The following is a 57,671-nucleotide window of genomic DNA, read 5'->3' on the forward strand; positions in this document are numbered from 1 at the left end:
TTCTGGCTCATGGTTGGCACCTCTGTTGGTGAAGAGTTTATCTCTTCTTGAGGTGTCCGGGATATTCAACCAGAACAGTGTGAATCCCGGCAAAATCTGAGTTTTTACTCGCAAGCGTCCTAAGGCGATCGTCATAATCCGCCCAAGCTGTAGCATCACATACGAGAAAAGAAAGTAATATCCCTATAAAATTTTTCATTCATATATCCTTATTAGTCACAGTTAGTGTATGTATATTGCTCATTAAGAACAATATTGCTTGGATTGGTGTTTATTTTGTAAAACTTATAATTATATTCTGGATTCAATACGTCATCACAGACCAGCGCAGAATCCACACAATTTATTTCATATTCTACACTGGTTGTCAGAGTATCTTTTTCATCAAGTTCGGCGGTCAGTGATTTCAAAGTAGCATTTGAAGCACACTCGCTCGTCGATGTTTCACCATCGTAGAAAAGAATAACAACAGAATCGCTGAAATCGACATCTGGAATATCTTCAGAAGAAATTGCTGACCAAGAATCCTCGAAATCTGCAGAGCCAAGTACTCTAATCGAGCGACCTTCACCAAGAATGTTGTAGCCTGTATCTCCATATCCTATTTGCTCATAGGAAATAGCGTCTGTAGCACTACCCGAATCTGAAGATGCTCCACATCCAGCTAAACCAATCGATAACGCCAGTAACATTGCTTTCATCTTAAATCCTTTTCTCAGTAAGTATTGATAACGAAAATAATTATCAACAACTATTAAATCAATGACTTTTGTAAAGATTTGTCATTGCGAACATAGATTGTGATGCTTATCAATAAAACCATTTCATTGCACACAATGCTTATCACTTATTTTGAGAAATTTTCACTCAATAATATTTTTCTCAAATAATTTGAGAGCTTACACCGCCACCGCCGACCAGCGCCACCCCGGACGCCGTATGGTGCGGTGCCCGGAACGGCCGTTGACGCCAGCGTTCCAGCCAGTCTTCTCCCGACGTTGAGATGGAGCCATTATCCAGACAGCCATCACTGGGACATAGCTAATCAATTATCCAGACAGCCACCACAATTATCCAGACAGCCATTACTGGGACATAGCCGACGAGAAAGCACAGATCTTCTTCTGCGTATTACGGCGACTCATACGCCGCCTAAAATGGCTAATCGGCTGTTATTTATAAAGAATCAGCTGCTGTTCAAAGATTCAAGCCAAACGCAAACCTTCGGTATGGCCGAATGTGTCTGAGAGGGGGGGGGAATAAAATCAGCCGGTCATGGTGCGGCTTTGGTAAACCCCCGGAGGTCTCCGATAGCCCAGAATGGAGCAGGCATGGCGTACGTTATCCTCGCGACCTGCAAAAGTGGAAAAGCAACGTTCAAACTGTTCGGTCATCGCCAACCACTGACGCTGTTTCAGCCCAAGTCGCGCCAGAATCGGGGCTGTGCTGGCTTCGATGGCTCCAGGTTTGTCAGCCCGGAGCAGGCGACCAGTCCCGTCAACCAGCGTCAGATAATCGGTGAGTGGCATGGGGATACCTGCCAGCTCTTGCTCTTTGGCGTTGCGGACAAAGGGCAACAAGCAGGTCGGTTGTTGTGTTCGGCTATCGGGATCGGCTGCTGTTTTGGCGCGTTCGGCACGGCTTTTGATCGAGGTGTAATCAGACGTTTCCGGCGTGTTGGTCATGCCTGCTCTGACGGGGTTCAGGTCGACGTAAGCCATACAGGCCAACAGGGCTGCTTCATCCAAAAGCGCTTGGGACTTGAATCTTCCCTCCCAGAAGCGACCGGTACATGCATCTTCCGCATTGGCTTCGCGAGCAATCGCCTCGTTCAAAACTCGCATAAACCAGCTGATGTCTGACAGGCGCGAACGCCATTCCTCGACCAATATTGTCAGGCGTGCCTGTTCGGCCGTGGCCAGCGGTTCGCCGCGCTCAAAACGCTGCGACAGAGGATTACCCTTGAATAATTGATGCCAACGCTGCACCACGTCCAGCTCGGACCAGCTTACCGCCTGATCAGTATCGACGAACAGCACCACATGATAATGATTCGACATCACCGCATAAGCAGCGACCTGAATGGCGAATATTTGAGGCAAGGCCAATAAACGCGCTTCCAGCCAGCCACGACGGTGTTCATAGCAAGCGCCGGAGAGCTGGTCTGTACCGCAAAGAAAGGCACGACGGACGCAGCGAGAAACGCAGTGATACCAAGGGGTGGCCTCGACTGAAACCTGTTGTCTTCTGGGTTTGGGCATCGTTTCTCTCCTTGTTGCGATGAGGGAAATAATAGGCCAATAACCAACGGGTTGGGTATCAGGAGAAGGTACTAGAGTGGGTGTCCTGAAAGGCTCTGAAAGGCTCTGAAAGGCTCTGAAAGGCTTCCTAGAGTGGGTGTCCTGAAAGACTCCCTGAAAGACTCTGAAAGACTCTGAAAGACGGTATTGAGCTGGGAGGATCGGTGGGTGTCTGTATTGAAAGAGGGGTTCCGGAAACTTTCCGTACAAATTGAATGCGCTTTGATTTTGCTCTACAATCTCCAGCATTACGGAATACATCCGTACGCGGGGGACTTATGGCTACAGCGCGTTTAGATATTCGCCTTGATGAAGAGATCAAGGCAAAGGCCGAAAAAGCATCAGCGTTACTTGGTTTGAAGAGTTTAACCGAATATGTGGTTAGGCTTATGGATGAAGATGCAACACATGTAATCGCAGAGCACGAAAGTATCGTGGTTAAAGATAGTGTCTTTGATGAATTCATTGCCGCATGTGACAAAGCAAAAGCACCGAATCAAGCATTGCTTGAAGCTGCTCAATTCACAGGTGAGACCGGCATCAAGTGAGTTGGGGAAAAGAGTTCGTAGAACTTAGTAAATCTAAGCATGATCGCGACTCGTTTGATTGTGGTGAGCAAGAACTGAATATATTTATAAAAACTCAAGCTGCCAAACATATGCAAGCGGGCATTAGCCGGACTATGGTTCTACCTGGGGCTCAGCCACTTTTTAATCAGAAGTATGCAATTTGTGCGTTTTACAGCGTTGCTCCTGGCTCAATCAGTCGAGAGACCTTGCCAGCACAATTAGCAAAGAAACTTCCTGGATATCCAGTTCCTGTTTTTATTTTAGCTCAGTTAGCTGTGCATCAGGAATTGCATGGTTCTGGGTTGGGAAAGGTCAGTTTGATCCGTGCTCTTGAATATCTTTGGGGTGTTAATCACTATATGAGAGCTTATGCTATTATTGTAGATTGCCTTACCGATTCAGCGCAGGAATTTTATACAAAGTTTGGTTTTGAAGTTCTGTGTGAATATCGTGGCCGTATTCGTATGTTCTTACCAATGAAAACCGTAGAACAGCTTTTTAGCCGATAGATTACGAATATAAAAAAGTATCAAAAAATAATTTTCAATACAGGAATGCCTAATAAAAACACCCGATAAAACAGTTGTTATTAGGGCATAACCGACGAGAAAGCACAGATCCTATTCTGCCTGTTATGGCGACTCACAACGTCGCCAAAAATAGCTAATCGGCTGTTATTTATAAAGAATAAATGGTTGTTTGAAGATCTGGCACACTCAGAGGAGTGCGGTGTTGACGAGTGTGAAAAGGGCTCGTTATTTTTCTGCATTTGCCGCCTTGCCCTGAACAACGGCAACACTTGTGCAGAGCCATGCAGGATTAAATAGATGACCCCCCAAGCATAAGGAGAGGCTCAGCCCATCATCAAAAATGAAACCTGCATCAGGCAATCAGGTTGTCAGCGCAGGTGCTGGCTTTAATGGCGCCACGCTGGTCGGTACAGGGCAGACACCGGGTTCCGCCAGCCGGAACAACCTGAGTTTTCCCTTCCGGCGCTGTCAATCAGTCTCTTTTTAATTTCATAGTCGAAGCCCGTGGCTTGCGGTTGCTGTGAAAGACTTTTTTCGCAGGTGGTGCTTTGGGCTTTTGTGTTTCTTCACCGCGGCTACTGGCATTAGCACTGGATCTGGAGTCGTTACTGCCAGCGGCTGACGTGTGTGGGCGTTGTTGGTCAACACTGGCTTGTGCTTTGTGGCTGTTGGCGTTACCGGTATTTTGGTCTGGCGCTGTTTGTTGTGCTGGCTGCGGTTTGGCAGTGGGCTTGTAATGATGGCGTTTGGTGGCCGGTACGGCGATGGCGGTGCCGTCGCCATTTATGCAGATTTTATCTGGTTCGATCAGGATGCGGCGTTCTTTATACAGTTTGCCAATCGCCATTTTGAAGGCCCGTTTGCTGGTGCCAAAGTGCATCTCAATCAGTTCTGCCGGGCTGCGGTCGCTGATATGCAAGACGCCGCCTTTGTCTTTCAGCTTTTTCATGATGCGTTCTGCCAGGCCGTCGGCACGATGGTGGCCAATTCGTTCCAGGCTGATATCAACTTTACCGTCTTCGCGGACTTTTCTGACGTATCCGTCGAGTTTCATGCCAATACGGACGGCTGTACGAATGTCGTCGTTGTGCAGCAGTCCCCACCATTGGTGATTGATAATGGCTTTGTAACCGAGATCGGTACGCTGGGCCAGCAATAGCTTGATGGCGTCTCCGGTTTTAAGTGGTGGCTCGGCATCTTTGTTGTAAATGGTGTTGGCGACGGCCTGATCCTTGATAAAACGATTCAGTTTGGCACTACCAATCAGGCGTCCGGTGTTGTCTTCGGTAAGGTACACCACGTACGACTTGCCTTGCTCCATACGCTGTTGCTGCTCAGCAAAGGGCACAAACAGGTCTTTGGGCAGCCCCCAGTCGAGGAAGGCGCCGGTGTTGTTGATGTCGATGGCTTCCAGGCAGGCAGCTTGCCCGAGCTGGATGCGCGGTCGTTGCATGGTCGCGATAATGCGATCTTCAGAATCGAGATACACAAACACCGTGAGTGAATCGCCAATCGCGGTATCTTCAGGGACCTGGCGGTTGGGTAATAACACCTTGCCACCAAAGCCGTCATCCAGGTACATCCCCTGGGGTTGTTGGTCGATCACGGTCAGGGTATGGAACAGTCCGGCTTGTAACATGGTGGTGTCTCAACAGTGCGAATACGAAGAATAAATAAAATAACAGGGGGCTGTTTGACAGCGCTGCTGGTTTGGTGGCTTGCGGGTCAGTTGCGATAAATGGTTTCAATCAAATGAAAGCCGAATTTGGTTTTGACCGGGCCTTGAACCTTGAGTACTGGCCCTTTGAAAACCACATCGTCAAAGGCTTTGACCATATCACCCTTGTTGAATTCGCCGAGGCTGCCGCCATTTTTTTTGGATGGACACTGGGAAAACTTTTGCGCCAGGCGTGAGAAGTCAGCGCCTTTATCCAGTTGGGCCTTGAGTTTGTCGGCTTCTTCGCGGGTTTTTACCAGAATATGGCGGGCGCAGGCGCGAGGCATGGGTAACTCCAAAAATAACAGGACGATGACAGGGTGGTGTTGGCAGCCGCATAGAATAGCAGAAATCAGCTCGGACGGTGGGGATGGCTGGGATTTGAATACGATTGAATCGCTGGCACTTGCCGGGCACACTGGCGGCCGGTGGTAGGTACGACCTGAAACAAACGAGGTGTCTGACGGTGGGAATAACTCTGGATGGGCTGGTGGTTCTGCTTTTGCTGGCAATGATCTGGTGGGGCTGGGCGGTGCAGCAAAAAGTGCGCTTGCTGGCGCATAAACATGTCCGCCAGCGTTGCAAGGCCGACGGCGTGCAGTGGCTGGATGATACCCTGGTGCTGGAGAGTATGAAGCCTGTTGTCGATCGCAATCGTTTGCTGGTTTGGCAGCGCTGTTATGGTTTTGAATTCAGTTCAACCGGGGAGCACCGCTACACCGGTAAGGTGCATATGCGAGGCCTGACGTTGCAATCGATCGAGATGACGGCTTACCGAACCTGATGACGGGTTGACTGGTGTTGATAAGCCGGATAGCCCGGGTCAGGGACGGGTTGTTTGGTTGGTTAGAAAATCCAGCATCCATTGACCAACCAGGCGAGTGTCGGTGGGCTGTGTCAGCGTGGCCATGCCTGATTGAAAGCGGGATTCGCCGATGCACCGCTGGCGGCGGGGTAACAGGCGGCGCGTGTACTCTGCGGTAAATTCCGGGTGCCCTTGAAAAGCCAGTACCCGGTTGTCGATATAGAAGGCTGCGTTCGGGCAGAAGTGACAGCAGGCCAGTCGGGTGGCGCGAGCTGGCAGTTGTTCAACCTGATCACGGTGGCTGTAGATCAGCCGGAACTGTTCTGCCGAGTGGCAACTCCATTCCGGTTGCGTCATGACTTGGCTGCTACGAACACCAATCCCCCAGCCACGGTCGCTGCGGGCCGCAATGCCTCCAAGAGTATGAGCCAATAGCTGGTGGCCAAAACAGATGCCGATCAGGGGCTTGTGTGCGGCATACGCCTGCTGCACCCAGAGTGTCAGGGGAGTCAGCCAGTCAACCTCATCGTAGACGCCGGTTTTGGAACCGGTAATCAGAAAGGCGTCACACTCATCCAGCGTTGCGGGCAATTCTCCCCGGGTAACGCGGTAATAACGGAATTCCCAGTCTTGTGCGCTGTCGATAGCGCGAAAAAACCGTTCGAACATACGCCCGTAGGAATGGTAGTCGGCTACCAGGTCGGGGTACAGCTCATCCGTTTCGAGCAGGCCAAGCCGTATCAATGTCGTATTTCCTGTTGCGTGTTGGGTGTGGGCTGGACCGACTGCCGCAAAGGGGTCAGTAAGTCTTCCAGGCCGTTGATCCGGATTTCCAGTGCCAAAGCCATCAATCTGCCCAGTTCACCGTCGGGTAAGCCTTTGTTAACGAACCAGAGTAAATATTCTTCCGGTAAGTCCATCAGGACCCGGCCCTGATATTTGCCAAATGGCATGGTATTGGAAATCAGCCGAATCAGATCGGTTTTGTCGAACATGGTGCATCTTCTCGCTAGGTGGCGGACGATCTTGTTATGTGGGCGCTGTGTCAGGCCGTATAAACAGTGCCTGGTGGCGTGGCTGTTATGTCGCTGTTACATAAATTAGCAAAGATAGCAGGGGTCTGGTAACCGTAATTGGCTGGTCGAGGCTGTTTTTTGATAGAACTCTTTATGCTGTTTAAGTAGGCGCATGTGGTTAATTTTGTTATATAACTGAATGCTGATCAGTCGTACAGTATATATTTTCAGTGGCTGAAAGACTGTTCTGTCAGGCGAACAGGTGAGTTCCTGATGGTCAGTGTACTGGCAATCAAATCACCAGATAGTATTTTTATGGATGGCAGCTCGCTCACTGAATTGCCAGCAGGAGAATAACAGTGGTCAGATCTTTATCCGAATCCGCTCCAGCCGATTTGAACAAGGCGGGGGAGGAATACACCCGCCAGCGTCATCGTAATCGTCGTTTGTGCCAGACTGCCGAGCGTTGCGCCCGTGCGTTTGTTGCCAGCAAGGGAGACACGGTTCAGGGTGATCTGGAAAGCATGTTGTTTCTGGTGGCCGATGCCATTGAGGCTGCGGATGCCCTGTTGCTGGTGTTAATGCCGGGCGGTGGCCAGAATGGCCGTATCGAGGCGGTGGCAAGCCAGCAAGGTCCAGAGCCGGTACGTGAGCGGCTGGCCGGGTTTTCGCTGGATGCCCTGATGTCGTCTGCCACAGGGCTGCCGGATATCTATCACTGTCAGGAGGTGCTGGCAGGTCAGCCGATGTCAGACTGGCAATACCTGTTGGGCGGCAAGCCGGGTCTGGTGTTGCCACTGATTAATCAGGGCAAGCTCAAAGCCGTGATGGCATTTGCGTTCGAGCTGGATGATCTGGTGCTGTCGAGGGAAGGCCGGTCGGCCTTGTTGACGCTGGCACATATGGCGGTGGTTTTTACGGATGTCGGGGTGCTGGATGCGGCGCTGCAATGCCAGTTGCAGCGAGTGGCAGAAAAAGAGCAGTTGTCCGGCACCGGGAGTTGGGATTTTTACCCGGCGACCAAGCTGTTGCGGGTCTCGCCGCAGCTCAAACAGATTTTTGGATTACAGGAAAACGATGCCATTCATTTACCGTATCTGGCGCGTTGTCTGCACCCGGACGACCGGCAACGGGTTCTGGATCAGATTACCTCCAGCCTGGCTTTGGGGGAGGGTTACCAATTGGAATGCCGGCTGCTGCTGCCGGATGGTCGTCAGCGTCGTGTGCTGGTGCGATCCAATGTAGAGCGTCAGGTCAACGGTGAATTATGGCGTCATGGATTGATTCAGGAGGTTGGCTTGACTCGCCAGCTGGAGAATCAGTTGCCGCTTTATCACCATGTGATCGAACAAATGACCGAAGGGGTGATGGTGCTGTCCAGTGTCGGGCTGGTCGAATTTGTGAATCCGGCATTTTGTCGCATGACCGGCTACAGCGCCGAAGCACTGGCCGGGCAGCACGTGAAAAACCATCATGTATCCCGCCATCCTCCCGCTTTTTATCGTCATGTCCTGATCCGCAGCTGTCGCTCTGGTAGCTGGGTTGGTGAGGTTCGTAGCCAGCATGTGTCGGGTGATCCGGTGACTTATCAGGTGCGGGTGACAGCCATACGTCAGGAGGGAGCATCGGTGCGTTATCTGGCGGTGTTGCTGCAAGGGGTTGTGACCGATCCGGCACCGGCGATGCCAGCGATCCGGCAGGGAAGTTGTGATGCACTCACCGGTCTGCCTGATCGTAATCTGGCGTTGCAACGGATCGATGCGGCGATCGCAGTACTGATCGGGCAGCACCCGCAGAGTCTTCAGGTTGGTGTTGTGGTCATCAATATCGACGACTTCAAGCCGGTGAACGACAGCCTTGGCCATGTGTACGGTGATAAATTGCTGAAAGCGTTTGGCCAGCGTTTGGTACGTTGTGGCCTGGAACACGGCAATCTGGCCCGGCTGGGCAGTGATGAGTTTTGTGTACTGATCCCGAACCTGTCTTGTGCCGATGATGCCACGGACGTGATTCAGCGTATCCGTCAGTTGAAGCAGCAATGCTACGACCTGGATGCCGGCTTTGAAGTTTATGTCAGTGTTTGCCTGGGGGTAGCCTTGTACCCACAACACGGCGACACCGCCTTGCAGCTATTGAGCAATGCCGATACCGCCTTGCATGCTGCCAAGCGCAGCGGGCGTGATTCGGTGTGTTATTACCATAATGATATGACGCTGAGGGCTGCTGCCCGGCTGGAACGGATCAACCAGTTGCGGGTGGCGTTGCAGGATGGTCAGGCGTTGCGACTGTTTTATCAACCCCAGGTGAACGCCACAACAGGGGCTCTGGTGGGGCTGGAGGCGCTGATTCGCTGGCAACACCCGCAAGAAGGCCTGTTGTTACCTGACCGGTTTTTGAGTCATGCCCATGATGCCGGGCTGATGCTGGAGGTTGACCGCTTTAGCCTGCAACAGGCTGCGATGCAGATCTGGCAATGGCGGGATCAGGGGCTGGCGGTGGTACCGGTGGCGGTTAATGTGTCGCAGCAAAGTTTTGTGGCGGGTAATTTGCTGGAGCACCTGCAATCCCTGGTTGAGCGATTTGACTTACAAGCCGGTGACATCGAAATAGAATTGACGGAAGAAGCCTTGTTGGAGCCAACGCCACAGGTGTTGGCGTTGATTGCAGCCATCAACAGGTTGGGTATTGGCCTGGTGATTGATGATTTTGGTACCGGCTATTCATCGCTGGGTTACTTGCACCGGTTTCCCTTGCAGAAACTGAAGATCGATCGCAGTCTGGTTGCCGGGGTAGACAACGCTGGGGATAATCGGGTGATTGCCCGAACGATTGTTAGAATGGCACAAGAACTGAGTTTTGGGCTGGTGGCGGAAGGGGTTGAAAATGTCTATCAGGCGGATTTCCTGAGTCGCTCCGGCTGTGTGGTGCATCAGGGGTTCTGGTATGACCAGGCGCTGGATCCTGAAAGTATCGAAAGGATGTTGGTTGCGTTACCAACCGGGCCGCCATCTGAATAAATCGAACGGGTGACCCGGCAGGCCGACAGGGTTACTCGTAGGTGCAGAAGTAAGCGGTGTCGACCGCGATACGAACCTGGAATTTCTGGTTGGCCGCAATCGCAAAGGATTCACCCTGGGCAAAAGTCTGCCATTCTGATTCACTTGGCAACAGGGTTTCGATGGCGCCGGAAACGACAGTCATGACTTCGTTCTGGCTGGTGCCAAATTCGTATTCGCCCGGCAGCATGACGCCAACGGTGGCTGGCAGGGTGCTTGTTTGCAAGCCAATTGAGGCGACCTTGCCATCAAAATACTGGTTCACTTTCAGCATCAGGTTTACTCCGCAAATAAATGAGCCGGGAGTATAGCGAGTTGCCGCCGAAAGCAGAATAGCGTGTAAATCTTGTTACACAGGCAAGAAAGAGCAGGAAATTATTTTTTCTATCCTGTATAGTCCGCCACCCTTTCGACAAACAAACATGTCGGGCCAGGCCGAATGCAGATAGTTGATACCAGAGACCACCATCACTACCGATTGGTGCAGGAATCAGCTCACAGTTCAGACATTGTTCTGAAAGACACGGCCAACGCCCTGCCTCTGTACTGCTATAGGTAATATATGACCGATACGACACCCGCTGGTTTCGCCAGCCTGGGCCTGCCTTTTACTATCCTGCGTACCCTGGAAGAACTGGGCTACGAAGCACCATCACCGATTCAAGCCGCTGGTATTCCGCCTTTACTGGCTGGTCAAGACGTACTGGGTATGGCTCAGACCGGTACCGGTAAAACCGCCGCTTTTGCATTGCCATTGCTGGCACGTACCCAAGCCGACCATAAAACACCACAGGTACTGGTGCTGGCACCTACCCGTGAGCTGGCTCAGCAAGTCTCTGAAGCCATCAAGACTTACAGCCGCCATGTTGATGGCGTGAACGTCACCGCTATTTATGGTGGTACCGATTACGGTATGCAGTTGCGTGACCTGAAACGTGGCCCTCAGTGGGTTGTTGGTACGCCGGGTCGTGTAATGGACCACCTGCGTCGTGGCAGTCTGAACCTGGCCGATATCAAGGCTGTGGTACTGGACGAAGCCGATGAAATGCTGCGTATGGGCTTTATCGACGACGTTAACTGGATTCTGGAACACACACCACGCACCCGTCAGGTTGCCTTGTTCTCTGCGACCATGCCGAAAGAGATTCAGCGGGTTGCCGAAACGCACCTGAAAGATCCGGTACAGGTCAAGATCCAGAACAAAACCACCACCAACTCGAATATTTCCCAGCGTTACTGGTTTGTGAATGGCGCCCACAAGAACGATGCCTTGTTGCGCATCGCCGAAGTGGAAGATTTTGATGCCATGATGGTGTTTGTACGCACCAAACAGGCGACTGAAGAAGTGGCCGAATTCATGCAGCAACACGGTTTCCGTTGTGCACCGCTGAACGGCGATATTCCACAGCAATTGCGTGAAAAAGCGGTTGAAAAACTGAAAGCTGGCCGTCTGGATATGATTGTCGCGACGGATGTTGCCGCACGTGGTCTCGACGTTGAGCGTATTTCTCACGTAATCAACTACGATATTCCGCAAGACACGGAATCTTACGTTCACCGTATTGGCCGTACTGGCCGTGCCGGACGTGAAGGTGCCGCCATTGCTTTTGTTCGTGGTCGTGAAAAACGCATGTTGCGTGATATCGAACGTGCGACCCGTCAGCAAATTGAAGAAATGCAGCTGCCAACCGCAAAAGATGTTAATGCCAAACGTAAGTCACGTTTCCAGGAACGTATTATGGCGGCCATTAACCCAGAGAAAAATACCTTCTATCGTGAAATGGTTGAATCCCTGCAACAGGAACACGAAGTCGACCCACTGGATCTGGCTGCCGCACTGGCAAAACTGACGCAGGGCGACAAGCCGTTATTCCTGGACGAAAACGAAGACCTGCGTGCCCGTCGTGATACCCGCGAGCCGCGTGATCGTAACGACCGCAATGAACGCTCTCCGCGTCAACAGCGCGAACCCCGTAAAGCCGCACCTGATGTTCGTGCCAAGCCATTAAAAGGCAAGCCGGACGTGGATATGCAGCGCTTTTGGGTGGGTGTTGGTTACGACCATGGCCTCAAGCCTGGTAACCTGGTCGGTGCCATCGCCAACGAAGCGGATCTGGAAAGTGCCTTTATTGGTCATATCGAGATCTTCGAACAGTATTCTGTTGTTGATCTGCCCGATGGCATGCCAGAACCGGCCATGGCCGTTTTGCGCAAGGCACGGGTTTGTGGTCAGGCACTGGGGATTCGTCCTTACCGTTCTGAGCTGGCTCTGGCACCGTCCGGTGCAGCGCCGCGTCGTGGTCGTAACGACAATCGTCGTGGTGATGCACCGCGTCGTGACAGCCGTCGTCCGGAAGGTGCTGCCCGTAACAGCCGTCCACCACGCAAGAGCAACAGCAGCCAGGGTTAATCAGCCCTGGGTTGATAGCGCCATATTGACTGCTATAGGCTGATCATAAAAAACCGGATGCCGCGAGGCCTCCGGTTTTTTGCGTTACAGGGGGGAGTGTGTTGCTGGCAGCAGAGCCTATAACGGCTCAAACATGCCCAGAAAATCCCACCAGAAATAATCCAGCGGTATCAATATCAGCAGGCTCGCCAGTGACAGCGGCAGCTGTACCTTGAGAATGCGACCGACCGACTCCCCGGTCATGCCAACGGTCAGCAATAATGGCCCCGACTGATAGGGGAACATAATGCTGGAATAGCCCAATACCTGAGTCATCAATACCGTCTCCAGCGCAAAGCCGGACGAATCCGCCAGATGCTGAGCCATCGGTGCCAGCATGGCCGGAGTACCGGCCTGTGTGGTTGGCAGGGTAGACAGAAACGCCGTGGCAGCCAGGGATAAATAGTTACGGAAATGCTCGCCGGGGACCATGGGCATGGCGTATTCCAGTTGTTGCCCAAGCCACTGTCCCAGGCCGCTGCTGTTGATCAGCGCCCCGATGCCAAGTATCCCGGCAATAAATATCAGCATGGTAACGTTCATATTGAATTTCTCGGCATCCACCAGGCCGATGCGAGGCAGCAGCAGAATAATGGCCGCGGCCAACCCAACCCAGGCAGGATTCACACCGTGCCAGCTATCGGTCAGCCAGAAGCCCAGCGCAATGGTGATAATCGCCAGCATATGCCGCTGTGCTCCGGTCAACGGCGCTTGGCCTGACGGGGATGTGCGGGCAGAATGGCCTTGCGCCAAAATCAGATTCGATTCCCGTGCTGGATACGCCCAGAGAATAATCGCGATCAACAGGGCGGATTTGGCCACTCCCAGCACCGGAAAGTGCAACAGCAGAAAATCGGTAAAACCAAACTGGATACCGTACAGCGAATCGGCCGCGCCACTCAGTACCATATTGGGGATATTGGCCGGAAGAATGGAAACGGTCGGGATATGAGAGCCAATAGCTACCGCGATCAGAATGCCGGAGCGCCCAGGGCTGCCGGGCTGAAAGCCAAGCCGACTGGCCAGTGCCATGACAATCGGCAGCATCATGACCAGTCGCCCCATTGAGGACGGCATTAAAAAACCAAGCAGCAGGCTCATTATAACCAGGCCAATAATCAGTCGTTGATAACTGCCAGCCAGCAAGGTTTGCAGAACACGGGCGAGACGATCCCCCAGGCCGGTATTCTTGATGCCCATTCCGATAACGGTACCAGCAAAAATCAGCCACAGCGCGGTGGAGGCAAAGCCCGAGAACACATCAATCGGAGTGGCCAGATCACACAGAATCACCACCAGAAAAAAAATCAGCGCTGTCAGAAATTCTGGAATCACACTGGTCGACCAGAGCGGAATAATCAGCAGCACCAGCGCCAGAGTCTGATTCTGGGTACTGTCAAGCGAGTCCAGCGGGGAGAGCAGTACAAAGGTTGCCAGCCCTGCCATAATCAGTAAAAACAAATATTTGGGATGTTTGAGTAACACCGGATGTTGCTCCATTTATTGCGTCTATTACATCTGTCGGTACTGATACCGGTACCGAGAGTAGGTGTTGCGAATACGGCGACTATTGTGTCACGCTTTGTTTGTGTAAAAAGACGACAGAACGCCAATGAATATCGAAATTACGCCAGGATTGGCCCATCATCAGCTGGCTGAGTCATCGCCCCCTGATACGCGGTGTCTGGTGGAAGGGTTTGGCCGACAAATGAGCAGCTGCCTCGACCCACAGCGGCCGGTGCTGTATCTGGATGAAGACCTGCCATCCGGCTCGTTACGATTGCCGCATGAACATGTGCGGGGGCAACTGGCCTGGGCCGCCACCGGCGTCTTGCGGGTTAATACCGACGCCGGTAGCTGGCTGGTACCACCGAGTCATGCGGTCTGGATTACGGGTGGCTTGCGCCATGAAATTCTGGTGGTCAGCCCGGCTTCCATCCGGTATTTGTTTGTCGACCCTTCGGTGTGTGAGCGTTTGCCGGATGTCTGTCAGGTGATGTCGGTGACGCCGCTGTTACGTGAACTGATTCTGAGGCTTCTGACGTTTGACTTGTCGGTACCGGCACAAGGCAAACCGGCCCGCCTGATTCAGGTGTTGCTGGACGAACTGGCTGGTCTGGAAACATCACCGTTACACCTGCCTGTTGGCCAGGACCGACGTCTGCTGGCAGTGATGAACATCCTGATCAACAACCCGGCTGACAGTCGTTCATTACCGCAATTGGCCGCCGTTGCCGGGGCCAGTCCCCGTACCCTGGAACGCCTGTTTCGCAGTGAAGCGGGGCTGAGTTTTCGCCAGTGGCGGGCACGCTTGCGACTGATGGAAGCGGTGCAACGACTGGGTAAAGGTGAGAGCAGTGCAGCCATTGCACTGTCGTTGGGTTATGCCAGCAGCAGCGCATTTGTGGCCGCTTTCCGGCGTTATTTTGGGCAGCCGCCCCAACGTTTTGCCCATCAGGGTGGTGCCTGAGCATTCTGCCTGTATAACGATGGTGGCGCTGGCCAAAGTGCTGACCGACTGGTCAACAAACTGGACGATCCTGTCTTTCTGACAGATTCCTCGACTGACCGACTGGTTCTGTTACGCCGGGCACGAGACAATAACCGGCTTGATGGTCGCGTCTTTTTAGGCGATTGTTTTTTTGTAATTGAGGCAACCGACAGAGCAACATGACTGATTTCAATCAATGGCTGTGCGCCATGCCAAAAGCAGAACTCCATTTGCACATCGACGGTAGCCTGCAGGCCAGCCGCCTGCTGCAGTTAGCCGCCAAAAACGGAGTGGCGATTCCTTACGACAGCGTGGCGTCGGTCGAGGCTGCTTATAACTTTCAGGATCTGCAAAGCTTTCTGGATTTGTATTACCTCGGCGCTTCGGTTCTGCGTGATGAGGAAGACTTTTACCACCTGATGAAGGACTACCTGGATAAGTGCCGTGAGCAGCATATTGTTCATACCGAGATCATGGTAGAGCCTCAGACCTACCTGCCTTATGGCGTGGCGGTTGAAACCGTATTAAACGGCTTTCGGGCAGCGATTCAGGATGCCAAGGCAGAGTGGGGCCAGTCGGCGCTGATGATTCTGAGCCTGCTGCGCCATCTGAGTGAAGAGGAAGGCCTGGCCATGCTGGAAAGCGTAAAGCCGTATCGCGATGATTTTGTCGCCATCGGCCTGGCCAGTGCCGAGCAAGGCAATCCACCGGAAAAATTTGCTCGCCTGTATCAGGCCGCCAAAGATCAAGGCTATCAGCTGATTGCCCATGCCGGAGAAGAAGGGCCGCCGGAATATATCTGGGGAGCGCTGGATATACTGAATGTGGATCGTGTGGATCATGGTGTGCGCAGTGTGGAAGACGCTGCCCTGGTACAACGCTTGGTTGACGAGCAGGTGCCGCTGACAGTATGCCCATTATCTAACGTGCGTTTGAGGGTGTTCGACACCATGGCTGACCACAATATTCTGGCCATGCTGGAGCAGGGCCTGTGTGTGACGGTAAATTCGGATGATCCCACGTATTTTGGTGGCTTTATCAATGAAAATTTCACCGCACTGGCCGACGACCTGGGTATGACCAAGGCGCAAGCCGTGCAACTGGCGGCGAACAGCTTCCGGGCCAGCTTCCTGAGTGATACCGACAAACAGGCATTTGAGCAGCAGTTGCAGCAGTACGCCGCTGGCTAATGCAGCAACAAGGCGGGCGGTGGTTTAGCCGTCCCAGCCTTCGTCATCCATATCATCAAAGCGGCTATCGGTTTTGTTCTGGGATTTGTCTTTGATGATCTTGGCCAGCCAGAACTCTGGCGTGCCGTTTAACTGCTGCTGGATGTCGGCAATCAGATCTTCCACATCCGGCCCACCACTGACCTTGATCGGGTTGATTCCCAGCGCGATCAGTTGTCGGGAGGCTGATCCGCCAATCGAACCACAGTAAACAACGTCGGCTCCGACCAACCAGGACAGCTTGGGCTTCAATTTGTCTTCGTTACCATCTTTCTTTTCGTAGCCAAAGGATTGGCTGGCCAGCAGTTCGGCCGAGTCCGCGTTTACCGCAAACAGATAAAACGCCTGGGCCGAGCCAAAGTGTTGATCAACCATATCGCCATCCATCGAGGCGAAGGCAACCAGTATGGATTGGGGGTCCGCTGGTACGTCGGCGACACAGGCGACACTTGTCAATTCGTTCATACTCTCTCCGCTGCTGAAGGCTCAATCATACTGGGGCTCTGCTGACAGAAGCTGCAAGCAGCAGGCCATAAGGCGGAGCGGCAGAGGAATATTTATTCTAATAAAATCAAAAGGTTATGATTTAAAGAACGAGCATTGAGGCGGTGATGTATGGCAGCGGACAGGCTTTTGTCGGCTTTGCGACAAAAGCCTGTCCGCCAGGCAGCTCACGAAAACGACTCAGGCAAGAGCGGTGTTGTGCTCCAGAGCGGCCTGGAGTTCCGGTTTGATCTGGCTGATCCAGCCTCGCATGCGTTGTTCGGTTTCCAGCCCCTGATTTTTATTGTCGAGGGCGAGGCCGACAAAACGGTCATCGATGACGGCTCTGGAATGCGAATAAAGGTAGCCATCGGTACTCCAGCTACCAATGATGTTGGCACCCAGGCCCTTGAACAGGCTGTATAACTCAAACATGGCATCGCAATAACGATCGCCGTATTTGACCTGGTTACCCAACCCATAAATCGCGACCGTTTTACCGCTGAAATCGGCCCCTTCCAGTTGTGGCAAAAAATCCAGCCAGCTGCCACTGCGGATATTGGTGGCGGTGCCAGGCAATTGCCCTTCAGCATAAGTCGCTGTGCCGATAATCAGGGCTGGATATTGCAGCAGGTCGTCGAGGCTGGCCCGGTTGATGTTCAACGGCTTGGCCGCGAGTTCATCGCCCAGTAATTTGGCCATTTTTTTCCCGATCAGGCGGGTTGTACCGGTGTCCGTACCAAAAAAGATGCCTACTTGATTCATAGCTGAATGCCTCTGCTGGATGCGTGGATGACATGGCACCTGCAAGATAAAAACCAGAACAAGGATAACCACCGATTGTGCCTGCAGGGCTGGCAGGCTGTGGCCTGGCGCTGTCGCGACCGGCATGCTGGTGAACTCGGAGCAGGCCAGTCATGTACGCTAGCCGACCCGAATATGTATTGAATATAACAATGTCGCAGTTCAGTAACCCGGGCATGTATCCATGGGCACGGGTGGCAGGTGTGCGGATGGCAGGTGTGCGGATGGCAGGTGTGCGGATGGCAGGTGTGCGGATGGCAGGTGCAGATTGCGTTATTTCAACAAAGGAAGGTTTATAAACAGAAAACGTCTGGTTGTTACTCCAGAGTTCAAACGCAGAGTGTATCCTTGCTGAGGGATCAAAGGGGATACCATTACCGAAGCCTGCCCAGCGGCAGGCGTTAACTGTTTTCCCTGCTAACCATAACCATAACCATAACCATAACCATAACCATAACCATAACCATAACCATGGAAGGAGTGCTGATGACGAATTATTCGGGTTCGTGCCTGTGTGGCGCTGTGAGTTTTACCATAACCGGTGAGTTTGATCGTTTTTATTTGTGTCATTGCCAGCACTGCCAAAAAGACACAGGGTCGGCTTATGCGGCCAATCTGTTTTCTTATACCGCTGAATTGGTCTGGCAGTCGGGAGCCGAGGCTGTGACCTCTTTTACGCTTCCCGGCACTCGCCATAACAAGAGTTTTTGTCAGCGTTGTGGTTCCGCATTACCCTGCACTCAGAGCGCAGGTTTGCTTGTTGTTCCAGCAGGGTGTCTGGACACGGACATCACCATGTTACCAACCGCGCATCTCTTTTTATCCAGCAAAGCGACCTGGGAAGAGGGCTTGGAGGAGGTGGCGAAGTTCGATGGGCTGCCCGATTGAACTAACGAGCCGCCGTGAGGGCGCAGCGGCTCGTTGTTATGACGCTGGGAACCAGGCTCTCAGTCATCGATCCGGCTTTGTGGTGCTTCCATAACGGGTGAGCCCCACAAGTCGTATTCATCGGCGTGTTCGATTTCCACGTCGATGATATCGCCGGGTTCGCACTCATGGAATTCGTTCAGGTACACCATGCCGTCGATATTGGGGGCGTCGCCCATGGTGCGGCCAACGGCCCCTTCGTCGTCGATCTCATCAATAACAACCGGCATTCGCTGACCAATCTTGCGGGCCAGCTTGCGGGTGCTGATAACTTGCTGGGTTTGCATAAAACGGTCGAAGCGTTGTTGCTGGATTTCGGGGTCAACGTGGTCGGGCAGGTCGTTGGCTTTGGCGCCATCAACCGGGCTGTATTTGAAGCAACCGACGCGGTCGAGTTCGGCTTCTTCGAGCCAGTCGAGCAGCAGCTGGAAGTCTTCTTCAGTTTCACCGGGAAAACCCACCACAAAGGTGGAGCGGATCACCAGTTCAGGGACAATCGAACGCCATTTTTTGATCCGTTCCAGGGTGTTCTCAGCGTGAGCCGGCCGTTTCATCAGTTTCAGAATACGTGGGCTGGCGTGCTGGAACGGAATATCCAGGTACGGCAGGATTTTGCCTTCGGCCATCAGCGGCAGTACGTCATCAACGCTGGGGTAGGGGTAAACATAGTGCAGGCGTACCCAGGCACCGAGATTGCCGAGTTCGTTACACAGATCGAACAGTCGGGTTTTAACCGGTTTGCCGTTCCAGAAATCGGTGCGGTATTTACGGTCAACGCCATAAGCGGAGGTGTCTTGTGAGATCACCAGGATTTCACGGGTACCGGCTTCGACCAGGCGTTTGGCTTCGTCCAGTACGTCTCCAATCGGGCGGGAGACGTGTTTGCCGCGCATGTCGGGAATAATGCAGAAAGTACAGCTGTGGTTGCAGCCTTCGGATATTTTCAGGTACGAGTAGTGACGCGGGGTCAGCTTGACGCCTTGCGGTGGCAGCAGGTCGGTAAAGGGGTCGTGTTCCTTGCTGACCGGTGGCACCCACTCGTGGACGGCGGTCATGACTTCTTCGTAGGCCTGGGGGCCGGTGATGGCGAGAATATTCGGGTTTTGTTCGCGGATGGTCTCGGCGTCTTTGCCCTTGCCCATACAGCCAGTCACGATCACCTTGCCGTTTTCGGCCATGGCTTCGCGAATGGCTTCCAGTGATTCCTGTTTGGCGTCGTCGATAAAACCGCAGGTATTGACTACCACCACGTCGGCATCGTCGTAGCTGTTGACCACATCGTAGTTATCTATGCGCAGTTGCGTCAGAATGCGTTCGGAGTCGACCAGCGCCTTCGGGCAGCCAAGGCTTACAAAGCCTACTTTGCCGCTGCGGCCAGCCGTCCCTGAGCCGGTAGACGGGGTGACGGAAGGAGTTGTGTCGGAGTGGTCTGTCATGCGTCGTCTCTGTAAGCCGAAGGAAAAAGTAAGCCTGCGACACCGTTCGGGTAGAACAAGTATCGCGACGGGCTCTGATTCAAAAAAGTGCGTCAGTTTACCTGACTGCAGCGCTCTCGTCATGGCAGTCTGCAACCGCGCTGAGGCTCTGCTATTGTCCGCGGCGGCTGTCAGAAATATGGTCAAGAGTGTGCAGGCGATGTGTTACGCAAAGAGGGAACAGGAAATGAGTGTAGTGGTGGATGCAGGACGCGGGGCCGGGCGAGGTGTGGTGGGCGGACTGTTGCTGTGGGTATCGCTGGTGCAGCCGTTATGGGCTGGCGAGTATTATATTTGCACGGACGCGGCGGGTAAAAAGCTGTTTTCGCAAATGCCTTGCCCGGATCATTACCCATCGGAACAAGCACAATCGTATGAAGTACCGGCGAATACCGGGGCGTTGTTGTCACCGGATGCTGCCAGTGCCGGGGATCGTCAGATCAGTGATGATAATCCGGGGCTTAAAAACCTGACTGCCAATAATCGGCGTCTGGTATTGCAGCGTCAGCTGGCCCAGGCTCAAAAAAGGTTGTCGCAGCTGTCACAGCAACAAACGCAGGCGTTGGCGGCATTGCAGCAAACCCGCGATGGCATTGCTGGTACCAATGCTGCTAATCGTCGCCAGCAACTGGATGATCAGATTAACGCACAAAAAGAGCAATATGAGTCGCAACGACAGGCGTTAACCCAGCGTATTGAGGCGTATCAATCAGAGTTGAATCAATTGTCGAGCGAGCGTTGAGCGAATGTTGCACCAGACACAGTGGCCAGGTGAGTGAGTATGTCTGCAGCCCCGAAAATACTGTTGTTGTCGGCGTATCGTTCGGACAGTCATGGTTACTGGGCCGACTGGTTACAGGAGGAACTGGATGCCGACTGGCGGGTACTGGAACTGCCCGGACGCTATTTTCGCTGGCGTATCCGCGGCAATCCCTTGTCGTGGCTGGATGAACTGGCTCAGTTACTGACAGCGTGGCAACCCGATCGGATTTTAGCCACCAGCATGGTGGACCTGGCGACGCTCAAGGGGTTGTTTCCAGCGTTGGCCGGTGTGCCCTGCAGCTATTATTTCCATGAGAACCAGTTTGCGTACCCGGTGGCGAGTGGGCAGCACAGCTCCATTGATCCCTTGATGGTGCAGCTGTATGGCGCGTTGGCGGCGGATGAACTGCTGTTTAACTCCCGTTTTAATCAGCAGAGTTTTCTTGATGGTGTGGATGCGCTGTTGCAGCGTCTGCCGGATCATTTACCCGAAAATATTGCTATCCGGCTGGAGAAAAAATGCCGGTGGTTGCCAGTGCCTGTGGTGGTTCCGGAGCCAACGGAGAGTGCTCAAAACAATATTATACCGTTATCTTCTGCAGCGGAGGCGGGTGCCAATGCCGATGACACGGCAGTCCCGCGGAGTACACCATTGCTGCTTTGGAATCATCGCTGGGAATACGATAAGCAACCGGAAGATTTTCTGCAGTTGCTGACTGTTTTGAAGGGGCAGGGTATCGCTTTTCGTTTGGCCTTGCTGGGGCCTCGGCCGTCACGGGTGCCGGCGGCGCTGACGGCTATTCGGCAACAGTTTGCCGAGGCCATTGTGGTGGATGGTCGGGTCAGTCGGGAAGCGTATATTGGCTGGTTAATCCAGGCGGATGTGGTGGTCAGTACTGCTATACATGAGTTTCAGGGCGTGTCGGTACTGGAGGCTGCTGCGATGGGAGCCATTCCCTTGGTGCCGGATGCGTTGTGTTATCGCGAGCAGTATCCGGCAATGTGTCGGTATCCACCCGGCGATATGGTGGCTGCCGGACGTTGTCTGGTCGGGCTGTTGGGTCAACCCAGGCCTGAGTTGCTGTTGCGGCCATGGTTGGCCAATGATCCAGAGCATCGGGTCTGTCAGCCGGATACGGTCGCGACAGTATTGGCCAGTGAAGGCTGGCAGCAGTGGTTGCTTAACCAGAGTATTGATGGGCAGTAAGCGCATAAACGCAGCAACTCTTGCCTGATCGGTGGGGAGTTGCCTTGCGGGATGTTATTGCTGCTGCTGTAACCACTGCTGGAAGGCGGCCTTGTCATTGTCGCTACTGGCGGCCCAGATATCCTGTAGCTGTTCCAATCGGGTGACACCGTCTTGAATACTGTCGGCTGCGACGTAGGTGACATTATCTTTCTGCTTGATAACCGGCTGGCCGGTGATTTTGTGATTATCACCAATCAGCCAGATCGGAGAGCTGCTTTGTAATTCTTCGGCCTGGTCTCGGTCCCTGACTGGGGCATGGGTCAAAACATAGCGTTGGCTGGCACGAAAATCACTGTCGATGGCAACCGGTTGCCAGCGAATCAGATAGCCGGATTCGTCAGGCGTATTCCAGTTTTCTTCGTACTGCACCACGATGCGCTGGCTGCCTTCGGTGAGCAACAGTCGGTATTGGCCGGTGTAGAGGTTGGGTGAGTCGACATTCTGACCATTGATTGCCAGTACTCGCAGGGTTGACGGCACAATGACCTCGACATCGCCCTGGCCCAGGGTAGGGAGGTCGTTCGACGGCTGCACGGAGGAGACCGAGCAGGCCCAGAGCAGGGAGGTCATGGCAACGAATATGGCTTGCAGAATTTTCATTAGTACACAATCTTCAGTAGCAGGTGTTGGGTAGTGTCTGGTAATGCCTTTGGGTGGAGTCTTCTGACCGTATACCGGCGAGGTACTGGATGACGCTGGTATCGTGTCAGTATCAAAGACCAAAAAGCCCACTCAGCAGAGTGGGCTTATGGGGGCTACGATAGCTCATCAGATTGCGTCAGCCCATACCACACAGGTCTTAAGTGCTCTCCGTATCCGTGTTACTACCTGTACTACGACGGAGGGAGTATGGGCCGATGATTTCTGTTAGCGACTTAGAAGTCGTAGCGCACACCCAGCTCGGCCAGGGTTTTGGCATCGCCATGGTCGCGGACAGTATCCAGGCGCTCAACCGACAGCCAGACTTGCATTTGCTTGTCGAGGGCGTTGACGTATTCCACTTTTTTGGAGGCCAGATCGCCGCTGTCATCACAGCTGTTCAGAGCGTAACGGGCGTGTACTTTATGGACACCCATTTTGTAAGCACCGTATACCGCGTTGGTGGCAGTTGCTTCACCTGAACAAATGTTGCTGGTGGTGAAGTCATAGTCACTTTGGGCGCGTTGGGTAAAGGCAGACAGTGTCAGCTGGTCTGCGGTGTACCAGACGCGAGCACCCAGCAGCATGCCTTCGTTGTCACCGGTCTTGTCTTTCAAAAGCGCAACCTGGCCTTTGAAATTGCCAGTCTTGTATTCGGCACCGGCTTGTAATGAGTCGATGTTGTTGCCGTCAGAGCTGTTGCCGGAACCGGTATTTTCGGTCTGGATACCAGCACCGACTGTCAGGCCACCGTTTTTGTAGTAGTAATGGGTCAGGCCGTCATCACGAATGCTGTACATACGCAGGCTGTCTGAACCATTGCTGAAATAAGCGCCACGAACAAATTTGTGCCATACCGTGGTTTGTGAACCGTGGTACAACTCACCAAACTTGCCCTTGATACCGACGTAACCCAGACGCAGGCTCAGGCCTTCTTTTTGGTGGTAGTGGTCAACTTCGTATTCCAGCTGGGCAACAGCGGTCAGGCCGTGGTCCAGCTTTTTGCTGCTTTTGATACCAATACGAGACAGTTCGTCATCACTGCCGATGGCTTTGTCGTCTTTATTCAGGGCAATCCGGAGAGAACCGTAAAAATCCACGTTGGCTTCTGCGGCGAAGGCAGCGGTGGTCATCAGGCTCAGGGAAATGGCTGTTGCGATCCTGGTCAGTTTCATTGTTTCACTCTCATTATTGTTATTGGCCTATGGCCGATCTTCGTTATCAACACATGTGCGTCATTACCGGCCTGAATGTTTCAGGGCCGGTAATGGGCAGGGTCATACAAGGTCGTACAAGTAGAAGGTCTTACTGGTTGTTGGCTTCCAGAGCGGCGCCAATCAGGTCTGGACCAATTTCATCGGCAAACATGTTCCAGACAGGTTTCATGGCATCAACCCACTGTTGACGCTCGGCATCTGTCAGGGTCAGTACGGTTGTTTTGCCGGAATCGATGATTTTTTGACGATCTTCAGCATCTTTTTGCAGGGCAATGGTGTTGCCGTATGCGATGGATTCATCCATGGCGGCTTTCAGCTTGGCGCGAACGTCGTCAGACAGGCCGTACCAGAATTCGGCAGAAGTCACGACCATGTAGTCGAGCAGACCATGGTTGGTTTCGGTAGCGTATTTTTGAACTTCAAAGAATTTCTTTGAATAGGTGTTGGACCAGGTGTTTTCCTGACCATCAATGGCTTTGGTTTGCAGCAGGGTAAATACTTCAGAGAACGGCTTTTTCAGCGGAATTGCTTGTACGGCTTCAAACTGAGCCTGCAATACATCGGATGTCATGATGCGGTATTTCTGACCGGCAATGTCCGCAGGCACACGGATCGGGTTGCTATCGGTCAGCTGTTTCATGCCGTTGTGCAGGTAGCCCAGACCAACCAGCAGTTTGCTTTCCATGGATTTCAGCAGTTTCTGACCTTCAGGGCCTTTTTGAAAGCGATCAACAGCGTTGATGTCTTTGAACAGGAAAGGCAGGTCGAAAATTTGCAGTTGGTCGGTGTACTTCTGGAACTTGGACAAGGCTGGCGCAGCGATTTCAACATCACCCAGCTGCATGGCTTGCAGGACGCTGGAGTCAGTGAACAGCTGTGAGTTAGGGTATACCTTGACTTCAACCTGACCTGGTAAAGCCGATTCTGCCAGCTCCTTGAATTTCAGGGCCATTTGGCCTTTGGGCGTATTTTCTGCCACGACGTGGGAAAACTTGATTTCAATCGGCGCGGCTGCGGCCTGATTAAACGTTACCAGGCTGGCGCAAGCCAGAATAGTGGCGACTAAGGTTTTCATGGACGATCCTCACTCTTAATTTTTATTGGTGTATTGGATGTTGAATATTCTGGAAATGTCCTGGAATAAGTGTGTGACCAGAACGATTTCATTAGGGTGGGAGGGTAAGCAACCAGTATGCCAATCAATTGGTCTGAATGGGGATGTTAGCCGTTTGGCTAATGCCTCTGCCTTGCGGTAGCTATCGTTGAGCGAATGCTTAAAATGCCGTTGCTGCGGGGCTTGTACTGGCTCAACCCGGTATTTTGCGGGGCTGGGCTAAGGCTCCAGGAGCTGGTCCGTCACCTGCTGTGGCCATGACGGGCGGTGCGCCAGAGTAAATGTCCGGTCTGTTTTTTATTTTTAAGGGTGTTTTTATGCACGTTGAATATATCAAATGGGTGGAATGCCACCCATGATATCGGCATTTGATCATGACTCGAAAGATGAGCCGCTACATCTGGTACATGAAGGTGAGCGTCGTTCCATGACTTTTTTGTTGACGGCGTTGCTATTGGGCTGGGTGATCAGTGTGGTGCTGGTGATTGCCGCGGTCTGGCAGGTGCAAGAGGAAGAAGCGCTGGAGGAGCTGGCGGCAGACGCGACGGTAATGGCAGGCAGTATCAGTCAGCGCTTGCAGCAATACAGTGGCATCGCTGATGCTGTGTCGAATTTGCGCACGCTGAAAACCGTGCTGGGTGCGCCGGTTCCTGCTGGGCTGGATAAATTGAACCGGTTTCTGCAGCAAACCAATCGCAGCCTGGGCAGCGATACCCTGTTTGTTCTGGGTCTGGATGGCGAGGTTATTGGCGCGAGCAATTACGGCACCGAGAACAGCTCTGTTGGGCATAACTTTGCCTTTCGGCCTTATTTTCAACAGGCGGCACTGGGGGAAAGCGTCAGTTATTACGCCGTGGGTATGATTACCAAAGGCCGCGGCTATTATTTTGCCGCGCCGATTCGCAGAGAGGGTAAGGTCCTGGGAGTGGTGGTGGTGCATGTTCTGCTGGAGTCGGTGTTTGAGCGTCTGGCTGCCGGGCAGAATGACTTTTTGCTGGTGGGCTACGACTCGATTATTTTTGCTTCTTCGAATCCGGATTGGCAAATGCGCAGTCTGCAGCGCTTGCCAGAAGCACAGCGCGAGGCGATCCGGCAGTCGCGCCGGTATGGTGATTATTCGCTGTCTCCCATCGCCAATCATTCTGACCGTACGCCCGATGTCTTTAACGATACCTATGTTCAGCTGGCTTCCGGGGGTGTGGTGCAGCGTTACCTGGTAGGGCGGGCGCTGGTGCGGCAAGCCGGTTGGCATGTATTTGCCCTGATGCCGCGGGTGGCGTTGCTGCAGCGTATCTTGCAGTTCTGTGTTTATTATACGCTGGTGTACGGCTTGCTGGTTCTGTTCTGGTTGTATTGGCGCAAGCGCACCGAGGTGCAGCGACATGTCAACAGTATGAATATGGAGCTGGAGCGGCGGGTGTCGTCGCTGACGTCAGAATTGACCGAGTCCAATACCGAGCTGCAGCAACTGGTGGCGCATTACCAGCGTACCCAGAGTGAACTGGAAGCGACCCAGGATCAGCTGATCCAGACAGCCAAGCTGGCGGTATTGGGAGAGTTGTCGGCCGGTATCAATCATGAGCTGAATCAGCCGCTGCTGGCCTTGCAGACGTATGCCGAAAACAGTCAGAAATTGCTGGCCCGGGAGCGTTTTGGGCTGGTGGCCGATAACTTACATGAAATCCTGCAGATTACCGATTCCATGCACGCCATTGTGTCGCGCTTCAAGGTGTTTGCGCGGCGCTCGCCGCCGGACCCCCGGCTGGTGGATGTTAATGAAATCATCTCGGCGGCGCTGATGATCATGAAACCTCTGTTAAGGAAGGCTGGTGTGGGTATTGGGGTGGAATTACCCCCAAATGGGCAAATGATCCTGTGTGAGCCGGTGCAGATCCAGCAGGTATTGATCAATTTGTTAACCAATGCGTCGGAGGCCATGGAAGGCATCGATGACGCCAGGGTTCTGGTACGGGTGGAAGATTGTGATGGCCAGATCCGTATTCTGGTGATCGACAATGGCCCGGGGATTGCTAAAGAGCTGCAAAGCAAGATATTTCAGCCTTTTTTTACCACCAAAAGCAAAGGGTTGGGAATCGGTTTGGCATTGTCACGGCGGATTCTGGAAACCCTGTCGGGCAGTCTGGTCGCCGAGTCTGATACCCATGGCGGAACGGTTTTTGTGATGACGCTGCGCAAACATAAGGGAGTGGATGAATGATCGAAGTCTTGGTCGTTGATGATGAAGAAGGCGTGCGCAAGGCGCTGGCTCAAACATTGGAAATCGAAGGGTTTGAGGTGATCACCGCCGCCAACGGCAAAGAAGCGTTGGCGCACGTCACAGGAGACTGGTCGGGCGTGGTGATCACAGACATTAATATGCCAGTGATGGATGGCATGGAATTGATGCATGAAATCCGTCTGGTGGATGCCGATATGCCGGTCATCCTGCTAACTGGCCATGGTGATGTGTCGATTGCGGTAGAAGCCATGCGTCAGGGGGCGTATGACTTTCTGGAGAAGCCGTTTTCAACCGACCATCTGCTGGAGACGGTGCAGCGCGCTCACGAAAAACGCCTGCTGACCCTGGAAAACCGCAAACTGCGTGAAGAAGTCGAAGTGCAGTCGCGGCCGGGGCCTCGCATTATCGGTAATCATATCGATATGAAAAAGCTGCGCGACACCCTGAATCATATTAAAGATACACCGGCGGACGTGCTGATTAATGGTGATACCGGCTGCGGCAAGGAGCTGGTTGCGCGTTATCTGCATACCCATAGCAAGCGCAGCGACAAGGCCTTTGTGGCGATTAACTGCGGTGCGATTCCGGAAAGCCTGATTGAAAGCGAGCTGTTTGGTCATGAGGCCGGAGCCTTTACCGGAGCCGGGAAAAAGCGCGTAGGTAAATTCCAGTACGCAAATGGCGGGACGCTGTTTCTGGACGAAATTGAAAGTATGCCGATGGTGCTGCAGATCAAGATGTTGCGGGTGCTGGAAGAACGCAAGGTCGAGCCTCTGGGGGGGAATCAGCAGATTGATCTGGACGTTCGTGTGGTGGCGGCGACCAAGGTTGATCTGAAGGAAATGAGTGATCGGGGAGAGTTTCGGCTCGATCTGTATTACCGCCTGAATATGGTTCAGGTGCATATTCCGCCGCTGCGCGACCGGCGTGAAGATGTTCCTGTGTTGTTTGAGCATTTTGTCTGGGCGGCCGCTAACCGCTACGGCTCGGAAGTGAATGCCCTGACGGCGGGTCAACGGCAGAACCTGCTGGCCCATGACTGGCCCGGTAACGTGCGTGAGCTACGTAATCTGGCGGAGTGTTTTGTGCTGCTGGGTGGCGAACGGGCGTTCGATAGCTTGTTGAAGTCTGGTGGGACGGCAGGAAGAATTTCGCTGTCGGAGCAAGTCAGTCGTTACGAAGAAATGCTGTTGCGGGAAATCCTCTCACGCCATCAGGGACGACTGAAAGACGCCCAGGAAGAGATGGGGCTGGGGCGCAAGACCCTGTATGAAAAAATGAAAAAATTTGGTTTGGACAAGGAAATGTTCAAGCAGGCAGGGGATGACTAATACCCAAATGACGCTTCGGATGGGTGATTTTCCACCCATTTTTGGAGGTAAATGGCTCTCAGCTGAAAACACTGGACGGCTTTTCGGCTGAATTTATCCGGGCACTCCCGTGTCCGGGGCAGAAATCTCCTCTTCGCTATTTTTTTGCCATTTAACCGGTCCTGCGGCCAATGCCGCGTTAAAAGTCAGGGTTTATCCTTGATGCAGCCACGTTGTTGTGGTCCTGGGTTCGGTCTGGTTCTCGTTTGTTGCAAAAACCATCGCAATATCGCGCTATTGATTTATTTGTTGGCATAGCTATTGCTGATGCCGTGGAGATAACAATACGTACGATTTTCCCGCAGGCCACCTCGGCCGAAAACAATAAAAGGAGAACAGATGGTGAAGTTTATCAATCGTCTGGAAGATATATTGATTGGCTCATTGCTGGTCTGTATTACCTTGCTGGTGTTTGCTGAAGTGGTTATGCGCTTTGGTTTCAGTACCGGTATTCATTGGGCTCAGGAAACGACGCTGTTTATGTCGGCCTGGATGGTATTGCTGGGGGCTGCCTGGGCAGTACGAGAACGTTCCCATATTTGTGTTGATGCTCTGCTGGAACGATTTTCTGCCAATACCCGTAAGTGGGTAATGTTGTTCTCCATTGCTGTCGCGCTGGTTTATTGCGCTTTGTTTTTACAAAGTTCCTGGGTGTATGTCTCCAAGTTACATCTGATCGGTATCGAGCTGGAAGATATTCCTATTCCCAAGTGGACCGTGGTGTCTGGTCTGCTGGTCGGGTTCAGCCTGCTGGCTCTGCGTTTGGTTGAGCTGGGCGTGGCCGTCTGGAAAGGCGAGGCCAATGGTTTCCATGAACACCGGGAATCACTGCTGCATGAAGATGGCTGTGATGAAGCAGAGGAGAAAGCATAATGGTCGCGTTAACCCTGTTCTTGTTGTTGTTTGTCGGTATGGCGCTGGGCTTGCCGATTGCTGTGGCGCTGGGCTTCTCTTCCATGACCGCCATTTTGCTGTTTACCAATGATTCCATGGCGTCGATTGCGCTCAAGCTGTTTGAAGCAGTTTCTGAGCACTACACCTTGCTGGCGATTCCGTTCTTTATCCTGTCGTCTTCTTTTTTGTCATCTGGTGGGGTTGCCCGTCGTTTGATTGATTTCGCTACGGCGGCGATTGGTCACGTTCGTGGTGGTCTGGCGATGGCGTCAGTACTGGCCTGTATGCTGTTTGCCGCGGTATCCGGTTCTTCCCCGGCGACAGTAGCCGCGGTAGGTTCGATTGTTTTGGTCGGTATGGTGCGTGCAGGTTATCCGTTGTCGTTTGCAGCAGGTGCGATTTCTACTGCTGGTACATTGGGTATTCTGATTCCGCCATCGATTGTGATGCTGGTGTACTCTGCGGCGACAGAAGTGTCGGCCTCTCGTATGTTTATGGCGGGTTTTGTACCGGGCATTCTGATTGGTCTGATTCTGATGGTGACTATTTATATTGTTGCCCGGCGTAAAAACTTGCCTGCTGAACCCTTTGTTGGTTTTACCGCCATTCTGAAAGCAGCGTGGAGCGCATCCGGCGGTCTGATGCTGATTATCCTGGTACTCGGGTCCATTTACGCGGGTGTGGCTTCACCAACCGAAGCGGCGGCTGTAGCGGCAGTGTATGGTTTCCTGGTGGCTATTTGGGGATACCGGGATATTGGCCCTCTGAAAGGTCAGCCCTGGCATAAGGACGGTGAAAATACCGTGGCGATGCTGGCGCGTAATATGGTGTTGTTACCGGTAGGTATCTTCCGTTCGGTTTATCACCCGGAAGTGGGTGGGATTGTTCGTGATGCTGCTCGGGTGTCCATTACGCTGCTGTTTATTATTGCCAATGCCATGTTGTTTGCTCACGTTCTGACTTCTGAGCAGATTCCTCATCAGTTGGCGGCAACAATTACCGATTGGGGGCTGCCAGCCTGGGGCTTCCTGATTGTGATGAACATCTTGTTGCTGATGGCGGGTAACTTTATGGAGCCGTCTGCGATTCTGCTGATCATGGCGCCGATTCTGCTGCCAATTGCCTTGCAGCTGGGTATTGACCCGATTCACCTCGGTATCATCATGGTGGTGAATATGGAGCTGGGGATGCTGACACCGCCGGTGGGGCTGAACCTGTTTGTAACAGCGGGTATTACCGGCAAGAGTATTGGCTGGGCAATCAAGGCCTGTGCGCCATGGTTGCTGCTGATGCTGGTGTGCCTGATTGCGATTACCTTTATACCGGAAATCAGCTTGTGGTTACCTAACTATCTGGATGGTCTCTAACGCCAGAGAGTGGGTGTGTTGCCGGGTGGTGAATCCTCCCGGGCAACGCTTTTTTGTTGATACTCTACGATTTGCAACAGCGACTTTTGCCCGGCTCTGCCGGGCTTTTTTTATGCTGCTACCAGACAGGGCAAGAAGGCTGAAGATGGCTGGTAGCAGAAGGGTCTTTACAGCATAAAGCTGAACGTACCGGATTCGGTTTGATGGCAGCTTGGGGAATCCCGGCCTGCTATCTGGTGAGGCAGGTGTTGTTGGCCAGTAAACCACTGCTTTTTGGTTGTTAATAATTGGCCTGGAAATTGCCGAGAAGTTTTGGCAGAGAAGTTGATTGTGGTAATGTCCTTCCTCCAGGCACTGCCAACCGTGTTTCTGTGCAGGGAGCCGAGCCAGGTATCGCTAATCGCTATTGGAGCGCACTGTCTGTTGTGGACGCCTGGCATAACACAAAGGAGTTAATACCGTGATTGAGCAGATGTTTGAACGTCTTATCTATGCATCACGCTGGATTCAGGCACCGATTTATTTGGGGTTGAGTCTGGCGCTGGTGGCTCTGGCCATCAAGTTTTTTGCTGAGCTGGCGCATTTGCTGCCGCATATTCTTGAAGTCAGTGAAACCGATATGGTGCTGGTGTTGCTGTCATTGGTGGATATGGCCCTGGTGGGTGGGTTGATCGTAATGGTGATGTTTTCCGGTTATGAAAATTTTGTCTCGCGTATGGATCTGGATGAAGGCGCGGAAAAACTGGATTGGCTGGGCAAGCTGGATACCGGTTCCTTAAAAAACAAGGTGGCTGCTTCCATTGTTGCAATTTCCTCGATTCATCTGCTTAAAGTGTTTATGAATGCCGAGAATATCAATAATGACAAATTGCTCTGGTATGTGGTGATCCATCTCACGTTTGTATCGTCGGCGGTGGCCATGGGGATGCTCGACAAGATTACTCGCAAGGCTCACTAAGGCATTCTGCCCACGCCTGTCTCACGCCTGTGTTGTTTCCTGACGCCATCCTGAGTGGTGTCGGGAACTGCCCACCGGTATTTTTATTCCTCTGTTTTCTGGATATCTATGAACGAGTGGATCAAGCAGTTTGTGCTGTTGTGGTCGGTGATCGATCCGATTGGCACCATACCGGTATTTATTGCGGTAACAGCCTCAATAAAGAACCCGGTAATGATCCGGCGTATCGCGTACAAGGCCATTACGATTGCGGCCTTGGTAATGCTGTTTTTTGTGATGATGGGCGAAATGCTGCTGGATGCGATGGGCATTCCTCTGGAGGCGTTTCAGGTGGCCGGTGGCCTGGTTTTGTTTCTGTTTGCTTTGTCGATGATTTTTGGTGAAAGCAAGCCGGAGGAAGAAATCAGTATGGTCGCCAAGGGAATGCAAACGGCGGTTTTCCCGCTGGCGATTCCTTCGGTTGCGTCTCCTGGAGCGATGATGGCCGCGGTGTTGCTAACGGATAATCATCGCTTTTCCTTCGTTCACCAGATAGGCACCAGTATGGTGATTCTTTCGGTGCTGATGATTACCCTGGTGTTTATGCTGCTTGCCAGTCGGATTCTGAAAATCATAGGCGAAGGCGGGGCCAGTGTGATCAGCCGGGTGATGGGGTTGATTCTGGCGGCTGTTGCGGTTAATTCCGTGTTGGCCGGTATCCAGATTTATTTTGGTCTTGAGCGCTTTTCATCCTGATTGGCTGTGGCCCTTATGCTTGATGAATGTAGGGCTCGGTGGCTGTCGGGTCGGCCAGATGGTCGAATTCCGAGGTGCGCTCTGCCCGCAAGGCGACCCATCCGGCAACGTCTTCACGCCATTCTTCCATTGGTCTTAAACGCGGCGCTGCCAGCAATTTGGCTTCGGTTCCTTTGTTGGTAAAAACCAGAATATGCTCAACTTTGTAGGCTTGCAGGCTCATGGTGGCGTTTGCTCGTTATCAGACAGGGGGCTGGGTGGCGAAGTGTGCGATGTCGTTGGCAGCTCGTCAAAGGCATTTTCACGGAATGGCAGTAAAGTGGTGGCTTGCTGCTGATAGGCCAGTATCTGGGGCGTTTCCTGGTCAATAAAATTAGCTACAGCGGCCTGGAAGTCGGGGTGCTGTAACTGGTGCAGGCTGGAGGTAATCACCGGCTCAAAGCCACGACTGATTTTGTGTTCGCCCTGGGTACCGGGATCAAAATGATCTAACCCCTGTTCGAGGCAAAACTCGATGCCCTGGTAATAGCAGGCTTCGAAGTGAAGTCCGTCTATTTCCTTTACGCATCCCCAGTAACGACCGTACAGGGTATGGTCATCAAAAAAATACAGGGCGCTGGCCAGGTGTTGTCCATCATGGCTGGCTTCGACCAGCATCATTTGCTGGTTCATGGTGGCTGCCAGCTGTAAGAAAAAGGCATTGTTCAGATAACCCTGCTGGCCGCGTTTCCGGTACGTCAGCTGATAACACCGATAAAACCGCTTTATGGCGGCGGGTGTCAGCTGTTCCCCTGTCAGGCGACAAAGCTGGATATTCATATCGCTCAGGCGCTGCCGTTCCTTGCGCACACTTTTCCGTTTGCGACTGGTAAAAAAGCTGAGGAAATGGTCGAAGCTGCTGTATTGGCGATTAAACCAATGGAATTGGCAAGCCCGCCGGATTAACAACCCCTGTGATTCATTGAGAGTGGCCAGTTCGGCCAGGTCGCTGGCATTGGGGAAATTCAGATGCCAACCGGACATTTCCTGATCGCGGGTATGGTGCTGCAGTGCCTGTATCGCGGATTTCCAGGGAGGGGCTGAGTCGTGGTGACGATAAAGTAGACGTGGGCCGGTTGCCGGGGTGAAGGGGGCGGCGCATAACAGCTTGGGGTAATAACGAAAACCGTGGCGTTGATAGGCATCGGCCCAGCTCCAGTCAAAGACGTATTCGCCATAGCTGTGTTGCTTGCGGAACAGTGGCAAGATCCAGTCTGTCTGGCCGTTGTGGTCTTGGTGCAGCAAATATTCCGGCTGCCAACCGGAATCGTCACCCATGCAGCGGCTGTCTTCCAGTGCTTGCAAAAAAGCGTAGTGCAAAAAAGGGTAGCGCCCTGGCAGCAAGGCTTGCCAGTCGTTTGCCGGGATGTCGGCTATCTGCGATATAACTTGAAATGTCGCCATGAATCAGTGACCTGAGTGTGGAGATTGCCTACTATGAAGATAAAATGTAAGAAGATAAATGCTTGCCCGGGCGGTGGGCGCTTCAGACTGATCGGTTTGCTGATGGTTTGGAAACGCTGCTGACCGAACGTCAAGAACAAGGAGAAAGTACTATGTTTTCCCTCGATAGCCGCCTTCAGGCTGATACCGTATTTGTTGGACGCCTGCCATTGTGTCAGGTGTTGCTGATGAACGACAGTCGTTACCCCTGGGTGATTCTGGTGCCTTTGCGCAAAGATGCCAGAGAGTATTTCCATTTGTCGGTTGCCGATCAGACCCAGATGATGCTGGAGTCTGCCTGGGTGGCCGAAAAAATGGCCGATCATTATGGGGCCAAATCCATGAACGTTGCGGAGCTGGGTAATGTGGTGCCACAGTTACACGTACACCATGTGGTGCGTAATGAAAACGATCCTGCCTGGCCCGGCCCGGTATGGGGTCACAGCCCCGCTGTCCCTTATGGTGTGGATGCGCTGGAGCAACGGGTGCATGAATTGAAAGACTTGTTATCCAGTCATTTTATTGAAGATATGACGGGCGAAGATGATATTGAAAATAACATCTACTGGTAACGGATAAGGGAGAGGCTGTTATGATCGTGTTACGACGTTATATGAATAACAATCTGCGTAATTACAACTACCTGATCGGGTGCGAAGAGACGCGTCAGGCGATTGCCGTGGATCCGCTGGGTGCCGATGAGATGCTGGCACTGGCAGAGGCGCAAGGGTATAAGATCAAGCTGATTCTTAATACCCATGAGCATCACGATCATATCGACGGCAACCCGCGGGTTCAGCAAGTCACAGGGGCGGCTATCTGGGCGCATAAGAACGCGGCGGATCGTATCCCGAATGTAGCTCGTTGGCTGGTGGCCGGTGATGTGGTTGAGTTGGGCACAATTCGTTTGCGGGTGTTGTTTACTCCGGGTCACACCATGGCGCATTTGTGTTTGCTGAGTGACGATGGTGGGCCGGATGGCCAGCCTCTACTGTTTTCTGGTGACACCCTGTTTAATGCCTGTGCTGGCAACTGCAGCCGGGGTGGGGATGTGGACACCATGTACGATACTTTTGTGTCGCAATTCCAGCCGTTGCCGGATGACACCCTGATGTATCCGGGTCATGACTACATGAAAAACAACCTCGGTTTTGCGTTGAGTCGTGAGCCGGATAATGACATGGCCCAGTACTGGCTGGATCAGGTGGCTGCATTTTCCGCCGAAGAGATGCCGGTGATGACACTGGGGCAGGAGCGTACTTATAACCCGTTTTTGCGTTTGCATCAGCCGCAAATCCGGGCGCAATTACAGGTGCAGTTTCCTGAGATGGAGGTCGCCGCGGCGGACCGGGATGTTTTCCGCGCTTTGCGTGCTCTCAGGGATGCGTGGTGACTAGTCAGTTATTTATTTTTTCTGGGTGTTTAACAGGGAAGATATGTGTTAGGTATACCAAACTAGTGTCGGGACGGTTTTTACGATCTAGGTAAGTATCTGAGCGCTGACAGTCTATTACTCAACTTTCATTGTAAGTGTCCTTTCATTGTAAGTGTCATTATTTGAACCATTATTTGACTGCTACAGATCGGATAGTTGACTGAAGTATAAACAAAACATTACAATTGATTGCAAAATTTTGGACCCTCAAAAAGAGAAATTTCAATGGGATTGGGTATAAGAGTCACGCTTAAAAGAATATTAGGAATGGAATCTAATATTAGCCAAAAAAAAGTAGTCGAATGCAGTGATGCTGCAGAAGTGCCTGGTCAGGAAAAAGTAGTTGAATCTGGTGGCGATGTAGAAGTGCCAGATCAGGCAAAAGTTGTCGAATCTGGTGGTGCTGAAGAAGTGCCAGATCAGGAAAAAGTTGTCGAATCCAGTAGTGCTGAAGAAGTGCCAGATCAGGAAAAAGTTGTCGAATACAGTAGTGCTGAAGAAGTGCCAGATCAGGAAAAAGTTGTCGAATCCAGTAGTGCTGCAGAAGTGCCAGATCAGGAAAAAGTTGTCGAATCTGGTGGTGCTGCAGAAGTGCCAGACCAGGAAAAAGTTGTCGAATCAAGTGATGTTATAAGGATATCCACGTTGCCTAATGAAATAACTGCTTATTATAATGTTATAAAAGAATCGGGTTTGCTTGAGGAAGATTATTATATTTCAGCTTATGGTGATTGCGCCCCTTATGAAGATGCTGTTCTTCATTACCTGATGGAAGGGGCAAGTAAATACTATAATCCATCCCAATACTTTTCAACAACATATTATTTAGCTAGTAATGCTGATGTTAAAAATAGTGGTGTTAACCCTTTGTATCACTATATATGTTATGGAGAAAAAGAAGGAAGGGCGCCCAATGCCTTTTTTTCCCCTAGTGCTTACCTTAGATTGAATCCGGATTTGGAAAGTTTTGGTCAAACACTGCTGCTCCATTATCATCTTTACGGGCGTAAGGAAGGACGATTCTACTCAGACTCTGTCAGTGTTTCTAAAAAGGCCGCAAGTCCATATGATGAATGGATAAACAAACATGAGTCAGAGCCTTTTCAATATATTGTTAAAGAACAGCGATCTTTTGCTATCCAGCCGCTCATTTCAATTGTAGTGCCTGTATATAATCCGGATAGAGAGTTTTTGGCGGCCTGTATTGAGTCTGTTATGGCTCAGTCTTATGAGAACTGGGAGCTGTGTTTGGCAGATGATCAATCTACCAAGCCACATGTACGAGAAGTACTGGAAAGCTATCAAACAATAGATTCTCGTATCAAGGTAGTATTTCGCGAAAAAAATGGTCATATATCTGCAGCCAGTAATAGTGCTCTTGAAGTAGCAACTGGCGAATGGACAGCTCTTTTGGATCACGATGATTTACTACAACAGCATGCGTTATTTTATGTCGTAAAAGCTTTGAATGATAATGAGAATGTATCTTTTGTCTACAGTGATGAAGACAAGGTTGATGAAGCTGGTAATCGTATTGACCCTCATTTTAAATCCGATTGGAATCCGGATTTACTCTATGGTCAAAACTACGTGTCCCACCTGGGTGTATATCAAACGGATATAATTAAGCGGATTGGTGGTTTTCGAGTTGGCTATGAAGGTAGCCAGGATTACGATTTGTTATTGCGGTATTCTCGAGAGATTGACCAAAAGAATATTGTACATATTCCACGAGTCCTTTATCACTGGCGTATACTGGAAGGCTCTACGGCTATGGGCTCTGATGAAAAGCCCTACACTACCGATGCAGGAATAAAAGCACTGGAGGATCACTTTGCCGCATTGGGTAAAAATGTGAAGGTTGAAAAAGGTAAGTATGCCAACCTTTATAAGATAAGCTGGCCGTCAGTAGATGAAAATGGCAAGGAACCTTTGGTCTCATTGATTATACCGACCCACAATGGTCGAGATATTACTCAGCAAGCCATTGATTCCATTCTGGAAAAAAGTACTTATCAAAACTTCGAAATTTTATTGGTAGACAATAACTCAAACGATCCAGAGGCTTTGGCTTATTTTGATGAAGTTGGTCAGCATCCAAAAGTGACTCTGCTGAAATACCCTTATCCTTTTAACTACTCGGCGATCAATAACTTTGCAGCCAAAAAAGCAAAAGGCAGCATCATAGGGCTTATTAACAATGACGTAGAGGTTATTACGCCAGATTGGTTAACGGAAATGGTTTCTCATGCCCAACGGGAAGACATCGGTTGTGTGGGTGCCATGTTGTATTATCATAATGACACGATTCAGCATGCCGGTGTCATTATAGGCTTGGGAGGGGTAGCAGGGCACTCCCATAAACACTTCCCTAGAAATCACGCAGGTTATTTCCGCCGTTTGCAATCAGTGCAAAATTTGACTGCGGTTACTGCTGCCTGTTTGCTTATTCGCAAGAGTGTGTTTGATGAAGTGAATGGTCTCAATGAAAAAGATCTGACCGTTGCTTTTAATGATGTGGACTTTTGTTTGAAAGTGAACAAAGCCGGTTACCGAAACCTTTGGACACCGTATGCTGAGTTGTATCACTACGAGTCTATTAGCCGTGGTGAAGAAGATAATCCAGAAAAACTTGAACGTTTTAGAAAAGAAATTGATTATATGAGAACAACCTGGGAAACAGACGGGTACTTTGATAGATACTACAATCCTCACTTGACCATAGGGCGTGAAGATTTCTCTATAGGTGATTAATCCGGGATTTTGACGGTATTGAAAAATAAAGGGAATAAAGAGCTGACAAAGTGAGGTTGACAGGTGTTTACCGCTCAGTCGGCTATGGGGAGTTCCATGTTTATATGCTTCGCCCTTTACTTATCAGTGATGAGCAGCAGCGCGTGAGGTCTTTTACACTTGGCATTCTCTCCGCCGGGATGGCTGGTGAGCGGCTGTCAGTATTATCAGCAGGTTCGCTAGCCCTGTGATGGTAGGCGTTACACTGATTTAGTGTAACGGGTAACCCAACATTGATTGCCACCGTATCTCTGGTTGAAAAGATCAGGGTTTTCCAATGTGTATGCATGTTTTTTGCTGAGCGCTGAGAGACATTGTGTAACACTTTTGGAAGCCTGTTCTGGTTGTGTGTTGTCCAGATTTTGCTGGATGGCTGATGGCTATGGCTACGATGGGTTACTGGTTTTGATATGGGTATGAGTATATCTATATATAACCAAAGTGTAATGTAGTGCTGCCGTGTTGTGGTGTCAAGTATTTCCAGTGTGGAATGAGTGTGCAGACAGCAGAGTGATTGGGCACAGCCGAGGTGGATTCTGTCAGAAAAGTAAGGTGTCCAGCTGCCGCCTTAATGTCGGGATCGTCTGGGCTTCGAACCAGGGGTTCTTGCTGAGCCAGTGTCGGTTTCTGGGTGATGGGTGGGGCAGCACAAAAAATGGCTCGGGCACATCCTGACAATGCTTGACTCGCTCTGTCAGGGTTTTGTATTGGCGCAGAAAAGCTTTCGGCAAGTAGTAGTTCTGGGCGTATTGGCCAATCAATAATATCAGTTGCAGTTCGGGCATGCGTGCCAGCAGATCTGCATGCCAGCGGGGTGCGCACTCCGCTCTGGGCGGTAAGTCACCACTTTTGCCTTTGCCGGGGTAGCACAAGCCCACCGGCACGATGGCAATCTTCTCCTCGTTATAAAATTGCTCCGGCGTCAGCTGTAACCATTCACGTAAGCGTTTGCCGCTGGCATCATCCCAGGGAATGCCGCTGACTTGCACCTTGCTGCCCGGTGCCTGGCCGATGATCAGCAGGCGGGCGCTGGCGCTGATTTGAATTATCGGTCGTGGTGGGCAGGGCAGATGTGCGGCACAGAGCTGGCATTGCCGGACTTGCTGCAGCAAGTCCGGCAGTCTCTGTACTAACAGTGGGGCTGATGGTTCCGGGGTTAATGTCTGGTCGGTACTCATACGTTCCTGTGGATTCTGTCGCGCTGGCGATGTCGGTGTCTGCGTGTTGCTGTGGGTTGTCATATCAATTTCTCCGCAAGATTCCTGCTTGAAGTTGTCTGCCCCGGAGCCGGAGTATTTTGCACCGGGTACTCGGGTAGGAGTGTCGATAGGGCTGAATTCCGTTATAATGCCTGCCTTTTAAAATTTGTACGTCGTTGATTCGATATGTCAGCGCCGTGACACTCACACGTTAGCAGGACCATACGATGCGCACTCACTATTGTGGTGATATCAACGAAACCTTGATCGATCAAACCGTTACTTTCTGTGGCTGGGTTCACCGTCGCCGTGACCATGGTGGCGTTATCTTCCTGGATGTTCGCGACCGTGAAGGTCTGGTTCAGGTGGTTTTTGACCCGGATACCGTTGACGCTTTTAATACCGCTGATAGCGTGCGTTCTGAATATGTTTTGCAAATCACCGGTCGCGTTCGTGGTCGTCCGGAAGGTACCACCAATGCCAATATGAAAACGGGCATGATTGAGGTACTGGGTAAAGAGGTTGTGGTACTGAACAAGGCCCTGACGCCGCCATTTCCTCTGGATGGTTACACCGATGTGGGCGAAGATATCCGCCTGAAATACCGTTATATGGATATGCGCCGCCCGGAGATGCAAGACAAGCTGCGTTTCCGTTCCAAGGTGACATCGGCAGTGCGCCGTTACCTCGATGATACCGGCTTCCTGGATATCGAAACCCCGATTCTGACTCGCGCCACTCCTGAAGGCGCTCGTGATTACCTGGTGCCGAGCCGGACTCATGAAGGCTCTTTCTTTGCCTTGCCGCAGTCGCCACAGCTGTTCAAGCAGCTGCTGATGGTATCTGGCTTCGACCGTTATTATCAGATCGCCAAGTGTTTCCGTGATGAAGACTTGCGCGCTGACCGTCAGCCTGAATTTACCCAGATTGATATCGAAGCCTCGTTTATCAACGAAGACACCATCATGGATCTGACCCAGGACATGATCAAAGGCATCTTCCAGCAGGAGCTGGGCGTTGACCTGGGTGATTTCCCTCGCATGCCGTACGCTGAAGCAATGAACAAGTACGGTTCCGACAAGCCGGATATGCGTATTCCGATGGAGATTGTCGATGTTGCAGAATTCCTGCAAGACATCGAATTCAAGGTCTTTGCCGCTCCGGCGAAAGATCCACATGGCCGTGTTGCCGCGTTAAAAGTTACTGGTGGTGCCGAGCTGAGCCGTAAGCAGATTGACGAATACACCAAGTTTGTCAGCATCTACGGTGCCAAGGGTCTGGCGTGGATCAAGGTCAACGATATCGAGAAAGGCGTTGAAGGCCTGCAGTCTCCGATCATCAAGTTTATCGGTAATGATAATACGATGAAAATCATGGAGAAAATCGAAGCGCAAAATGGCGATATCGTTTTCTTCGGTGCCGATAAAACCAAGGTGGTTAACGAAGCACTGGGTGCGCTGCGCTGCAAATTGGGTGAAGACCTGAACATGTACACCAGCGAGTGGGCGGCATTGTGGGTGGTCGATTTCCCGATGTTTGAAGCTAATGACGACGGTTCGATTTCAGCTCTGCACCACCCGTTTACCGCCCCAAGCTGTTCTGCTGAAGAACTGGAAGCCAAGCCTCTGGAAGCTCTGTCCCGTGCCTACGATATGGTTCTGAACGGCTGTGAGCTGGGTGGTGGGTCGATTCGTATCCATGATCAAGCCATGCAGGAAGCGGTGTTCCGTGCCTTGGGAATCAGCGAAGAAGAGCAGCAGGAAAAATTTGGCTTCCTGTTGGATGCACTGAAATTTGGTTGCCCGCCGCACGGTGGTTTGGCCTTTGGTCTGGATCGTTTGATCATGCTGATGACCGGTGCCAGCTCGATTCGTGAAGTCATTGCCTTTCCGAAAACCCAGTCAGCGGCCTGTGTGATGACCAAGGCACCGGGTGAAGTGAGTAATACTCAGCTGCGCGATTTGCACATCCGCCTGCGTGACAAGCCCAAGGCAGAGCCTGCGGCGGAATAAGCCAGCCTGGTTGCTGCGTTTGTGATTGCTGCTTTGTGATGAAGAACGGGAGCCTGCTTGTGAATGCAGGCTCCCGTTTTTGTATGTCATGCTGACACGACGACGTATCGGCTGGTGATGGCTGGCAGTATATTTATGTCGGCTATCGCTTGTCTGGTCGAATTCTGCTTTATTGTCGCTATAATTTGATTATTCATCGACACTTCAGGTGTGAACTTTGTTATTGCGTGCCCTTTGCCTGTCTGGCTGCTTATATATTCTTTCCGGTTGCGCTTCTTCCAGTGACGACACAAATATTGCCCCTTCTGTTACGGTAACGTCTGAGCTCTCGGTAGCGGGTGGCGAAAGTGTAACCCTGACTGTGGTGGCCAGTGACTCCGATGGCACTATTGAGTCCTATCTCTGGGAGCAAGTCTCGGGTGACGATGTCGAGCTGGAAGGAGAAACCACCGATACGCTTGAATTTGATGCCCCTGCAGGGCTGAGCGGTTATGAGCTGGAGTTCCGCATCACGGTAACGGACAACGAAGGAGGCAGCTCCAGTGTAACCGTAACCGTGACCGTGGCTGAGGGGATTGAGTCCCCCGATAATTTTCTGGTGCGTTCTCCCGTGGACTCTGCTGGCGTTGTGTTTGGCTGGGATGCCATCAGTTTGTCGGATGATGCCGATGGCGAGATAAGCTACTCCCTGTATTACGCTCAGGAGACTTTTCAGAATCTCAGTGATCTGGATGACTATGATGAGCTGGACGGTGCCGGGGTCGAGACGGATATCACGGATACCAGCTATCAGATGGACCTCTCGAACGGTGAGCAATACTATTTTTTGCTAACGGCTTCCTATGTCAGTGACACGCTGGCAGTAGAAAGCCAGCCCACGGCGGAGGTGGCGCGAGTTATTGGCAAGGATTTTTCGGCCACGGATGAATTGAATGATACCAGTGTCACTGAATGTGTGGACACCGAAGGGGAGTGGGCCAGCTGTCCGGTTGATGACCGGCCAGGGCAGGATGCCGAATATGGCCGCACTGCAGAGGAAGAAGCCGGTAGCCTGACCAAAACCGGTACTGGTCTGGGAGGGTTTGACTGGACTTTGCTGGATGAGGATGGCAGTGAGCTGTCTCCGGGCAGTGAGCTGGCGGAATGTATTCGTGACAATGTCACTGGCATGACCATAGAGCTGAAAAGTTCGACCACGAATTTGCGTGATCCAGTCCATCAGTTCAGCTGGTATCAGGACGATGACACACTGAATGGCGGTTATGCCGGGCTGGAAGACGGCCCTGAATGTGTTTCCGGTGTGTGCAATACCAGTGCTTATGCGGCTGCTCTGAATCTTCAGACTCTCTGTGGTGCAAGTGACTGGCGTTTGCCGGTGGTCGCAGAATTACGCTCGGTTGCCGATATTGCCGGTGCTTGCCTGGATGATGGTGGCGGCTGCAAGCTGGCTCTGGATTATTACTATTGGACTGCCACCACACGCGCTGATTCCCCGGATCAGGCCTGGATGGTCAATTTGTACGGTAAGGCTGACACCTCTTACGACAAGCAGGCCAGTGCCCGTGTGATTATGGTGAGTGATGGTACTTCAGATGAATAAATATTGGCTGAAGCGGTTGTCGCTGTCGTTGTGCCTTGGCTCGGGAACCCTGTTCAGCGCTCTGGTGACTGCTGAACAACAATGTCTTGATACCGTAGCGGCTAGCATCAGTGACGATCGTTTTGAAATACAGCAGGATGGCTCGGTTTACGACGCTACTTACGGTTTGTTGTGGTTTAGCTGTCTTTATGGCCAGACCTGGGATGACGGCGAGTGCTCCGGTACAGCCACCGGTTTGACACTGACGGAAGCTTACCTTTATGCCGATGAGGCGGTTCTGGCGGGTTATGACAGTTGGCGGCTCCCCAATATCAATGAGTTGCAAAGTCTGGTGGAGTGGCAGTGTGTCAGTCCGGCGATCGATACCGATTATTTCCCGGAAATCACCAGTGGCTATTTCTGGAGTGCTTCGGCCAGAAACAACAGCAGTGACCAGCCAACAACCTTGATGGTGGATTTTTATAATGGTCGTGTACGGGATACCTTGTATCTTAATGGCTACCTGATTCTGGTGAGGGATATGTGATGGCCTCTAATCTATATGTGATACCCAAGAAGACCCTTCTGACAGACAGGCGGCTGAAATGATGAATGCTAGTACCGGAGTCGGCATGGTGAAATATATCCTGATCTTGATGCTGGTGGGGGTTATGGCCGGCTGTGGTTCACAGAGCGGCCCGGAATCGACCAGTGATAGTGATGACAGTTCGGAAACCGATACTGACACTGATGACGACGATGACACTGATGATGAGGACAGTGACAGCGATAATATTGCGCCTGTTGCCAATGCTGGCAGCGACCAGTCCAGTTATGAGGGGGCTACGGTTTCCTTGCCTGGCTCGGGTATCGATGAAGACGGCACTGTGGTCTTGTATGAATGGGCTCAACTCAGTGGTACTGATGCCGAGATAGTGAACCCGAATTCAGCGAATACGTCAGTGGTGCTGCCGGATTTGACGGTGGCCGAAGACATGATTTTCAGTCTGACGGTGACGGATGATGACGGTGCCAGTGATACCGATACCATGACCCTGAGTGTCGCGGTTGAATATGATGAAACGGGCAACCTGGAACCAACGGTAGACGCTGGCAAGGACCAGGAGGTCAATGTTGGAGAAACCGTTTATCTGGAAGGGGAGGCGTCTGACCAGGACGGTAATATTGTCTCTTATGAGTGGATTCAGTCGACCGGAACCGATATTACGCTATCCGATGAAACAGATCCGGAGGCCACTTTTGTGGCCCCTGATGTCACCGAAGACAGTATTGTGACTCTGGTATTGAAAGTCACCGATGAGCAGGGGGCGGTGTCTTCCGACGAGGTACTGATTACCATATTTCCGGATCTGGCTGCGCCGGATAATCTGGTGGCTGAGTCGGATGAAGACGGCATTACCCTGACCTGGGATGAGGTGGATTCGGCGGAGTCCTATAATGTTTATTATGCCCGGGAGACTATTCCGTCGGATGATATCGCCAATTACAGCAGTTATCTGGGTGGTACGCTGGAGATGGATATTACGACCACCAGCTTTTTGCTGGAGTCGGACAATGATTTATTGACCTATTATTTTCGGGTCACCGCCGCCCGGGATGATTATGAAAGCAGTGCCAGTGACGAGGTCATTGCATCCACCACGATCGCGGTGACGGTGGGGGCAACCGGAAACCGTAATGATACTGGTCTGACGACCTGCTATGAAGAATCTGAAGCCGGTACTTCTTGCCCGATTGATGATTTCCCTCAGCAGGATGGCGACGAAGGCCGGGATGCGGATGATGACCTGGTCAAAACCGGATATGGCGATGCGGGCTTTGATTTTCTGAAAATCGACAGTGAAGGCAACGCTGTTGGAGAAAGTGTCGAGGACTGGCGCTGTGTTTTTGATGTCAATACCGGATTGTTGTGGGAATCCAAGCTGGAAGACGAATATGTTGCGCAAAGTGTTGATGAGCGCTTCACCTGGTACAGTACGGATAACAGCCTGGTGAGTGGCACTTTGGGCGAGGAAGGAGATACCAGTGCGTGTTATATCGACATGAATTGTAATACCCAGAACTATATTGCCTATATAAACGATCTGGAATTGTGTGGCTATTCCAATTGGCGTTTGCCAACGGTGGATGAGCTGGTGACTATTGTTCATCATGGTGAAACCTCGCCAACGATTGATACTGACCTGTTCCCTAATACCCGTTATGTATCAAAACAAGGCTACTGGACGTCGGATATCAACTATGACGGCGTCAAGGCCTGGGTGGTTGATTTCTCGGATGGTGATGTCACATTGACGTCGATGGAAAGTTCCTCGGTCGGAATTTATCGATCGATTCGTCTGGTCGTTGGAGAGGAATAGCTTGTGCGATTAAATATAGGGTGTCTTGCTATGGCTGCGCTGTTGTCTTCAGTGGCAGTGGCTGATTCTGATAATGAGTGTCTGTCTTTGGGAGATTTGACGGATAACGATGATGGCACAGTGACCGACGCCGACGCCGGGTTGATGTGGTCCATGTGTCCTTTGAACATGACCTGGACGGACGGCGATTGTGTTGGTGAGGATGAAGACGAACAGGGTTACCTCAGCTGGTCATTGGCGTTGAATTACGCCTCCGAGCTGGTTCTGGGGGATTATAGCGACTGGCGTTTGCCTAACATCAATGAACTCAGAACGCTGGTGGAGCGTAACTGTTCGAGCTTTGCAATCAATGATGCGGTTATCTGGATCGATACGGACAATTATGTGGTGAAGTACTGGTCATCGACCACCTATGTCTCATCACCGGATACGGCCCGGGTGGTTGACTTCCAGAGTGGCGGTGAAGAAGCGGTATCGAAAGGGGAGTATGACTACACCGCGGTCGCTCGTGCGGTGCGGGATATTGATTAACCCTGCGCGGTCAGGATTGCTCCGTTACCCTTGAGGGGCCAGTGGGCAAGCAATAAAAAACCCCGATGCTGAAGTCAGTATCGGGGTTTTTTATTTGCCTGTGATTTTTATCGAGTCAACAGCACCGGCAAAGGCCGGTGCTGTTGGCGGGATTACTTGTCAGAAGCGATAACAGCGGTGGCTGCTTTTTTGGTGTACTCGTCCATCTTGTCGAAGTTCAGGTACTTGTAGATATCAGCCGACATGCTGTTCAGCTTGTTGGCGTATTCCATGTACTCTTCGGTGGTTGGCAGTTTGCCCAGAATCGCACCAACGGAAGCCAGTTCCGCTGAGGTCAGGTAGACGTTGGCGCCATCACCCAGACGGTTCGGGAAGTTACGGGTAGAGGTAGACAGTACGGTGGTGCCAGCTTGAACCCGTGCCTGGTTACCCATACACAGAGAACACCCTGGCATTTCAGTACGAACACCGGAAGTACCGTAGATGTTGAAGTAGCCTTCTTCCATCAACTGGGCTTCATCCATCTTGGTCGGTGGAGACATCCAGAAGCGAGTGGCCAAACCACCTTTGTGCTGGGACAGCAGTTTACCAGCGGCACGGAAGTGACCGATGTTGGTCATACAAGAACCAACGAATACTTCGTCGACTTTGACGCCAGCAACGTCAGACAATGTTTTGGCATCATCCGGATCGTTCGGGCAGCAAACGATAGGCTCTTTGATTTCGTCAAGGTTGATTTCAACGATGTGAGCGTATTCGGCATCTGCGTCTGCGCGCATCAGTTTTGGATCTGCCAGCCATGCTTCCATGGCTTGGGCACGACGTTCCAGAGTGCGTGGATCGCCATAACCTTCAGAAATCATCCAGCGCAACATAACGATGTTGGATTTCAGGTATTCAGCAACGGACTCTTCAGACAGGGTTACAGTACAACCTGCAGCGGAGCGTTCAGCAGAGGCGTCGGACAGCTCAAATGCCTGTTCAACGGTCAGCTGATCCAGACCTTCGATTTCCAGTACGCGACCAGAGAATTCGTTGATCTTGCCTTTCTTCTCAACCGTCAGGATGCCTTGCTTGATACCGTACAGCGGAATGGCGTGTACCAGATCACGCAGGGTAATGCCTGGTTGCATGGTGCCGCTGAAACGAACCAGGATGGACTCAGGCATATCCAGAGGCATCACACCGGTTGCTGCGGCGAAAGCCACCAGACCGGAACCGGCAGGGAAAGAGATACCCATTGGGAAACGGGTGTGTGAGTCACCACCGGTACCAACAGTATCTGGCAGCAACATACGGTTCAGCCAGGAGTGGATGATACCGTCGCCAGGACGCAGTGAAACGCCACCACGGGTCATGATGAAGTCAGGCAGGCTGTGCTGCATGGCAACGTCAATCGGTTTTGGATAGGCTGCTGTGTGACAGAAGGATTGCATTACCAGGTCGGCAGAGAAACCAAGACAAGCCAGATCTTTCAGTTCATCACGGGTCATTGGACCGGTAGTGTCCTGAGAACCGACAGTAGTCATTTTGGGTTCGCAGTAAGTGCCTGGGCGTACACCCTGGCCTTCTTCCAGACCGCAGGCTTTACCAACCATTTTCTGGGCCAGAGAGAAGCCTTTGCCGGAATCGACAGGATCAACTGGCAGACGGAACAGGTCAGTCGCGCCCATACCCAGTGCTTCGCGTGCTTTGGTAGTCAGACCACGACCAATGATCAGTGGAATACGGCCACCGGCCTGAACTTCATCCAGAATAACATCTGACTTGAATTTGAATTCAGAGATGACTTCTCCGGCTTCGTTCAGAATTTTGCCTTCGTATGGACGGATATCAATCACGTCGCCCATGTTCATATTGTCAACAGGTGCTTCGAAGACCAGCGCGCCGGCATCTTCCATGGTGTTGAAGAAGATAGGTGCTACTTTGGAACCGATACACACACCACCACCGCGTTTGTTGGGAACGCCAGGCAGGTCGTCACCAAAGAACCACAGTACGGAGTTGGTGGCGGATTTACGGGAAGAACCAGTACCCACAACGTCACCAACAAAAGCAACTGGCAGGCCTTTGGCCTTGATTTCCTCGATTTGGCTCATTGGGCCGGTGACGCCGTGTTCTTCAGGTGTCAAACCGTCGCGAGTCATTTTATAGGCTGCGCGCGCATGCAGAGGAATATCAGGGCGGGACCATGCATCTGGAGCTGGAGACAGGTCATCGGTGTTGGTTTCGCCAGTGACCTTGAATACGGTCATCTTGATGCTTTCGGCGACTTTATCTTTTTGGGTGAACCATTCGGCGTTGGCCCAGGATTCCATAATGGATTTGGCAACGGCGTTGCCAGCGTCCATTTTGTCTTTGACGTCATTAAAGGCATCAAACATCAGCAGGGTGGATTTCAGCTCTTTTCCGGCCAGTTCAGCCAGTTCAGCGTCGTCCAGCAGTTCCACCAGAGTGGCGATGTTGTAACCGCCTTGCATCATGCCAAGTAATTGGACGGCCTTCTCTTTGGAAACCAGAGGAGAGGTCGCATCACCTTTGGCAATGGCGCTCAGGAAACCGGCTTTAACATAAGCGGCTTCATCAACACCGGGTGGAATGCGGTTTTCCAGCAGATCAACCAGAGTTTCTTCTTCGCCAGCAGGTGGCGATTTCAGCAGGTCGACCAGAGCGGCGGTCTGTTCAGCATCCAGCGCTTTGGGTGGGATGCCTTGCTCTGCTCTCTCAGCAACGTGAGCACGATAAGCTTCTAACACGGTGTTTTCCTCATCTCTATGAATCTTCAGATTCACCCGGGTTCCCCTTGTGAGGGTGCCGGCAACCTTCAGATTGTGTTGTTCCATTGGGAATTCAGGGGCGGCAGTATACTCGATTACAGCCTTTCGGTTAAGGAATCCAATAGTCGTAATTGCTTTTGATGTCAGGGTTCTTACCGATAACGATTATTCACCGGGGAAATGGGCTGCACCGGGATGATTGTTATTCGCAATACACTCCGGTGAGACTGCCAGCTTGTTCTTTGGTCGGACCCGGTGACCATTGTAATGACGGGTGTGGCTTGACAGAATGTTTGTCTGTACCTCAATCGGATAATACCCTTGTGCGAATAGCCGCTGACGAAAACATCCCTCTTGTCGATTCTTTTTTTTCTGAATTTGGTGAGATTCGGCGCCTTGATGGCCGCAACCTGACATCAGACCAATTACTGGATATCGATATTTTGCTGGTACGGTCGGTGACCCGGGTTAACGAAGCCTTGTTGGCAGGGACTTCGGTCAAATTTGTTGGTACCGCCACCATTGGTACAGATCATGTTGATCTTGATTATTTACAGCAGGAAAACATCGGTTTTGCCAGTGCGCCTGGCTGTAATGCACAAGCGGTAGTGGATTATGTCTTGAGTGCTATCAGTGTGCTGGTGGATGTGCGTGGCATCGTCTTTGCCGACCTTTCAGTGGGCATTATTGGTGTTGGTAATGTTGGCTTGTGCCTGCGCCGACGACTTGAGGAAATGGGTGTCGCCGTGGTTGCAACCGATCCATTCAAGGAGGCAGCCGACGTTGGGCCACTGTCGTCACTGGAGGAAGTATTGCAGGCGGACATTGTCAGCTTGCATACGCCGTTGGTTCGCGATGGCGAATTTCCTACTTATCACCTGATTGGGGCTGAACAGCTGGATCAGATGAAGCCGGATGCCTGTCTGATCAACAGTAGTCGGGGGGCAGTAGTTAACAATACGGAACTATTGGCACACCTTCGGGCGCATGGTGATTTTGAAGCGATTCTGGATGTGTGGGAAAAAGAGCCCGATCTGGATATTGCCTTGATGCATCGGTGCATGTTGGCGACACCGCATATTGCTGGTTATTCTCTGGATGGAAAAATGCGTGGTACGGAAATGATCTATCAGGCTGTATGTGATTTTCTCGGGTTGCCAATACGGCGCAAGCTGGCACAGTTTTTACCAGAACCGGGTATTCGGCGCGTCAATTTTTCTGATCAGGTGCCGTTAAACCAGGCGTTACGGACTGCCATTCGTGCATCCTATGAAATACGGGTTGATGACGGCAAAATGCGCTCGGCCATGTCGCGGGCGGAGAATGTCAAGCAGACGTTTGATCGCTTGCGCCGGGATTATCCGTTGCGTCGTGATATACCTACCATGAAGGTTGGCGTGCCAGCCAAGTGTGTTGATTTGCAGCAACTGCTGGCATCAGCCGGGTTTGCCGTCCGGACCAAATAACGCCACAGGGTGGCTATTGCTGGATCAGGGAGTGATCAGGTTGGTCTGAATGATCTGGCTGATCCAGGTCGTGTCATTCTGCAAGCGAGCAAATTCCAATACCTGTATCACCGGTGTTGGTGTTTCTGCTGTTGTATTGTCAGCGCTTGGAGAGGTGCTTTGGGATGGGGACAGCAGTCGCATCAGCGCCTTGCTGGTCAAGACAAAGTCATCGATGGATTCTTGCCGATCCTGGCCGCTGAAACGTATGTAGCCTTCCTCTTTTAACCAGCTCAAAGTGCCCATGGCCGACAGATGGCGATTGCTGTGCAGGCCAAAATCGTCCATCTGGTCCGGCCCGGAAATATCCTCAACAAAGAGGGTATGGGGCCGGGGGAAATGCTTGAAGCCTATCAGCAGGATGGTTGCGCAGTCCTTGAAAAAATCGTCGATATGAACGTCAAGCATGGCCGATTCCAATGGGTCAAATAATGATTTCAGACAGGGGTATAACCCCGGAAAAATTGATCAATCCGGCTCATTGCCAGTGACAGATCCTCTGGTCTTGGTAAAAATACCACACGAAAATGATCGGGCGACTTCCAGTTAAAGGCAGTGCCATGCACGACCAGGATTTTTTGCTGTTCCAGCAAGTCCAGCACCATGCGCTCATCATCCAGAATGTTGAATCTATCCTTATCTACTTTGGGAAAGCAATACAAGGCTCCTTTGGGTTTGACGCAGCTGACCCCGGGGATATTATTGAGCGTTTCCCAGGCAATGTCCCGTTGTTGGCAAATCCGGCCGCCCTTTGCTACGAGGTCGTCGATACTTTGATAACCTCCCAGCGCAGTCTGGATTGCGTACATGGCAGGTACATTGGCGCATAGCCTCATTGAAGCCAGCATTTCCAAGCCTTCGATATAATCTCTGGCTTTGTGTCTGGCACCACTGATAATCATCCAGCCGGAACGAAAACCCGCCAGGCGGTAGTTTTTGGATAAACCGTTAAACGTGATAATCAACAAGTCATCCGCCAGGGAGGCTGTTGACGTGTGAGTGACGCCATCGAAAAGGATTTTGTCGTAGATTTCATCTGAAAATACGATCAGCCCATGCTCTCTGGCGATCTCCAGCATACCCAGCAGCAACTCGGTCGGGTACACAGCCCCCGTTGGATTATTGGGGTTGATCAGCACCATGGCGCGGGTACGGTCTGTGATTTTGGCACGTATGTCGTCGAGATCGGGATACCACTCCGATTGCTCGTCACAGATGTAATGGACGGCCCGTCCTCCGGCGAGGGCAACTGCACCCGTCCATAACGGGTAATCCGGAGCGGGAACCAGCACTTCATCACCGTTGTTCAACAAGCCTTGCATTGAGGCGACAATCAGCTCACTGACGCCATTACCAACGATAATGTCTTCCAAGCCAACGTTAGCAATGTTTTTCTGCTGGGCGTATTGCATGATGGCTTTGCGAGCAGAAAAAAGTCCCTTGGAGTCGGCGTAACCCTCGGAATCAGGCAGGTTATGAATAACATCCTGGATGATTTCTTCGGGGGCATCGAGACCAAACGGTTTAGGGTTGCCTATATTTAACTTGAGGATGCGGTGACCTTCTTCTTCCATCCGTTTGGCGGCCTGAAGAACCGGGCCTCTGAGGTCGTAAAAAACATTGGCTAGCTTGTTGGACTTGCGAACTTCCTGCATTAAAGGGGGCCTGTGTATGAATCGGGTTCTGTAGGTGTATAGAAGCTACAGTGCAACCGAATAAAAAGTAGGGAATCAGCCGATGTCGTCGTGTAACGCCTGATCGGCAGGGCAGAAATGATACTCCCGAGATCGTAAAGCTTAAAGTCCCTGAGAGGGGATGGTTGCGGTAATGGCAATGGATCGACCAGAAATCTGGAAGGATGATATTGTCTGCCGGAAAGGTAAGGTTTGATGTCACCTGTGGCGTAACAAGTAAGAGGAAATGAGCGATGACCAATAAGACCGATAACACCCAAAAAGAGCGAAGCGGCCGCAGAGTAGAGCGCAGCGCAGAGGAATGGCGAGCTTTACTTGATCCTCATACCTACTTTGTCACTCGGGAAGCTGGAACCGAGCGGCCTTTTACTGGCCAGTACTATAAAACAGAAGACCTGGGGGTGTACTGCTGCACTTGTTGTGGTGAGCCGTTATTTGTGTCCGATACCAAGTTCGATGCCGGGTGCGGCTGGCCCAGCTTTTATCAGGAGCTGGACGGTGCTGTGGACAAGCGTACCGACCGATCTCATGGTATGGTGCGAACGGAAGTGCTTTGTGCAACCTGTGATGCACATCTCGGGCATGTGTTTAATGATGGCCCAGCCCCCACCGGACTGAGGTTCTGTATAAACTCAGCTTCTCTTGTATTCCATACTGTGAATCAGGCTACCTAATTGTAGTAATTGATATTACTTGACACTTTTTGGCAGGAAATTTTTGTGTATACTCAGCGACAATTATTTTCAAAGCGGATACTGATTATGGTTTGTAAATTGAAAGAATTTGTGCTTTGAAGCCTGCTTGATGCCAAGAGATCCAATAAAGGTTGAAAAAATCTGTGATTGAACGCCGACCAACACGATCATCGTTGCAGATTATGAGAGATACGGTGTACGCGCTTTTTATCCGGGAATTACGTACTCGTTTCGGTGGAAGTCGTTTGGGTTATTTCTGGGCCATTGCTGAGCCGGCAGGGCAGGCGGCTGTGTTGACGACTATCTTTTCTCTAATGGGGCGTACCAGTCTGTCAGGCGTAGAGATTCCGGTTTTAATGCTTGTAGGCCTGGTTCCTTTTAAATTGTTCACCAAACTTATTTCTCAATTAAGTAATGCCGTTCTGTCCAATAAAGGCCTTATGGCATACCGGCAAGTCGAGCCTATTGATCCAATTATTACACGCTTACTTATCGAGTTGGCGACGATGGCAATTGTTTTTGTAACACTTATGTTTTCAATGTACTGGTTTTTGGGGTACAAGGTTACACCCGTATCTCTCCCTGGGGTTTTGCTGGCAATATTTTTATTGGTGGCCCTGGCGGTCGGAATTGCTCTTATTTTATGTGTTTTATTTGAATATTTTCCAGATATGTCTAAAGTTGTAGGCGTTATAATGACACCAATGATGATTGTTTCTGGTGTGTTTTTTAGTGCCTCCATGGTCCCGACTCAATACTGGGGGTTACTTGACTGGAATCCAGCATTTCATTGTCTTGAATTGATTCGAGAATCTTATTTTTATGGATATGATCCTGGATTCTCCTCATTGGAATTTGTTGTGAAAGTTGTAATTATTGCTGATTTTATTGGGATGCTTCTTTTTGTTTCTTATAGAACGAAGTTGGTTTCATCATGATAAGGCTTGAAAATATATCAAAATGGTATCCAACAAAATCTGGACGTCATTATATTTTCAAAAATATTGATTTCCAAATACCAATGGATAAGAATATTGGTGTTCTTGGCAGGAATGGCGCAGGTAAATCCACATTTATTAGAATGCTGGGTGGGTCTGAGTATCCAAGTTCTGGAAATATTATCTCTGATTTAAGGATTTCATGGCCTCTTGGTCTTCAGGGGGGGATTCAAGGTAGCATGACTGGTAGAGAAAACGCTCGTTTTGTTGCCCGTATTCATGGTATTAAAAATACCTGTCAAATGGAAGCCAAGGTAGAAGAGTTTGCTGAAATTGGATCATACTTTGATGAGCCAATGAAAAGTTATTCGTCTGGTATGCGATCTCGGGTCTTGTTGGGAATAACTATAGCTTTAGATTTTGATTTTGATGTACTCCTGATTGATGAAATAACCGCAGTTGGGGATGCGAAATTTAAAAATAAAGCAGCGACTTTGCTTAAAAAACGATTTGCTTCAACTCGTATTGTTATGGTTAATCATTCTATTAGCCAGCTTAAGAACTTTTGTAGTGCCGGGTTGGTTATACATAATGGTGGGCTTAAATATTTTGAAAATATTGATGATGCAATTAGTTATTATGGAAATGCTTCATAATGAGGTGGGTGGATTGCTATTATGAAGCAAAATAGAACACATAAACAAAATCAGTATGAGCGTGCCAAGCTGATCCGGGAACGTTTTGTACACCCAGAATTTAATGTTTTTAAAGATCCTGCCGATGATGAAAAAGTGCGTGAGGATAATGTTAAGGCAGATGTGATCAAAGAAGATGCAAACAAGGAAAATGAAAGCAAGAAAAATGCAAGCAAGAAAAATGCAAGCAATTGGATGGGGGTATTCTTTAAAAAGAATATGTTTTTTATTGCATTCTTTGTTTTGTATTCCTTGATTGCGATATATTACTTGGCCTTTTCTTCTCCAAGGTTTATTTCAGAATCTCAATTCGTGGTTAAAGAATCGGGTTCTCAATCCAGTGTGAGTGGTCTGTCAATTTTTGCTGGATTTGGTTCAGGTACCAATGACGCACTGCTTGTCAAAGCCTATATTAGCTCAAGAAATTTGGCTCTGAAACTGGATTCAGAAGTGGGCTTGAGAGCTCACTACCAGAATGAAAATATAGATTTTTTCAGTAAACTGCCAATCGATTCTACGATAGAGCAATATTATGAGTATTATAAGAAACATATTCTCATCTCCCATGACGAAGTGTCGGGTATATTAACGGTTGAAGTTCAGGCTTTTGATCCGGAATATGCGAAATTGGTTGCCGATAAAATAATTGATCTCAGTGAAGTGTTTATCAATAATATTGGCGATAAAATGTTCAAAGAACAAGTTGAGTATGCCAGAGAAGAGGTTGTTCGCGCTCATGGTCTGCTATCTGAATGGCAGACAAAGCTGATTGTTTTTCAGGAAACTAATAAACTGTTGAGTCCTCAAGAAGAAGGTGGGGGTATCGTAACTGGTATAAACGAGCTTCAAATCTCGATTATCAAACAGAAGGCCAAACTTAAAGAGCTTCAGGCTGTTATGCATGATAATACAACCGAGGTATTGGCACAGAAAAATCTTCTTTCAGCTTTGAATCGTCAGTTAGAAGAGGAGAAAAAGAAAGTGACTGATTCAGATAATAATGGCTTGAATCGCCTTACTGTTGAGTATCAGGAGCTTTCGATGTCGGTAGAAATGACATCTGATTTATATCGCTCGGCGCTAGTCAGTCTGGATTCTGTCAGGAGTCAGGCTGTTCAAAAATTAAAGCATTTGCTTATTGTAGAAAATCCTAGTGTGACGGATGAGCCGAAATATCCTAATAAGCTTCATAAGTTGGTGACATGGTTACTTATTCTAATATTAATATTTGGTCTGATTTCTCTTTTGGTGGCTATTATCAGGGAGCATAAGGAATAAATGATGAATTTTCTGTTGGCTTCAATGCTGTTGTTTTTCGGGGTGGTCGTTAATGCTCTTGAAGTATCCCAAGGGGTAGATGATTCTGAATCCAGTATGCAATTGGATGCCGCTCCCTCTGCACCACTTTACGCTGATTGGCTATTTGAGGGAGGGTTTGGTGAGACTTCTTTTAATGGGCTTAACCCGGTTTACAAGGTTAGCCAGGGTGATACTTTGTTAGTCCAAATTTGGGGAGGAGTTGACTTTCAAGGGGAAGTTATCGTTGACCCGAGAGGAAATATATTTATTCCCAGAGTTGGTCCTATTAATGTTCAGGGAGTAGAGAATAAATCACTTAACGAGGTCGTTCTCAAGTCGATAAAGCGCGTTTTCAAGTCTAATGTCGATGCCTATGTTACCTTGATGGGTAGCCAAACGGTGAAAGTATTTGTGTCCGGAATGGTAGAGAAACCAGGTGTATATGAAGGGCAAAGTGCCGATAGCATTCTACGATATATTGACGCCGCAGGCGGGATTAAAAGAGATCTTGGTGGTTATAGAAACGTACGGGTTATTCGTCAGGGGGATGAAGTTTCCAGAATAGACCTGTATCGGTTTTTGAAAAGAGGGGAAATGCCCGATGTTCAACTTCAGAACGGAGATTTGATTTTAGTTGGCTCTCGTTCTGGTTATATAGAAGTTGAAGGTGGAGCCGGGTTTAATGGCAAGTTTGAATTGAGGGATGACAGGGAGCTGTTAACAACAATTATAGATTATGTGGCGTTAAATGAGTCAGCGACACACGTTACTCTGCTTGAGCCAAGTGGGACGGATATCAATGCCTATCAGTATTCTCTTGAAGATATAAATGATGTGGTTGTCAAAGCTGGTTCAACCGTGAAAATATCATCTCAATTGCGGCCTAAGAGTATCAGTGTTGAGGTGCTCGGTGAGCACAACTCTTCTACAGAAATGGTGCTCCCATGGGGCAGTACCTTGGATGACCTTATTAATAGAATTGAATTTTCGACTCTGTCTGATCGTAATTCCCTTCAGCTTTATCGGAAATCTGTGGCCAATCGCCAGAAAGAAATGCTGATGGCATCGCTATCTGCTCTTGAGCAAAGTGTGTTGACTGCCAGATCGGCAACAAAAGAAACCGCAGAACTTAGAAAAGCGGAAGCAGAGACAGTTTTGCAATGGGTTGAGCGGGCAAAAAAAATACAGCCGAAAGGACAGGTTGTATTGCTTGACGGGTATGATCCAGCTCAAATTGTGCTTGACCAGGGTGATAAAGTTGTTGTGCCAATTAAAAGAAACCTCGTCATGATTCATGGGGAGGTTCTGTTTCCTACTGCTGTTTCTTACCAGTCGAAAATGAATGTTAAAAATTATGTAGATCAGGCTGGTGGCGCAATGAGTAAATTATCAGGGCTAAATGTTTTAATTATGAAAAGTAATGGTACCTTTGTTCAAGCGTCATCTGATTTGGGTGATAGAAAACTAGTCCGGCCCGGTGATGAAATATTTGTTCTTGCCAAGCCCAAGCTTAAGGCTCTGCAGCTGACCAAGGATATAAGTCAGGTTATATATCAAATTGCAGTGTCTGCGGCTGTCGCACTTGCCTTGTAAAGGGATTGGTTTTATGTTGAAAGGAATTAGAAAGAAGTTTTTTGAAATAGATTTCAGATTTTCCATGGAGATGGGTGGAGATCTGGCAGAGCGCGATGTTGGCCATTACACAGCTACTGGATCGGATCCTCAATTCTATTTGCCGAAACTTTTAAGTGGTTGGTACATGATAGAATTATGTATTAACTCAGATATTCCTGCTCAAGAGTCGAAATTCTATTACGATGTCGGAGATGGTTGTTCGGAAGAGAACAGCTATAACTTGATTTACATGACAGGAAAACTTGTCAAACGCGTTGCCTATTTTCCCAAAGGCTCACGGGTAAGATTTGATCCTATGAGCTGTCAGTGCAATTTCGATATTGAGCACTTCTCTATGGTGAAGCTAAGCTCTTCTAATGCCAAGCGCTTGATTGACAAAAAATTGGCATCCAGAAAATTGTCGGGTGGCATGTCAGAATATAATGAAATATTTAAATTCAAATTTTCCGGGTATTCAGAGTGGATGGCCCTGGTAGAGGGTGGACTCGTTCAAAAACGATTGGAGCAATGTAATACGCTGGCATCAGATACTGATCTGCCAATGTTGTCTGTGGTGATTCCGGTGTATAAACCGGACCTGGAATTATTTCGTCGATGTGTGCAATCGGTGCTATCGCAGAGCTATC

The 57,671-nt window shown here is 50.8% G+C and carries 52 protein-coding genes (1 of these 52 running past the window's edge); 31 read left to right on the top strand and 21 right to left on the bottom strand.

Translation table 11 applies throughout. The features are described 5' to 3' along the window. Window positions 1-212: 212 nt before the first annotated feature. The 3 genes from Q8W24_RS01680 to Q8W24_RS01690 all read right to left on the bottom strand — a co-directional run bounded on the left by Q8W24_RS01680 (window position 213) and on the right by Q8W24_RS01690 (window position 2,261). Window positions 213-701 carry a hypothetical protein gene (locus Q8W24_RS01680; RefSeq protein ID WP_305452727.1) on the bottom strand — a complete coding sequence of 163 codons (489 nt, stop codon included), beginning with the start codon at window positions 699-701 and terminating at the stop codon, window positions 213-215. A 181-nt stretch (window positions 702-882) separates the two neighbouring features. Beyond that, window positions 883-1,020, bottom strand: a complete 138-nt coding sequence (locus tag Q8W24_RS01685) for an ATP-binding protein (RefSeq protein ID WP_370693298.1) — start codon at window positions 1,018-1,020, stop codon at window positions 883-885. Between the two features lie 245 nt (window positions 1,021-1,265). After that, the gene (locus Q8W24_RS01690; protein ID WP_305474175.1) at window positions 1,266-2,261 is read right to left on the bottom strand and encodes a transposase; all 996 of its coding nucleotides are present in this window, start codon (window positions 2,259-2,261) and stop codon (window positions 1,266-1,268) included. A gap of 317 nt (window positions 2,262-2,578) precedes the next feature. On the opposite strand from Q8W24_RS01690, the gene Q8W24_RS01695 reads away from it, so the two are divergent. Together Q8W24_RS01695 and Q8W24_RS01700 are read left to right on the top strand one after the other, a co-directional pair. After that, a complete protein-coding gene (locus tag Q8W24_RS01695) occupies window positions 2,579-2,848 on the top strand; it encodes a DUF1778 domain-containing protein (RefSeq protein WP_303434936.1) in 270 nt (89 codons plus the stop codon). After that, complete coding sequence (locus Q8W24_RS01700) at window positions 2,845-3,378, top strand: GNAT family N-acetyltransferase (protein ID WP_305474177.1); 534 nt, start codon at window positions 2,845-2,847, stop codon at window positions 3,376-3,378. Before Q8W24_RS01695 ends, Q8W24_RS01700 begins: the two co-directional genes overlap by 4 nt. 493 nt (window positions 3,379-3,871) lie before the next feature. On the opposite strand, the gene Q8W24_RS01705 is transcribed toward Q8W24_RS01700, so the two are convergent. Both Q8W24_RS01705 and Q8W24_RS01710 read right to left on the bottom strand, forming a co-directional pair. Continuing rightward, window positions 3,872-5,038: a S1 RNA-binding domain-containing protein gene (locus tag Q8W24_RS01705; RefSeq protein ID WP_305474179.1), complete on the bottom strand. Its 1,167-nt coding sequence runs from the start codon at window positions 5,036-5,038 to the stop codon at window positions 3,872-3,874. 86 nt (window positions 5,039-5,124) lie between these two features. After that, on the bottom strand, window positions 5,125-5,403 hold the full coding sequence (locus tag Q8W24_RS01710; RefSeq protein WP_305413116.1) for a peptidylprolyl isomerase: 279 nt from the start codon (window positions 5,401-5,403) through the stop codon (window positions 5,125-5,127). 179 nt (window positions 5,404-5,582) lie between these two features. On the opposite strand from Q8W24_RS01710, the gene Q8W24_RS01715 reads away from it, so the two are divergent. After that, complete coding sequence (locus Q8W24_RS01715) at window positions 5,583-5,900, top strand: DUF3301 domain-containing protein (protein WP_305413118.1); 318 nt, start codon at window positions 5,583-5,585, stop codon at window positions 5,898-5,900. Window positions 5,901-5,939: 39 nt separating this feature from the next. On the opposite strand, the gene Q8W24_RS01720 is transcribed toward Q8W24_RS01715, so the two are convergent. Both Q8W24_RS01720 and Q8W24_RS01725 read right to left on the bottom strand, forming a co-directional pair. After that, window positions 5,940-6,665 (bottom strand): GMP synthase, encoded by a 726-nt coding sequence (locus Q8W24_RS01720; RefSeq protein ID WP_305452722.1) that lies wholly within the window; start codon window positions 6,663-6,665, stop codon window positions 5,940-5,942. Next, window positions 6,662-6,916, bottom strand: a complete 255-nt coding sequence (locus Q8W24_RS01725; RefSeq protein ID WP_303434380.1) for a DUF3820 family protein — start codon at window positions 6,914-6,916, stop codon at window positions 6,662-6,664. The genes Q8W24_RS01720 and Q8W24_RS01725 overlap by 4 nt, the downstream gene beginning before the upstream one ends. Before the next feature lie 380 nt (window positions 6,917-7,296). Between Q8W24_RS01725 and Q8W24_RS01730 the strand changes: the two genes are divergently transcribed. Continuing rightward, window positions 7,297-9,954 (top strand): bifunctional diguanylate cyclase/phosphodiesterase, encoded by a 2,658-nt coding sequence (locus Q8W24_RS01730; protein ID WP_305474181.1) that lies wholly within the window; start codon window positions 7,297-7,299, stop codon window positions 9,952-9,954. 31 nt (window positions 9,955-9,985) lie between these two features. On the opposite strand, the gene Q8W24_RS01735 is transcribed toward Q8W24_RS01730, so the two are convergent. Further along, window positions 9,986-10,267, bottom strand: coding sequence for a pyrimidine/purine nucleoside phosphorylase (locus tag Q8W24_RS01735; RefSeq protein ID WP_305452719.1), 282 nt, complete (start codon window positions 10,265-10,267; stop codon window positions 9,986-9,988). 288 nt (window positions 10,268-10,555) lie between these two features. On the opposite strand from Q8W24_RS01735, the gene Q8W24_RS01740 reads away from it, so the two are divergent. Beyond that, window positions 10,556-12,403: a DEAD/DEAH box helicase gene (locus Q8W24_RS01740; protein ID WP_303434385.1), complete on the top strand. Its 1,848-nt coding sequence runs from the start codon at window positions 10,556-10,558 to the stop codon at window positions 12,401-12,403. Window positions 12,404-12,520: 117 nt separating this feature from the next. On the opposite strand, the gene Q8W24_RS01745 is transcribed toward Q8W24_RS01740, so the two are convergent. Then, window positions 12,521-13,927, bottom strand: coding sequence for an SLC13 family permease (locus Q8W24_RS01745; RefSeq protein WP_305474182.1), 1,407 nt, complete (start codon window positions 13,925-13,927; stop codon window positions 12,521-12,523). 127 nt (window positions 13,928-14,054) lie between these two features. On the opposite strand from Q8W24_RS01745, the gene Q8W24_RS01750 reads away from it, so the two are divergent. Further along, window positions 14,055-14,912 (top strand): helix-turn-helix domain-containing protein, encoded by an 858-nt coding sequence (locus Q8W24_RS01750; RefSeq protein WP_303434388.1) that lies wholly within the window; start codon window positions 14,055-14,057, stop codon window positions 14,910-14,912. 200 nt (window positions 14,913-15,112) lie between these two features. Then, the gene (locus Q8W24_RS01755; RefSeq protein ID WP_305474183.1) at window positions 15,113-16,123 is read left to right on the top strand and encodes an adenosine deaminase; all 1,011 of its coding nucleotides are present in this window, start codon (window positions 15,113-15,115) and stop codon (window positions 16,121-16,123) included. A gap of 24 nt (window positions 16,124-16,147) precedes the next feature. Here Q8W24_RS01755 and Q8W24_RS01760 read toward each other — a convergent pair whose 3' ends face one another. Beyond that, on the bottom strand, window positions 16,148-16,627 hold the full coding sequence (locus Q8W24_RS01760) for a NifB/NifX family molybdenum-iron cluster-binding protein (protein WP_303434390.1): 480 nt from the start codon (window positions 16,625-16,627) through the stop codon (window positions 16,148-16,150). A gap of 219 nt (window positions 16,628-16,846) precedes the next feature. Further along, window positions 16,847-17,410: a flavodoxin gene (locus Q8W24_RS01765; RefSeq protein WP_305474184.1), complete on the bottom strand. Its 564-nt coding sequence runs from the start codon at window positions 17,408-17,410 to the stop codon at window positions 16,847-16,849. Between the two features lie 525 nt (window positions 17,411-17,935). Between Q8W24_RS01765 and Q8W24_RS01770 the strand changes: the two genes are divergently transcribed. Then, window positions 17,936-18,337, top strand: coding sequence for a GFA family protein (locus Q8W24_RS01770; protein ID WP_303434392.1), 402 nt, complete (start codon window positions 17,936-17,938; stop codon window positions 18,335-18,337). A gap of 59 nt (window positions 18,338-18,396) precedes the next feature. On the opposite strand, the gene rimO is transcribed toward Q8W24_RS01770, so the two are convergent. Beyond that, window positions 18,397-19,812, bottom strand: a complete 1,416-nt coding sequence (gene rimO / locus Q8W24_RS01775) for a 30S ribosomal protein S12 methylthiotransferase RimO (RefSeq protein ID WP_305474185.1) — start codon at window positions 19,810-19,812, stop codon at window positions 18,397-18,399. Window positions 19,813-20,038: 226 nt separating this feature from the next. On the opposite strand from rimO, the gene Q8W24_RS01780 reads away from it, so the two are divergent. Continuing rightward, window positions 20,039-20,593, top strand: a complete 555-nt coding sequence (locus tag Q8W24_RS01780) for a PspA/IM30 family protein (protein WP_305474186.1) — start codon at window positions 20,039-20,041, stop codon at window positions 20,591-20,593. Between the two features lie 39 nt (window positions 20,594-20,632). Further along, a complete protein-coding gene (locus Q8W24_RS01785) occupies window positions 20,633-21,820 on the top strand; it encodes a DUF3524 domain-containing protein (protein ID WP_305474187.1) in 1,188 nt (395 codons plus the stop codon). A gap of 54 nt (window positions 21,821-21,874) precedes the next feature. Here Q8W24_RS01785 and Q8W24_RS01790 read toward each other — a convergent pair whose 3' ends face one another. The 3 genes from Q8W24_RS01790 to Q8W24_RS01800 all read right to left on the bottom strand — a co-directional run bounded on the left by Q8W24_RS01790 (window position 21,875) and on the right by Q8W24_RS01800 (window position 24,793). After that, on the bottom strand, window positions 21,875-22,462 hold the full coding sequence (locus Q8W24_RS01790) for a DUF2057 family protein (RefSeq protein WP_305413138.1): 588 nt from the start codon (window positions 22,460-22,462) through the stop codon (window positions 21,875-21,877). Between the two features lie 275 nt (window positions 22,463-22,737). Next, a complete protein-coding gene (locus tag Q8W24_RS01795) occupies window positions 22,738-23,676 on the bottom strand; it encodes a porin (RefSeq protein ID WP_303434397.1) in 939 nt (312 codons plus the stop codon). 130 nt (window positions 23,677-23,806) lie between these two features. After that, window positions 23,807-24,793: a TRAP transporter substrate-binding protein gene (locus Q8W24_RS01800; protein WP_305413140.1), complete on the bottom strand. Its 987-nt coding sequence runs from the start codon at window positions 24,791-24,793 to the stop codon at window positions 23,807-23,809. Between the two features lie 394 nt (window positions 24,794-25,187). On the opposite strand from Q8W24_RS01800, the gene Q8W24_RS01805 reads away from it, so the two are divergent. From Q8W24_RS01805 to Q8W24_RS01830, 6 genes are all read left to right on the top strand, one after another. Next, entirely contained in the window at window positions 25,188-27,050 is a 1,863-nt protein-coding gene (locus tag Q8W24_RS01805; RefSeq protein WP_305413142.1) for an ATP-binding protein, read from the top strand. Beyond that, window positions 27,047-28,402, top strand: a complete 1,356-nt coding sequence (locus Q8W24_RS01810) for a sigma-54 dependent transcriptional regulator (protein ID WP_303434400.1) — start codon at window positions 27,047-27,049, stop codon at window positions 28,400-28,402. Before Q8W24_RS01805 ends, Q8W24_RS01810 begins: the two co-directional genes overlap by 4 nt. Before the next feature lie 378 nt (window positions 28,403-28,780). After that, the gene (locus Q8W24_RS01815) at window positions 28,781-29,314 is read left to right on the top strand and encodes a TRAP transporter small permease (RefSeq protein ID WP_303434401.1); all 534 of its coding nucleotides are present in this window, start codon (window positions 28,781-28,783) and stop codon (window positions 29,312-29,314) included. Then, window positions 29,314-30,702, top strand: coding sequence for a TRAP transporter large permease (locus tag Q8W24_RS01820; RefSeq protein WP_305452878.1), 1,389 nt, complete (start codon window positions 29,314-29,316; stop codon window positions 30,700-30,702). The genes Q8W24_RS01815 and Q8W24_RS01820 overlap by 1 nt, the downstream gene beginning before the upstream one ends. A gap of 463 nt (window positions 30,703-31,165) precedes the next feature. Further along, window positions 31,166-31,660: a TIGR00645 family protein gene (locus tag Q8W24_RS01825; protein WP_305474368.1), complete on the top strand. Its 495-nt coding sequence runs from the start codon at window positions 31,166-31,168 to the stop codon at window positions 31,658-31,660. Window positions 31,661-31,768: 108 nt separating this feature from the next. Further along, complete coding sequence (locus tag Q8W24_RS01830; RefSeq protein WP_305413145.1) at window positions 31,769-32,395, top strand: MarC family protein; 627 nt, start codon at window positions 31,769-31,771, stop codon at window positions 32,393-32,395. 13 nt (window positions 32,396-32,408) lie between these two features. Here Q8W24_RS01830 and Q8W24_RS01835 read toward each other — a convergent pair whose 3' ends face one another. Further along, on the bottom strand, window positions 32,409-32,618 hold the full coding sequence (locus Q8W24_RS01835) for a hypothetical protein (protein ID WP_305474188.1): 210 nt from the start codon (window positions 32,616-32,618) through the stop codon (window positions 32,409-32,411). Then, complete coding sequence (locus Q8W24_RS01840; RefSeq protein ID WP_305474190.1) at window positions 32,615-33,838, bottom strand: GNAT family N-acetyltransferase; 1,224 nt, start codon at window positions 33,836-33,838, stop codon at window positions 32,615-32,617. The genes Q8W24_RS01835 and Q8W24_RS01840 overlap by 4 nt, the downstream gene beginning before the upstream one ends. 152 nt (window positions 33,839-33,990) lie before the next feature. On the opposite strand from Q8W24_RS01840, the gene Q8W24_RS01845 reads away from it, so the two are divergent. From Q8W24_RS01845 to Q8W24_RS01855, 3 genes are all read left to right on the top strand, one after another. Beyond that, complete coding sequence (locus tag Q8W24_RS01845) at window positions 33,991-34,449, top strand: HIT domain-containing protein (RefSeq protein ID WP_303434407.1); 459 nt, start codon at window positions 33,991-33,993, stop codon at window positions 34,447-34,449. 20 nt (window positions 34,450-34,469) lie between these two features. Next, window positions 34,470-35,270 (top strand): hydroxyacylglutathione hydrolase C-terminal domain-containing protein, encoded by an 801-nt coding sequence (locus Q8W24_RS01850; protein ID WP_305474191.1) that lies wholly within the window; start codon window positions 34,470-34,472, stop codon window positions 35,268-35,270. Window positions 35,271-35,579: 309 nt separating this feature from the next. Continuing rightward, window positions 35,580-38,066, top strand: a complete 2,487-nt coding sequence (locus Q8W24_RS01855) for a glycosyltransferase family 2 protein (RefSeq protein WP_305474193.1) — start codon at window positions 35,580-35,582, stop codon at window positions 38,064-38,066. A gap of 578 nt (window positions 38,067-38,644) precedes the next feature. Here the strand turns inward: Q8W24_RS01855 and Q8W24_RS01860 are convergent. Beyond that, window positions 38,645-39,346, bottom strand: coding sequence for a uracil-DNA glycosylase family protein (locus Q8W24_RS01860; RefSeq protein ID WP_305474195.1), 702 nt, complete (start codon window positions 39,344-39,346; stop codon window positions 38,645-38,647). Window positions 39,347-39,531: 185 nt separating this feature from the next. On the opposite strand from Q8W24_RS01860, the gene aspS reads away from it, so the two are divergent. The 5 genes from aspS (at window position 39,532) to Q8W24_RS01885 (ending at window position 45,807) form a co-directional block, all read left to right on the top strand. Further along, a complete protein-coding gene (gene aspS, locus Q8W24_RS01865; RefSeq protein WP_303434411.1) occupies window positions 39,532-41,316 on the top strand; it encodes an aspartate--tRNA ligase in 1,785 nt (594 codons plus the stop codon). A 217-nt stretch (window positions 41,317-41,533) separates the two neighbouring features. Beyond that, a complete protein-coding gene (locus tag Q8W24_RS01870) occupies window positions 41,534-42,916 on the top strand; it encodes a DUF1566 domain-containing protein (RefSeq protein WP_305474197.1) in 1,383 nt (460 codons plus the stop codon). After that, window positions 42,909-43,442, top strand: coding sequence for a DUF1566 domain-containing protein (locus Q8W24_RS01875; protein WP_303434413.1), 534 nt, complete (start codon window positions 42,909-42,911; stop codon window positions 43,440-43,442). The genes Q8W24_RS01870 and Q8W24_RS01875 overlap by 8 nt, the downstream gene beginning before the upstream one ends. Before the next feature lie 58 nt (window positions 43,443-43,500). Continuing rightward, window positions 43,501-45,276: a DUF1566 domain-containing protein gene (locus Q8W24_RS01880; RefSeq protein ID WP_305474199.1), complete on the top strand. Its 1,776-nt coding sequence runs from the start codon at window positions 43,501-43,503 to the stop codon at window positions 45,274-45,276. 30 nt (window positions 45,277-45,306) lie between these two features. Further along, on the top strand, window positions 45,307-45,807 hold the full coding sequence (locus Q8W24_RS01885) for a DUF1566 domain-containing protein (protein WP_303434415.1): 501 nt from the start codon (window positions 45,307-45,309) through the stop codon (window positions 45,805-45,807). A 152-nt stretch (window positions 45,808-45,959) separates the two neighbouring features. On the opposite strand, the gene acnB is transcribed toward Q8W24_RS01885, so the two are convergent. Further along, window positions 45,960-48,563: a bifunctional aconitate hydratase 2/2-methylisocitrate dehydratase gene (gene acnB, locus Q8W24_RS01890; RefSeq protein ID WP_305474201.1), complete on the bottom strand. Its 2,604-nt coding sequence runs from the start codon at window positions 48,561-48,563 to the stop codon at window positions 45,960-45,962. 344 nt (window positions 48,564-48,907) lie between these two features. Between acnB and pdxB the strand changes: the two genes are divergently transcribed. Then, a complete protein-coding gene (pdxB, locus tag Q8W24_RS01895) occupies window positions 48,908-50,050 on the top strand; it encodes a 4-phosphoerythronate dehydrogenase PdxB (protein WP_305474203.1) in 1,143 nt (380 codons plus the stop codon). 24 nt (window positions 50,051-50,074) lie between these two features. Here pdxB and Q8W24_RS01900 read toward each other — a convergent pair whose 3' ends face one another. After that, window positions 50,075-50,497, bottom strand: coding sequence for a hypothetical protein (locus tag Q8W24_RS01900; protein WP_303434418.1), 423 nt, complete (start codon window positions 50,495-50,497; stop codon window positions 50,075-50,077). 29 nt (window positions 50,498-50,526) lie between these two features. Next, window positions 50,527-51,744 carry a pyridoxal phosphate-dependent aminotransferase gene (locus Q8W24_RS01905; protein WP_303434419.1) on the bottom strand — a complete coding sequence of 406 codons (1,218 nt, stop codon included), beginning with the start codon at window positions 51,742-51,744 and terminating at the stop codon, window positions 50,527-50,529. A gap of 272 nt (window positions 51,745-52,016) precedes the next feature. On the opposite strand from Q8W24_RS01905, the gene msrB reads away from it, so the two are divergent. From msrB to Q8W24_RS01935, 6 genes are all read left to right on the top strand, one after another. After that, entirely contained in the window at window positions 52,017-52,457 is a 441-nt protein-coding gene (gene msrB / locus Q8W24_RS01910) for a peptide-methionine (R)-S-oxide reductase MsrB (RefSeq protein WP_305474206.1), read from the top strand. A 215-nt stretch (window positions 52,458-52,672) separates the two neighbouring features. Then, window positions 52,673-53,416, top strand: coding sequence for an ABC transporter permease (locus tag Q8W24_RS01915; RefSeq protein ID WP_305474207.1), 744 nt, complete (start codon window positions 52,673-52,675; stop codon window positions 53,414-53,416). Beyond that, window positions 53,413-54,072: an ABC transporter ATP-binding protein gene (locus tag Q8W24_RS01920; RefSeq protein WP_303434422.1), complete on the top strand. Its 660-nt coding sequence runs from the start codon at window positions 53,413-53,415 to the stop codon at window positions 54,070-54,072. Before Q8W24_RS01915 ends, Q8W24_RS01920 begins: the two co-directional genes overlap by 4 nt. A 21-nt stretch (window positions 54,073-54,093) precedes the next feature. Beyond that, entirely contained in the window at window positions 54,094-55,389 is a 1,296-nt protein-coding gene (locus tag Q8W24_RS01925; protein ID WP_305474208.1) for a lipopolysaccharide biosynthesis protein, read from the top strand. 3 nt (window positions 55,390-55,392) lie between these two features. After that, window positions 55,393-57,003: a polysaccharide biosynthesis/export family protein gene (locus tag Q8W24_RS01930; protein ID WP_305474209.1), complete on the top strand. Its 1,611-nt coding sequence runs from the start codon at window positions 55,393-55,395 to the stop codon at window positions 57,001-57,003. Between the two features lie 13 nt (window positions 57,004-57,016). Then, window positions 57,017-57,671: the beginning of a glycosyltransferase family 2 protein gene (locus Q8W24_RS01935; RefSeq protein WP_305474211.1), read on the top strand. 1,553 nt of this gene lie beyond the right edge of the window; the window shows 655 of its 2,208 coding nt (coding positions 1-655); its start codon is at window positions 57,017-57,019; its stop codon lies off the right edge, out of view.

The organism is Oceanobacter sp. 4_MG-2023 (assembly GCF_030689165.1).
Classification (GTDB): Bacteria; Pseudomonadota; Gammaproteobacteria; order Pseudomonadales; family Oceanobacteraceae; genus Oceanobacter.

Excerpts from the sequence above, each read along its gene's own strand:
- Q8W24_RS01725 (WP_303434380.1), bottom strand. The coding sequence starts at position 6,916 with ATGTTCGACAAAACCGATCTGATTCGGCTGATTTCCAATACCATGCCA.
- Q8W24_RS01830 (WP_305413145.1), top strand. The coding sequence starts at position 31,769 with ATGAACGAGTGGATCAAGCAGTTTGTGCTGTTGTGGTCGGTGATCGAT.
- Q8W24_RS01855 (WP_305474193.1), top strand. The coding sequence starts at position 35,580 with ATGGAATCTAATATTAGCCAAAAAAAAGTAGTCGAATGCAGTGATGCT.
- Q8W24_RS01765 (WP_305474184.1), bottom strand. The coding sequence starts at position 17,410 with ATGAATCAAGTAGGCATCTTTTTTGGTACGGACACCGGTACAACCCGC.
- Q8W24_RS01920 (WP_303434422.1), top strand. The coding sequence starts at position 53,413 with ATGATAAGGCTTGAAAATATATCAAAATGGTATCCAACAAAATCTGGA.
- Q8W24_RS01880 (WP_305474199.1), top strand. The coding sequence starts at position 43,501 with ATGATGAATGCTAGTACCGGAGTCGGCATGGTGAAATATATCCTGATC.
- Q8W24_RS01705 (WP_305474179.1), bottom strand. The coding sequence starts at position 5,038 with ATGTTACAAGCCGGACTGTTCCATACCCTGACCGTGATCGACCAACAA.
- Q8W24_RS01680 (WP_305452727.1), bottom strand. The coding sequence starts at position 701 with ATGAAAGCAATGTTACTGGCGTTATCGATTGGTTTAGCTGGATGTGGA.
- Q8W24_RS01740 (WP_303434385.1), top strand. The coding sequence starts at position 10,556 with ATGACCGATACGACACCCGCTGGTTTCGCCAGCCTGGGCCTGCCTTTT.
- Q8W24_RS01800 (WP_305413140.1), bottom strand. The coding sequence starts at position 24,793 with ATGAAAACCTTAGTCGCCACTATTCTGGCTTGCGCCAGCCTGGTAACG.
- Q8W24_RS01835 (WP_305474188.1), bottom strand. The coding sequence starts at position 32,618 with ATGAGCCTGCAAGCCTACAAAGTTGAGCATATTCTGGTTTTTACCAAC.
- Q8W24_RS01875 (WP_303434413.1), top strand. The coding sequence starts at position 42,909 with ATGAATAAATATTGGCTGAAGCGGTTGTCGCTGTCGTTGTGCCTTGGC.
- Q8W24_RS01760 (WP_303434390.1), bottom strand. The coding sequence starts at position 16,627 with ATGAACGAATTGACAAGTGTCGCCTGTGTCGCCGACGTACCAGCGGAC.
- Q8W24_RS01925 (WP_305474208.1), top strand. The coding sequence starts at position 54,094 with ATGAAGCAAAATAGAACACATAAACAAAATCAGTATGAGCGTGCCAAG.
- Q8W24_RS01780 (WP_305474186.1), top strand. The coding sequence starts at position 20,039 with ATGAGTGTAGTGGTGGATGCAGGACGCGGGGCCGGGCGAGGTGTGGTG.
- Q8W24_RS01905 (WP_303434419.1), bottom strand. The coding sequence starts at position 51,744 with ATGCAGGAAGTTCGCAAGTCCAACAAGCTAGCCAATGTTTTTTACGAC.
- Q8W24_RS01750 (WP_303434388.1), top strand. The coding sequence starts at position 14,055 with ATGAATATCGAAATTACGCCAGGATTGGCCCATCATCAGCTGGCTGAG.
- Q8W24_RS01755 (WP_305474183.1), top strand. The coding sequence starts at position 15,113 with ATGACTGATTTCAATCAATGGCTGTGCGCCATGCCAAAAGCAGAACTC.
- Q8W24_RS01840 (WP_305474190.1), bottom strand. The coding sequence starts at position 33,838 with ATGGCGACATTTCAAGTTATATCGCAGATAGCCGACATCCCGGCAAAC.
- Q8W24_RS01885 (WP_303434415.1), top strand. The coding sequence starts at position 45,307 with ATGGCTGCGCTGTTGTCTTCAGTGGCAGTGGCTGATTCTGATAATGAG.
- Q8W24_RS01770 (WP_303434392.1), top strand. The coding sequence starts at position 17,936 with ATGACGAATTATTCGGGTTCGTGCCTGTGTGGCGCTGTGAGTTTTACC.
- Q8W24_RS01695 (WP_303434936.1), top strand. The coding sequence starts at position 2,579 with ATGGCTACAGCGCGTTTAGATATTCGCCTTGATGAAGAGATCAAGGCA.
- Q8W24_RS01820 (WP_305452878.1), top strand. The coding sequence starts at position 29,314 with ATGGTCGCGTTAACCCTGTTCTTGTTGTTGTTTGTCGGTATGGCGCTG.
- Q8W24_RS01805 (WP_305413142.1), top strand. The coding sequence starts at position 25,188 with ATGATATCGGCATTTGATCATGACTCGAAAGATGAGCCGCTACATCTG.
- Q8W24_RS01795 (WP_303434397.1), bottom strand. The coding sequence starts at position 23,676 with ATGAAACTGACCAGGATCGCAACAGCCATTTCCCTGAGCCTGATGACC.
- Q8W24_RS01690 (WP_305474175.1), bottom strand. The coding sequence starts at position 2,261 with ATGCCCAAACCCAGAAGACAACAGGTTTCAGTCGAGGCCACCCCTTGG.
- rimO (WP_305474185.1), bottom strand. The coding sequence starts at position 19,812 with ATGACAGACCACTCCGACACAACTCCTTCCGTCACCCCGTCTACCGGC.
- Q8W24_RS01710 (WP_305413116.1), bottom strand. The coding sequence starts at position 5,403 with ATGCCTCGCGCCTGCGCCCGCCATATTCTGGTAAAAACCCGCGAAGAA.
- Q8W24_RS01850 (WP_305474191.1), top strand. The coding sequence starts at position 34,470 with ATGATCGTGTTACGACGTTATATGAATAACAATCTGCGTAATTACAAC.
- Q8W24_RS01930 (WP_305474209.1), top strand. The coding sequence starts at position 55,393 with ATGAATTTTCTGTTGGCTTCAATGCTGTTGTTTTTCGGGGTGGTCGTT.
- Q8W24_RS01790 (WP_305413138.1), bottom strand. The coding sequence starts at position 22,462 with ATGAAAATTCTGCAAGCCATATTCGTTGCCATGACCTCCCTGCTCTGG.
- aspS (WP_303434411.1), top strand. The coding sequence starts at position 39,532 with ATGCGCACTCACTATTGTGGTGATATCAACGAAACCTTGATCGATCAA.
- msrB (WP_305474206.1), top strand. The coding sequence starts at position 52,017 with ATGACCAATAAGACCGATAACACCCAAAAAGAGCGAAGCGGCCGCAGA.
- Q8W24_RS01785 (WP_305474187.1), top strand. The coding sequence starts at position 20,633 with ATGTCTGCAGCCCCGAAAATACTGTTGTTGTCGGCGTATCGTTCGGAC.
- Q8W24_RS01735 (WP_305452719.1), bottom strand. The coding sequence starts at position 10,267 with ATGCTGAAAGTGAACCAGTATTTTGATGGCAAGGTCGCCTCAATTGGC.
- Q8W24_RS01860 (WP_305474195.1), bottom strand. The coding sequence starts at position 39,346 with ATGACAACCCACAGCAACACGCAGACACCGACATCGCCAGCGCGACAG.
- Q8W24_RS01810 (WP_303434400.1), top strand. The coding sequence starts at position 27,047 with ATGATCGAAGTCTTGGTCGTTGATGATGAAGAAGGCGTGCGCAAGGCG.
- Q8W24_RS01845 (WP_303434407.1), top strand. The coding sequence starts at position 33,991 with ATGTTTTCCCTCGATAGCCGCCTTCAGGCTGATACCGTATTTGTTGGA.
- Q8W24_RS01815 (WP_303434401.1), top strand. The coding sequence starts at position 28,781 with ATGGTGAAGTTTATCAATCGTCTGGAAGATATATTGATTGGCTCATTG.
- Q8W24_RS01900 (WP_303434418.1), bottom strand. The coding sequence starts at position 50,497 with ATGCTTGACGTTCATATCGACGATTTTTTCAAGGACTGCGCAACCATC.